General features: G+C 74.4%; 40 protein-coding genes. 30 read left to right on the forward strand and 10 right to left on the reverse strand.

Annotated features, from left to right (window positions below; translation table 11 throughout):
* Nucleotides 1–194 precede the first annotated feature (194 nt).
* From ACFRAV_RS20875 to ACFRAV_RS20890, 4 genes are all read left to right on the forward strand, one after another.
* Nucleotides 195–1169: an ABC transporter permease gene (locus ACFRAV_RS20875; RefSeq protein WP_382557717.1), complete on the forward strand. Its 975-nt coding sequence runs from the start codon at nt 195–197 to the stop codon at nt 1167–1169.
* A complete protein-coding gene (locus ACFRAV_RS20880; protein ID WP_382557719.1) occupies nt 1166–2092 on the forward strand; it encodes an ABC transporter permease in 927 nt (308 codons plus the stop codon). Before ACFRAV_RS20875 ends, ACFRAV_RS20880 begins: the two co-directional genes overlap by 4 nt.
* Nucleotides 2089–4089: an ABC transporter ATP-binding protein gene (locus ACFRAV_RS20885; protein WP_382557721.1), complete on the forward strand. Its 2001-nt coding sequence runs from the start codon at nt 2089–2091 to the stop codon at nt 4087–4089. The genes ACFRAV_RS20880 and ACFRAV_RS20885 overlap by 4 nt, the downstream gene beginning before the upstream one ends.
* A gap of 64 nt (nt 4090–4153) precedes the next feature.
* Nucleotides 4154–4771: a helix-turn-helix domain-containing protein gene (locus tag ACFRAV_RS20890; protein ID WP_382557722.1), complete on the forward strand. Its 618-nt coding sequence runs from the start codon at nt 4154–4156 to the stop codon at nt 4769–4771.
* Between the two features lie 96 nt (nt 4772–4867).
* On the opposite strand, the gene ACFRAV_RS20895 is transcribed toward ACFRAV_RS20890, so the two are convergent.
* Nucleotides 4868–6514 carry a hypothetical protein gene (locus ACFRAV_RS20895; protein WP_382557723.1) on the reverse strand — a complete coding sequence of 549 codons (1647 nt, stop codon included), beginning with the start codon at nt 6512–6514 and terminating at the stop codon, nt 4868–4870.
* Entirely contained in the window at nt 6511–7188 is a 678-nt protein-coding gene (locus ACFRAV_RS20900) for an ATP-binding cassette domain-containing protein (RefSeq protein WP_382557725.1), read from the reverse strand. Before ACFRAV_RS20900 ends, ACFRAV_RS20895 begins: the two co-directional genes overlap by 4 nt.
* A 323-nt stretch (nt 7189–7511) precedes the next feature.
* Here ACFRAV_RS20900 and ACFRAV_RS20905 point away from each other — a divergent pair, with 323 nt between their 5' ends.
* Nucleotides 7512–7715 (forward strand): cold-shock protein, encoded by a 204-nt coding sequence (locus ACFRAV_RS20905; RefSeq protein WP_108952184.1) that lies wholly within the window; start codon nt 7512–7514, stop codon nt 7713–7715.
* A 299-nt stretch (nt 7716–8014) separates the two neighbouring features.
* Nucleotides 8015–9538, forward strand: a complete 1524-nt coding sequence (locus tag ACFRAV_RS20910) for a DEAD/DEAH box helicase (protein WP_382557727.1) — start codon at nt 8015–8017, stop codon at nt 9536–9538.
* A 196-nt stretch (nt 9539–9734) separates the two neighbouring features.
* Here ACFRAV_RS20910 and ACFRAV_RS20915 read toward each other — a convergent pair whose 3' ends face one another.
* Entirely contained in the window at nt 9735–10241 is a 507-nt protein-coding gene (locus tag ACFRAV_RS20915) for a DUF4383 domain-containing protein (RefSeq protein ID WP_382557729.1), read from the reverse strand.
* A 177-nt stretch (nt 10242–10418) separates the two neighbouring features.
* Here ACFRAV_RS20915 and ACFRAV_RS20920 point away from each other — a divergent pair, with 177 nt between their 5' ends.
* The 5 genes from ACFRAV_RS20920 (at nt 10419) to ACFRAV_RS20940 (ending at nt 15657) form a co-directional block, all read left to right on the forward strand.
* Entirely contained in the window at nt 10419–11657 is a 1239-nt protein-coding gene (locus ACFRAV_RS20920) for a cytochrome P450 (protein ID WP_382557731.1), read from the forward strand.
* A gap of 5 nt (nt 11658–11662) precedes the next feature.
* Nucleotides 11663–11968 (forward strand): hypothetical protein, encoded by a 306-nt coding sequence (locus ACFRAV_RS20925; protein ID WP_382557733.1) that lies wholly within the window; start codon nt 11663–11665, stop codon nt 11966–11968.
* A 217-nt stretch (nt 11969–12185) separates the two neighbouring features.
* On the forward strand, nt 12186–13715 hold the full coding sequence (locus tag ACFRAV_RS20930; protein WP_382557735.1) for a PP2C family protein-serine/threonine phosphatase: 1530 nt from the start codon (nt 12186–12188) through the stop codon (nt 13713–13715).
* A gap of 16 nt (nt 13716–13731) precedes the next feature.
* Entirely contained in the window at nt 13732–14874 is a 1143-nt protein-coding gene (locus tag ACFRAV_RS20935; RefSeq protein ID WP_382557737.1) for a B12-binding domain-containing protein, read from the forward strand.
* 126 nt (nt 14875–15000) lie between these two features.
* Complete coding sequence (locus ACFRAV_RS20940) at nt 15001–15657, forward strand: pentapeptide repeat-containing protein (RefSeq protein ID WP_382557739.1); 657 nt, start codon at nt 15001–15003, stop codon at nt 15655–15657.
* A gap of 26 nt (nt 15658–15683) precedes the next feature.
* Here the strand turns inward: ACFRAV_RS20940 and ACFRAV_RS20945 are convergent, their stop codons facing one another.
* Both ACFRAV_RS20945 and ACFRAV_RS20950 read right to left on the reverse strand, forming a co-directional pair.
* A complete protein-coding gene (locus ACFRAV_RS20945) occupies nt 15684–18092 on the reverse strand; it encodes a SpoIIE family protein phosphatase (RefSeq protein WP_382557779.1) in 2409 nt (802 codons plus the stop codon).
* 194 nt (nt 18093–18286) lie between these two features.
* Nucleotides 18287–22795: a HAMP domain-containing protein gene (locus tag ACFRAV_RS20950; protein ID WP_382557781.1), complete on the reverse strand. Its 4509-nt coding sequence runs from the start codon at nt 22793–22795 to the stop codon at nt 18287–18289.
* A 562-nt stretch (nt 22796–23357) separates the two neighbouring features.
* Between ACFRAV_RS20950 and ACFRAV_RS20955 the strand changes: the two genes are divergently transcribed.
* The 6 genes from ACFRAV_RS20955 to ACFRAV_RS20980 are packed head-to-tail and all read left to right on the forward strand — an operon-like array spanning nt 23358 to nt 29733.
* On the forward strand, nt 23358–24203 hold the full coding sequence (locus tag ACFRAV_RS20955) for an STAS domain-containing protein (protein WP_382557741.1): 846 nt from the start codon (nt 23358–23360) through the stop codon (nt 24201–24203).
* The gene (locus ACFRAV_RS20960) at nt 24200–24577 is read left to right on the forward strand and encodes an STAS domain-containing protein (protein ID WP_108952171.1); all 378 of its coding nucleotides are present in this window, start codon (nt 24200–24202) and stop codon (nt 24575–24577) included. The genes ACFRAV_RS20955 and ACFRAV_RS20960 overlap by 4 nt, the downstream gene beginning before the upstream one ends.
* Nucleotides 24574–24999, forward strand: coding sequence for an anti-sigma regulatory factor (locus ACFRAV_RS20965; RefSeq protein ID WP_382557743.1), 426 nt, complete (start codon nt 24574–24576; stop codon nt 24997–24999). Before ACFRAV_RS20960 ends, ACFRAV_RS20965 begins: the two co-directional genes overlap by 4 nt.
* On the forward strand, nt 24987–26234 hold the full coding sequence (locus ACFRAV_RS20970) for an ATP-binding SpoIIE family protein phosphatase (RefSeq protein ID WP_382557745.1): 1248 nt from the start codon (nt 24987–24989) through the stop codon (nt 26232–26234). The genes ACFRAV_RS20965 and ACFRAV_RS20970 overlap by 13 nt, the downstream gene beginning before the upstream one ends.
* Nucleotides 26231–28075: an ATP-binding protein gene (locus ACFRAV_RS20975; protein ID WP_382557747.1), complete on the forward strand. Its 1845-nt coding sequence runs from the start codon at nt 26231–26233 to the stop codon at nt 28073–28075. The genes ACFRAV_RS20970 and ACFRAV_RS20975 overlap by 4 nt, the downstream gene beginning before the upstream one ends.
* A gap of 38 nt (nt 28076–28113) precedes the next feature.
* Nucleotides 28114–29733: a SpoIIE family protein phosphatase gene (locus tag ACFRAV_RS20980; protein WP_382557783.1), complete on the forward strand. Its 1620-nt coding sequence runs from the start codon at nt 28114–28116 to the stop codon at nt 29731–29733.
* A 69-nt stretch (nt 29734–29802) separates the two neighbouring features.
* Here ACFRAV_RS20980 and ACFRAV_RS20985 read toward each other — a convergent pair whose 3' ends face one another.
* From ACFRAV_RS20985 to ACFRAV_RS21000, 4 genes are all read right to left on the reverse strand, one after another.
* Nucleotides 29803–30150: a DUF6343 family protein gene (locus ACFRAV_RS20985; RefSeq protein ID WP_382557748.1), complete on the reverse strand. Its 348-nt coding sequence runs from the start codon at nt 30148–30150 to the stop codon at nt 29803–29805.
* Entirely contained in the window at nt 30147–30809 is a 663-nt protein-coding gene (locus ACFRAV_RS20990) for a phosphoribosyltransferase (protein ID WP_382557750.1), read from the reverse strand. The genes ACFRAV_RS20985 and ACFRAV_RS20990 overlap by 4 nt, the downstream gene beginning before the upstream one ends.
* Nucleotides 30810–30862: 53 nt before the next feature.
* Nucleotides 30863–31516 carry a dienelactone hydrolase family protein gene (locus ACFRAV_RS20995; RefSeq protein ID WP_382557752.1) on the reverse strand — a complete coding sequence of 218 codons (654 nt, stop codon included), beginning with the start codon at nt 31514–31516 and terminating at the stop codon, nt 30863–30865.
* 89 nt (nt 31517–31605) lie between these two features.
* On the reverse strand, nt 31606–32136 hold the full coding sequence (locus ACFRAV_RS21000; RefSeq protein ID WP_382557754.1) for a cytochrome c oxidase assembly protein: 531 nt from the start codon (nt 32134–32136) through the stop codon (nt 31606–31608).
* Between the two features lie 101 nt (nt 32137–32237).
* On the opposite strand from ACFRAV_RS21000, the gene gvpO reads away from it, so the two are divergent.
* The 11 genes from gvpO (at nt 32238) to ACFRAV_RS21055 (ending at nt 38641) form a co-directional block, all read left to right on the forward strand.
* Nucleotides 32238–32564 (forward strand): gas vesicle protein GvpO, encoded by a 327-nt coding sequence (gene gvpO / locus ACFRAV_RS21005; protein WP_382557756.1) that lies wholly within the window; start codon nt 32238–32240, stop codon nt 32562–32564.
* A gap of 30 nt (nt 32565–32594) precedes the next feature.
* Nucleotides 32595–33185, forward strand: coding sequence for a gas vesicle protein GvpJ (gene gvpJ / locus ACFRAV_RS21010; protein WP_382557758.1), 591 nt, complete (start codon nt 32595–32597; stop codon nt 33183–33185).
* A 2-nt stretch (nt 33186–33187) separates the two neighbouring features.
* Nucleotides 33188–34060, forward strand: a complete 873-nt coding sequence (locus tag ACFRAV_RS21015; protein WP_382557760.1) for a GvpL/GvpF family gas vesicle protein — start codon at nt 33188–33190, stop codon at nt 34058–34060.
* A 4-nt stretch (nt 34061–34064) separates the two neighbouring features.
* Complete coding sequence (locus ACFRAV_RS21020; protein WP_382557761.1) at nt 34065–34352, forward strand: gas vesicle protein GvpG; 288 nt, start codon at nt 34065–34067, stop codon at nt 34350–34352.
* Nucleotides 34349–35035, forward strand: a complete 687-nt coding sequence (locus ACFRAV_RS21025; protein ID WP_382557762.1) for a hypothetical protein — start codon at nt 34349–34351, stop codon at nt 35033–35035. Before ACFRAV_RS21020 ends, ACFRAV_RS21025 begins: the two co-directional genes overlap by 4 nt.
* Nucleotides 35036–35040: 5 nt before the next feature.
* A complete protein-coding gene (locus ACFRAV_RS21030; protein ID WP_382557764.1) occupies nt 35041–36186 on the forward strand; it encodes an SRPBCC family protein in 1146 nt (381 codons plus the stop codon).
* 5 nt (nt 36187–36191) lie between these two features.
* Nucleotides 36192–36590 carry a gas vesicle protein gene (locus tag ACFRAV_RS21035; protein WP_382557785.1) on the forward strand — a complete coding sequence of 133 codons (399 nt, stop codon included), beginning with the start codon at nt 36192–36194 and terminating at the stop codon, nt 36588–36590.
* On the forward strand, nt 36587–37426 hold the full coding sequence (locus tag ACFRAV_RS21040) for a GvpL/GvpF family gas vesicle protein (protein WP_382557766.1): 840 nt from the start codon (nt 36587–36589) through the stop codon (nt 37424–37426). The genes ACFRAV_RS21035 and ACFRAV_RS21040 overlap by 4 nt, the downstream gene beginning before the upstream one ends.
* Nucleotides 37423–37674, forward strand: coding sequence for a gas vesicle protein (locus tag ACFRAV_RS21045; protein WP_382557768.1), 252 nt, complete (start codon nt 37423–37425; stop codon nt 37672–37674). Before ACFRAV_RS21040 ends, ACFRAV_RS21045 begins: the two co-directional genes overlap by 4 nt.
* A gap of 7 nt (nt 37675–37681) precedes the next feature.
* Nucleotides 37682–37969, forward strand: a complete 288-nt coding sequence (locus ACFRAV_RS21050) for a gas vesicle protein K (RefSeq protein WP_382557770.1) — start codon at nt 37682–37684, stop codon at nt 37967–37969.
* Nucleotides 37970–38074: 105 nt separating this feature from the next.
* A complete protein-coding gene (locus tag ACFRAV_RS21055) occupies nt 38075–38641 on the forward strand; it encodes a M23 family metallopeptidase (RefSeq protein ID WP_382557772.1) in 567 nt (188 codons plus the stop codon).
* Here ACFRAV_RS21055 and ACFRAV_RS21060 read toward each other — a convergent pair.
* The gene (locus ACFRAV_RS21060) at nt 38589–39353 is read right to left on the reverse strand and encodes a BTAD domain-containing putative transcriptional regulator (RefSeq protein WP_382557773.1); all 765 of its coding nucleotides are present in this window, start codon (nt 39351–39353) and stop codon (nt 38589–38591) included. The two genes, ACFRAV_RS21055 and ACFRAV_RS21060, sit on opposite strands and share 53 nt — an antisense overlap.
* Nucleotides 39354–39602: 249 nt before the next feature.
* Between ACFRAV_RS21060 and ACFRAV_RS21065 the strand changes: the two genes are divergently transcribed.
* A complete protein-coding gene (locus ACFRAV_RS21065; RefSeq protein ID WP_382557775.1) occupies nt 39603–40832 on the forward strand; it encodes a hypothetical protein in 1230 nt (409 codons plus the stop codon).
* A 39-nt stretch (nt 40833–40871) separates the two neighbouring features.
* Nucleotides 40872–42080: a hypothetical protein gene (locus tag ACFRAV_RS21070; RefSeq protein ID WP_382557777.1), complete on the forward strand. Its 1209-nt coding sequence runs from the start codon at nt 40872–40874 to the stop codon at nt 42078–42080.
* Nucleotides 42081–42164: the final 84 nt, after the last annotated feature.

The following is a 42164-nucleotide window of genomic DNA, read 5'->3' on the forward strand; positions in this document are numbered from 1 at the left end:
GCACCCGCTCGCCCCGCACCCTCGCCGACCGCATCGAGGCGTCCCGCGAGGCGGCGGAGAAGGGGGGGGGCGCCCGGTTCGGCAACGCCCGCACCCCCACCGAACGGCTGGGCCGGGGGGGCCCCCCCCCCCGGCGCCGCCGCCGACGCCGACGCCGACGCCAGTAGCTGTGCCGGCCCTGAGGGAGGCGACCGATGACCGCCCGTTACGTCCTGCGCCGGCTCGGGGGCACACTGGCGCTGCTGTTCGTGCTGTCCGTCGCGGTGTTCGCGCTGCTCCAGGCCGCCCCGGGCGACCCGGCGCGCACCCTGCTCGGCCCCCGCAACGCCACCCCCGACGCGCTCGCCGCGGTCCGCGCCCGGCACCACCTCGACCAGCCGTTCGTCGTCCAGTACCTGCGCTGGGCGGGCGACGCGCTCCGCCTGGACCTCGGCACCTCGATCCGCACGGGCGCGTCGGTGGCCGCCACCATCGGGGGACGGCTCGCTCTCACCGGGCAGTTGGTGGGACTCGGCCTGGCGATCTCGCTGCTGCTCGGCGTCCCCGGCGGCGTCCTCGCCGCGCTGCGCCGGTACCGGACGACGGACCGCGTCGTGCAGACGACCTCGCTGATCGCCCTGTCCACCCCGGCCTTCGCCGGCGGCCTGGTCCTCGTCTACGTCTTCTCGCTCATGCTCGGCTGGTTCCCCGCCTACGGTCCCGGAGAGGGCGGCGACCGCCTGCCCCACCTGGTGCTGCCGGCGGTGGCCCTGGCGCTGAGCGTGACGGCGGTGCTGCTCAAGCTGACCCGGGCCGCGGTGATCCGCGAGCTCGACAAGGAGCACGTGGCGTTCGCGCGGGCCCGCGGGGTCGCCGAGCGGCGGATCCTCGTCCACTACGTGCTGCGCGGCGCGCTGGTGCCGGTGCTCACCGGCGTCGGGCTGGTCGTCGCCTACCTGCTGGCCGGGACGGTGATGGTGGAGCAGGTCTTCGCGCTGCCGGGACTCGGCTCCCTGCTGGTCGACTCGGTGACGTACCGCGACGTGCCGCTGGTGCAGGCGGAGGCCCTGCTGATCGCCGTGCTGGTCTGCCTGGCGGGGCTGCTGACCGAGCTCGCCCAGCCGCTGGTCGACCCCCGGCTGCGCCCCGCCCCCGCCACGCCGTCGCGCCCGACCAAGGAACGCCGATGACCTCGCTGCGAGACCGAGCCCGAGCCCAGGCCGGAGCCCAAGCCCGGGGCCAGGGCCGAGCCGGAACGGGAGCGCACGGTACGGCCCTGCCCGGCACGGGAGGCCCGCGGCGCACCCGCCTCGTCCGGCCGCTGACCGCCCTGAGCGTCGTGGTGGCCGTGCTGTTCCTGGCGGCCGCCGCGTTCGGCCAGGCGCTGCTGCCCCACTGGGACGCCCAGGACATCACCGCCGGCGCCCGGATGCCCGGCGACGGCCACCTGCTCGGCACCGACGACCTGGGCCGCGACATCGCGAGCATGGTGGTCGCCGGGGCCCGCTCCACCCTGACCGGCGCCGCGCTGGTCGCCCTCGGCTCGATGCTGATCGGCAACGTGCTGGGGCTCCTCGCCGGCTACCTCGGCGGGTGGACGGACGTGCTGGTGCGCCGCTGGGCCGACCTGCTGCTGGCGGTCCCCGCCCTGCTGGTCACCCTGGTGGTGGCGGGCATCGGCGGCGGGGGCTGGACGCTGGCCGTCTGCGCGCTGGTGGTGCTGACCTCGCCCTCCGACATCCGCCTGGTGCGCACCGCCGTGCTGGAGCAGCGGCACCTGCCGTACGTGGAGGCCGCCGAGACGCTGGGGCTGCCGCGGCGCACCGTGATGCTGCGGCACATCTGGCCCAACACCCTGCCGGTGGTCGTCGCCAACACGCTGCTCAACTTCGCGGGCGCCGTGGTCGCGCTGAGCTCGCTCTCCTTCCTGGGTCTCGGCGTGCCGCCCGGCGCACCGGACTGGGGGCGGATGCTCTCCGAGAACCGGAACCTGCTGTGGACCAACCCGAGCGCGGCGCTCGCGCCCGCCGCCCTCATCGTGCTGTCGGCCGTCGTGCTCAACCTGCTCGGCGACCGCGTCCTGGAGGCCTTCTCCGAGCGAGGCAGATCGTGACGACCACCCACGTCCCCCACGCCACCCGTGACGCGGGGTCCGCGCCGCTCCTCGAGGTCGACGGCCTGTCCGTGACGGCGGGCTCCGGCGGCGGGGCCGTCGTCGTCGACGGGGTGTCGCTGACCGTGGCGCCCGGCGAGTGCGTCGGCATCGTCGGCGAGTCCGGCAGCGGGAAGTCCCTCACCGTCCGGGCGGTCGCCGGGCTGCTGCCGCCGGGCCTGGAGGTCACCTCCGGGACGGTCCGGCTGGACGGCGAGGAGGTCCTGGGCCTGGCGCCCAAGGCCCGTGCGGCGCTGCGCGGGCGGCGGATCGCACTGCTCATGCAGGACCCGTTCGCGATGCTGCACCCGCAGCTCACCTGCGGCCGGCAGATCGCCGACGGGCTGCGCGGCCTCGACGGCCGCGGCCCTGCCGTGCGTGCGGCGCGGCGGGCCGAGGTGGAGCGGCGCCTGGTGGAGGTGGGGCTGGACCCGTCGGTCGCCGACCGCTTCCCGCACGAGCTCTCCGGCGGCATGCTGCAGCGGGTGGCCACGGCGGCGGCGCTGGCCGGCGATCCGGAGCTGCTGATCGCCGACGAGCCGACCACGGCGCTGGACACCGCCACCCAGGCCGCCGTCCTGGACCTGCTGGGCGGGCTGCGGCGGGACCGGGACATGGGCCTGATCCTGATCACCCACGACCTGCGGGTCGCGTTCTCCGCCTGCGACCGGGTGCACGTGCTGTACGCCGGGAAGGTCGTCGAGCACGGCCCCTCGCACCGGCTGGGCGGCGCCCCCCGGCACCCGTACACGGCGGCCCTGCTCGCCTCCGAGCCCTCCGCCCACGAGCGGCGGCCCCGCCTCGCCACCCTCCCCGGCTCCGTTCCCGCGCCCGGCGAACGTGGCCCCGGCTGCCCGTTCGCCGACCGCTGCGCCTTCGCCGTGGACGTCTGCCGCACCACACCGGTGTCCCTCACCCCCGTCCCTCCGGGCCCGGCCTCCCTCGGCGCGACCGCGTGCCTGCGCGCCGACGAGCTGGGGCCGCTCGGGCCGACCACGACGGCGGACGGCGCGGCGGCCGGCACAGCGGCGAACGGCGCGACGAAGAACGGCACGAAGGCGAACGGCACGAAGGCGAACGGCAGGGAGGCAAACGACGCGACAACGAACGGCACGGCAGCGAACGGCGCGGAACCCGACGAGGAGGATCCCGCACCCCACGCCGCCGCACCCGGCCCCGACGCCGCCCTGGTCGTACGGGACGTGGGACGCTGGTTCGGGTCCGCGGCCGGTGACGCCGGCGGGCGGTACGTGCTCGCAAACGTGTCGCTGACCGTGCCCGCCGGCGAGGTGACCGCCCTGGTGGGGCGCTCCGGCTCCGGCAAGACCACCCTCGCGCGGATCGCCATCGGCCTGGAGTCCTTCGACGACGGCGCCGTCCGCACCGGCCCGGTCGACCTCCCCCGCGGGCGGCGGCCTTCCACCGCGGACCGCCGCCGGATCGCCGCGCACGCGCAGATCGTCTTCCAGGACCCCTACGCCTCGCTGAGCCCGCTGCGCACCGTCGGCGCCACCCTCCGCGAGGCCCTGGACGCCGCCCGGCGCGGCGGCCGCGGCGGCACGGACACCGTCGAGTCGCTGCTGGGCAGGGTCGGCCTGCCCGAGCGGTACGCCGCCCGGCGCCCCGCGGCCCTCTCCGGCGGCGAGCGTCAGCGGGTGGCGGTGGCGAGGGCGCTGGCCGCCCGGCCCCGGCTGCTGATCTGCGACGAGTCGGTCTCCGCGCTCGACGTCTCGGTGCAGGCGCAACTGCTCAACCTGCTCGACGAGTTGCGCCGCAACCAGGGTTTCGCGGTGCTGTTCATCACCCATGACCTCGCCGTGGTGCGGCAGATCGCCGACCACGTCGCGGTGCTGCACGACGGCCGCCTCGTCGAAACCGGGCCCGCCGCACGGGTGTTGGACGCACCCGAGCATCCCGAAACCCGTCGGCTGCTCGCCGCCGTCCCCGCCCCACGGTAGAGTTCGGCACCCGGCGCGACACCCTGCCCCACCCCCTGACCTGCGACGACCGAGGAGGCCGACGGTGACCGGCACGACCACCCCGGCCGCGGTCCCGCACCAGGCCGAGGCCCGGACCGCCTCCGGTGCGCCGGCCGCGACCGGCACCCGCGCCTCGCTCGCGGGGAACGTCAACCGGCGCCGTCTGGCACGGGGGTTGAGCCTGCGGGAGCTGTCGGCGGCGACCGGGGTCAGCAAGGCACTGCTGTCGCAGATCGAGCGCGCCGAGGCCAACCCCACCGTCGACGTGCTGGTCCGGATCGCCGAGGCGCTGGAGACCACCTGCGACGAGCTGCTGCGCCGCCCGCTGCTGCACCCGGAGATCGTGCGCGCCGCCGATCTGCCCGAGCCGCCCGGCGAGACCTCCGTCAACCTGCTCTTCGCCGGTCACGAACCGGGCCGCGTGGAGCTGTACCGCACCAGCCTGCACCCCCATGCTCAGAGCCAGTTGAGCTCGCACGGGGCGGGGTCGGTGGAGTACGTGGTGGTTCTCTCCGGCGAGGTCACCCTGACCGTGGACGGACGGCCCTACCGCCTCGCCACCGGCGACAGCGCCCGCTTCTCGGGCCTGAGCAGCCACTTCTACAGCACCGACGCGGCTCCCGCGGTCACCCTCACCATGGTCGGCCACCCGCGCCACTGACCCGCGCCACCGACCCGACCCGCGGTGAGCCCCACCGGGCCCGGCGGCACCGCCTTTCGCGCCCCCGGGGGCGGCCCGGCGCCCGGCCTCGCCCCGTCAGGGCCGGACCAGCGCGGCCGCCCGGCGCCGGGCCCACAGCAGCAGAACCGCCGCGACCGCCCAGCAGGCCGTCGTCCTGCCGACGCCGACGTCACCGGGACCGCCGAGGAGCACGGTCACCGCGGCGACGCCCACCAGGGGGCCCACCATGTGCCACAGCAGTGCCAGCCCCGGACCGGTTCCGGCCAGGGCGGCCGACCCGTACAGCAGCGCGGTGCGGGTGGGCGGCCGGTAGGCGCTCACCAGCCCGGCGGCCACGAGCACCGGCACGGCTCCGGCGACGACCGGCAGTGCGCGGGGTCCGCCCGTCACCAGCGCGAGGACCGCGCCCGCGACCGTCAGTACGGCCGTCGGCACCACCGCGTGCGCCGCCACCGTCCTCTCGAACGGCCGCGGCGACCAGGCGGCCCGGCGGGGGTCGTCGCCGTCGAGCCGGGCCGGCTCCAGGAGCCGGGCGCACGCGCCGTAGGCCGCCGCTCCCGCGGCCGCCGCCGCCGGCGTCCCCGCGCCGGCCCCGGCGGCGGCCGCACCGGCCGCGGCGACGAGCAGCAGGGCCACCGCCGAGGCGGTCCGCCGCGGCACGGCCGCCAGGGCCACCGCGTCCCGCCAGACCACCAGCAGCCACGGGAACCGCGGGGCGTGGAGACGGCCGGCCCACCGGGCGGTCCTCCCCCGGGCCCTCACCTCCCGTGAGCGGGCCGTGGCCAGGCGCACCACACGCGGGTCCGCGGCGAGGACGCCGGCCAGCACCCCGCCCGTGGCACCGGCCCGGGCGCGCAGCGACCCGGCGGGGATCCCGCCCAGCCACCGCACGGCGAGCCACAGCGCCACCGCGGTGGCCGACACCAGGAGCAACACCGCCGTCGGCCAGAGCGGGGCCGTCCCTCCCGCCGCCGCCAGGACCGGCTGCGCGGCCCAGCCCCAGGGCCCGGACCACAGTTCGGCCGTCTCCAGCCACCGCACCCTGCTCCCCCGGGCGGCGGCCACCGTCTGCACGCCCGCCCCCAGCAGCGCCGTCACCGCCCACGGGGTGACCCGGTGCACGGCACGGGCCGCCCGGCGCGAACGCTGGACCGTCGCCGCCGCGGCGACGGCGAGCAGGGCCGTGCAGACGGCGGCGACCGCGCACGCCGCCGTCAGCGGCCCCAGCGCGCCGAGACCGGTCGCCGCGAGCGCGGCGGCCCCGGCGACCGCCGACAGCAGCGCGGCGGCCGTCCAGAGAGCGGCCGACAGCGCGAACCACGGCAGCAGGACCGCCCGCCGGCGCACCGGCAGGACCAGCAGCCAGTCGACGTCCGGCCCGGGCGGCGTGACCGGGCCGCGCCACAGCGCGTCGCGCAGCGCCGCCCACAGGGCCCAGGCGGCCGCCGCCGCGAGCCCCGCGGGCAACGCCGCCTCGGCCACGGCGGCGTGCGCGGCGAACGGCCGCCGCCGCACCTCGGCGAGCAGCCCCGCCACGAAGAGGCCGTACCACCCGGCGAGCAGCACCAGTGCCGTGTAGGCGCGGGAGACGAACCGCCGCGCGCCTTCTGCCCCGCGCCGGGCCCTGAGCCAGGCCAGCACCTCGGCCGTCCGGTCCTCGTGGGGCGTCCCCGCCCGCTCCCGGCTCCCGTCCCACGGCGTGGCCTGGGCCGGACCGGTCACCGCCGCGCCCCGGCGAGCACCTCGTCCGCGGGGCCGTCCGCGACCACCTCTCCGTCCTCCAGCAGCACGACCCGGTGCGCGGCCCCGGCGAGCTCGCGGTGATGGGTGGCGTAGAGGACGGCCGTGCCGTGCTCGCCCTGGGCGCGCACGATGCCGGCCAGGCGGCGTCGGGCGCCGGGGTCGAGCCGCTGTTCGGGTTCGTCGAGCACCAGCAGGTCACGCGGGCGCAGCAGCGCGGCGGCCAGCAGGAGGGACTGGAGCTGTCCGGAGGACAGGGCGGCCGGGACCGAGTCGCCGTGCCCGTGGAGCCGGAGGTCGCGCAGGACGGTGTCGATCTCCTCCGGCGCGACCCCGTGGGCGACGGCGACCAGTTCCAGGTGCTGGCGCACGGTGAGGTCGGGGTACCAGCTCGGGGTGTCGGCGACGACGGCCACCCGGGCCCGTACCCGCGGGTCGTCCTCGGTCATCGGCGCCCCGTCGAAGGCGACCGTTCCGGCGTCGGGGCGCTCCCGTCCGGCGGCGATCCGCAGCAGCGTCGACTTGCCGGACCCGTTCGGGCCCATCAGCGCGACGCGTTCCCCGCGGGCGACCTCCAGCCGGACGGCGCGCAGCGCGACCCGTTCCCCGTAGCTGCGGCTCACCCCTGTGGCCCTCAGCAGCACCACCGGTCCCACCCCCTGTCGCTCCTCCCCCGCCGGGCGCCCCACCCTAGGCGCACGACGATCACGGCACCGTGCGGAGGCGGCGCGCGCAGGAGACACGGATCACTCCGGGGCCCGCCGCCCGCCCATCACCCCTCCACCTGTGCTACGGTCGCAGAAGTTGCAGTTTTGGTTCCCAGAGGCTTCGAGTGCTCTTCCGACCCTTTCGTCGACGAGCACTCTTTTTGTTTTCGGCAGTCTCACCGCTTGCCGGACATCTCCGGACGGGAAATCATCGCAGCGACTCCGGTTCCACACGGTGTGGATCCGGGCACTGCCCCAGAAGGAGATTCAATATGGCATCTGGCACCGTGAAGTGGTTCAACTCGGAAAAGGGTTTTGGCTTCATCGAGCAGGACGGCGGCGGCCCCGACGTCTTCGCCCACTACTCGAACATCGCCACCTCCGGCTTCCGTGAGCTTCAGGAGGGCCAGAAGGTGAACTTCGACGTCACGCAGGGCCAGAAGGGCCCGCAGGCCGAGAACATCGTTCCTGCCTGACGCCGACACGTACGACGGACTGGGGCCCGCACGCTTTGGGGTGCGGGCCCCAGTCCCGTGCTTTTTGGCACCACCGGGCGGCCAGGCGTCACGCCGCCGCCCACCCCGCACGGACGCCTCTGTGGCGGAGATTCACCTCCCGTCCACCGTCCGGCTCATTCTTCCGGCGCAGTCGCCCGCCCTTTTCCGGCCGGCCCCCTGTGCGCCCGTTCACCGGCTCAGTATTGCGAATACCCGCAGGGCGTTCATCCGCCCGGGGGAATTCCTCGATACGTGTGCCGCATCGAGGAAGGTTCCGCATGAACCGCACCACACGTTCCAACGGCTCGCGTCCCGACCGTCGCACCGCGGCCGGTTTCGGCGGCTCCGGCGGCTCCGCCCGCGGTGCCGGCCGTTTCCGTTCGCAGGGCTCCGGCTCCGGTGGCGGCCGTCAGGGCGCCCCGTCCCGCAAGGGCGGCACCCGTCGCCCCTCCTCGCCGGCCCGTTCCGCCGAGTTCGCGCCGCCCGCCACCATCACCCCGGCGCTGCCGGCCGTGGAGGCGTTCGACGAGCTGGACCTGCCGGCGGCGCTGCTGTCCGCCCTGACGGCCCAGGGCGTCACCGCCCCGTTCCCGATCCAGGCGGCCACGCTGCCGAACTCGCTGGCCGGGCGTGACGTCCTGGGCCGGGGCCGTACCGGCTCCGGCAAGACGCTGGCCTTCGGTCTGGCCCTGCTGGCCCGCCTCGCGGGGCAGCGCGCCGAGTCCAAGCAGCCGCTGGGCCTGGTCCTGGTGCCCACCCGCGAGCTGGCCCAGCAGGTCACCGACGCGCTCACCCCGTACGCCCACGCCCTGCGGATGCGGCTCACCACGGTGGTCGGCGGCATGTCGATCGGCCGCCAGGCGAGCGCGCTGCGCGGCGGCGCGGAGGTCGTGGTGGCCACCCCGGGCCGACTGAAGGACCTCATCGACCGCGGCGACGTCCGGCTGGACCGGGTCTCCATCACGGTCCTCGACGAGGCCGACCAGATGACCGACATGGGCTTCATGCCGCAGGTCACCGCGCTGCTGGACCAGGTGCGCCCGGACGGGCAGCGGATGCTGTTCTCCGCCACCCTGGACCGCAACGTGGACCTGCTGGTGCGCCGCTACCTGCACGACCCGGTGGTCCACTCGGTGGACCCGTCGGCGGGCGCGGTCACCACGATGGAGCACCACGTGCTGCACGTCTTCGACGCCGACAAGCACGCCACGACCACGGAGATCGCCGCCCGCGACGGTCGCGTGATCATGTTCCTGGACACCAAGCACGCGGTGGACCGGCTCACCAAGCACCTGCTGTCGGTGGGCGTGCGGGCCTCGGCGCTGCACGGCGGCAAGTCGCAGCCGCAGCGGACGCGGACGCTGGCCCAGTTCAAGGACGGCCTGGTGAACGTGCTGGTCGCCACGAACGTGGCGGCGCGCGGCATCCACGTGGACAACCTGGACCTGGTCGTGAACGTGGACCCGCCGGCGGACCACAAGGACTACCTGCACCGCGGCGGCCGCACCGCCCGTGCGGGCGAGTCGGGCACGGTCGTGACGCTGGTGCTGCCCAACCAGCGCCGTGAGATGGACCGGCTGATGGCGGACGCCGGGATCACCCCCCGGATCGCCAAGGTCCGCTCGGGCGAGGCGGAGCTGACCCGGATCACCGGCGCCCAGGCGCCGTCCGGCGTCCCGGTCGTCATCCAGGCGCCGGCCGCCGCGGCCCCGGCCTCGCGGTCCGCGGCCTCCCGTCGCGGCCGTCGCAGCCGCCCCTCGCAGGCGCGTCGTCGCGCCACCGGCGGCGGCACCACCCGCTGACGCGGCCCCGCCTCACGTCACGCCGCCCGCCCGCGCACCTGTGCGCCGGCGGGCGGCTTCGTTCCGCGCCCCGTCGGGCTCGGCGGGGCGCGGCGTCTCCCGGGCGGTGACCACCCGGGCGCCGTCGACGGGCTCCGCCCGGTGCGGTGCGACACCGGGGCGGTCGGAGTGGCCGGGCGATCAGCGCTCCTCCGCCTCACGCCGCCGGTCGCGGCCCGCCGTCGCCCCCGGCGCCGCCCGCCCGGCGCGTCCCCGTCGGCCCGGCGCCTCGGCCGCGGGTGAGGGCCAGGGCGAGCACGATCATGCCGAGGCCGAGGATCAGGTGGAGCCAGTTGTCGGCGGTGTTCAGCGGCACGAAGTTGGCGTCGCTGTGCCGGTCGATCGCGAGGCCGTAGATCCACAGCGCCAGGTAGAGCAGACCGCCGCCGATCAGGTAGGCGCGCGCCGCCGGCACGGTCCTGGCCAGGGCCAGACCGAGGATGCCGAGGAGCAGGTGGAGGAGGTTGTGCAGGACGGAGACCTGGAAGACGCCCAGCAGCTTGGCCCCCGACTCGTGCGAGGCGAACTCCATGTCGCCGTAGTGGGTGGTGATCCCGGGGATGAACCCGAGGAGGCCCACCAGCACGAAGACCAGGCCCACCGCCTGGGCGGCCCGCTGCACCGGTGCGCGGGCTCCGGCCGGGTGCGCTTCGTTCGTGGTCATCGTCGTGCCACCTCCTGACGGCGGCGCCGGCCTTCGGTCACCGCCTTGTGCACGGCCGGTGCCCAGGCCGGACGGGGGTAGGCCGACTCTCACCCGCACGGCCGTACACCCGCGTGACCGGGCACCCATCGGGCGGACCAGGAGTTTTCCGGCCGGTCGGGAGGGCACTCGCCCGCCATGTCCCGCGATACGTCCCCCCTCGCCGACCGCACCGCCGCACTGCTGCTCAAGGGGTACGACTGGCTGCCCGGCCTGGTCCGCCGGCACGGCGCCCCGCTGCGCACCCGGCTGGCCGGCCGCACCGCCGTCGCGCTGCGCGGCCCGGAGGCCGTCCGGTTCGTCTACGACGAGCGCCACGTGGTGCGTGGCCCCGCGATGCCGGAGCCGGTGCTGAGCACGCTCTTCGGCAAGGGCGCCGTGCACACCCTGGACGGGGAGGCCCACCGGGTCCGCAAGGCGATGTTCCTGTCCCTGCTGGCCGACCCGGCGCAGGTGGCCGACCTCACCGAGCGGGTCGCCGACGCCTGGGAGGAGGCGGTGCCCGACTGGGCGGGCCGCGAGGAGGTCGTGCTGTTCGACGAGGCGGCCGTGGTGCTCACCCGCGGCGTGTGCCGCTGGGCGGGGGTGCCGCTGGACGAGGCGGACTCCCGTCCGCTCGCCCGGGACCTGGTGGCCATGGTGGACGGCTTCGCCACCGCGGGTCCCCGGCACTGGCGGGCCCGGCGGGCCCGCGCCCGGCGCGAGTTCTGGGCCGCGGGGATCGTCGAGGAGGTCCGCGACGACGCGCTGGCCCCGCCGGAGGGCTCCGCGCTCGACGTGATCGCCCGGCACCGCGACGCCGACGGCCTGCTGCTGGAGCCGCGGGTGGCCGGGGTCGAGCTGCTGAACGTCCTGCGCCCGACGGTCGCGGTGACCTGGTTCCTGTCCTTCGCCGGCCACCTGCTGCACCACCGGCCGGACGTGCGGGACCGGCTGTGGGCGGACGACGCCGCCTACCTGGCCGCCTTCGTCCACGAACTGCGGCGCTTCTACCCCTTCGCCCCGTTCGTCGGCGGGCGCGCCCCGGCCGACGTCTCCTTCCAGGGCGAGCCGATCCCCGAGGGCGCCATGGTGCTCATCGACCTGTTCGGCCAGAACCACGACGCGAAGCTGTGGGGCGACCCGTTCGTCTTCCGGCCGGAGCGCTTCCTGGAGCGGCCGGTGGAACGCGACGAGCTGGTCCCGCAGGGCGGCGGCGACCCGGCGACCGGACACCGGTGTCCCGGCGAGGCGGTCACCATCGCGCTGCTGGAGGCGCTGGCGCTGCGGCTGGCCCGACTGGACCACGAGGTGCCGGACCAGGACATGCGGATCTCCCTGCACCGGGTGCCGGCCCGGCCGCGCAGCGGCGTGCGGATCACCGTGCCGGGTAGGTGACGCCCGTGCCGGAACCGAAGCGGTACGCGGTCGCGGCGTCCGGCCGGTGGACCGACGAGGAGGACGGCCGCCGGCTGCCTGCGGGCGAGGTGCACGCCTGGGAGCAGGGGACCAACCAGACGGTCTGCGGGCTGTCCATCAGCCGCTCGGAGCTGACCCGCTTCTCCGGGGTCCTTTGGCAGGACGCCTTCCCCGAGTCCGGCGGTGACGCGGACCGCGTCCGGCGGGTGTGCCCCCGGTGCGCCTCGGTCGCCGGACGGCGCGGTCCTGACGCCCGTCCGCGATGGCAACGCACCAGGCCACGTCCGTGACAACGCACACATCTCCGCCCACACTTGCACCGGTCCGCCACCCCGGGGGATGGTGGAAGGACCAATGTCGTTCAGAAGGGCGGTCGGCGCGCAGCACCATCTGTGGCGCCCGTGATCCGTGGACTCTTCGCACTCACTCCACGAAAACCCCTCGGCCGCCGCGATCGACCGGGGCGTTTCGCGCGTCGCCCCCTTCCCCGTCCTGACCGCGGACCCGATGGGGGTGCTCACCACGCTCAACGCGGCCGCGGCGGAACTCTTCCCCCGGGCGGCGGCGGGCGTGCCGATGCGTGACGCGGCCCCCTCCTGGCTGGTCAAGGCGCACGAGCGCGCCTGCCGGACCACGGCCGCGTCGGACGACGCCGCCGCCTGCGGCCCGGTGGACGACCGCTGGTTCCGGGCCCTGGCGGTCCACGCCGACGACGGCGGGGTCGCCTGGTGGCTGGCCGACGAGACCGCCCGCCACCGCGCCGAGCGCCGGCTGGCGGAGGAGCGGCGGGTCACCACCGTGCTCAACGAGGTCTCCGGGGCGCTGCTCGCCACGCTGAACCCCGAGCGCTGCATGGAGCTGACCGCGCGGCTGGCGGCCGAGCACCTGGCCGACGCGGCGGTGGTGGTCTCCCCCCTGCTGGGTCGCGGGCTGCCCGTCGCCACCTGCGGTCCGGACGGCGTCACCACGCACGAGGTGCTGCGCGCGGACCCCGAGGCGGTGCCGGACCTGGACGAGGCGCTGCGGGGCCGTCTGCCCTCCCCCGCCACGATCGCGCTGGACCCGTCGGTGCTGCCGGACTGGGCGGTGCCCGGCGCGCTGGCCGGGCCGGTGACCCGCGCCTCGCTGACGCCGCTGCCCGGGCAGGGGGTGCCCGCCGGGGCCCTGCTGCTGCTCGACACGGGGGCCTCCGACGGCGCGGACGACGCGCGCCCGGGGCCCGACTTCGCGCGGCTCTTCGCCACCCGGGCCGGGGCGGCGCTGTCCGCGGCCCGGCTGCACGCGGAGCAGGCGACGATCACCGCCACCCTGATGCGCAACCTCCTGCCGCCCGACCTGTCCACCGTGCACGGCGTGGAGTACGCGGGCATCTACCGGCCGTCGCGGGCCAGCGAGCGGGTGGGCGGCGACTTCTACGACGTCCATCCCGGCCCCGGGCCGCGGGACGAGACGCTGGTGGTGCTGGGCGACGTGTGCGGCAAGGGCCTGGAGGCCGCCGTGCTGACCGGCAAGATACGCAACACCCTGCAGGCGCTGCTGCCGCTCTCCGGCGACCACCAGCGGCTGCTGGGACTGCTCAACGACGCGCTGCTGGCGCCGGCCAACCCGCGCTTCGCCACCCTGGCGCTCGCCTCGGTGGTGCGGGACGGCCCGCTGGTGCGGCTCCGGGTCACCAGCGCCGGGCACATGCCGCCGGTGGTGGTCCGCCGCTCCGGCGAGGTGGAGGAGGTCCCCACCCGGGGCACCCTGGTGGGCGCGTTCCACAGCATCAGCTCCACCACCGCCGAGGTCGTGCTGCGGCCGGGCGAGACGTGCGTGCTGTTCACCGACGGGATAACGGAGGCCCGCGGCGGGCCGCTGGGCGACGACATGTTCGGGCAGGAGCGGCTGCTGGCCGCGCTCCGGCGGTGCGCCGGCATGCCGGTCGACGCCCTGGTGGATCATGTACACATGCTGGCCGCCGACTGGCTCGGCGGCGGTGATCACGACGACATCGCGGTGGTGGCCGTCGGGGCCCCGTACCGCTCAGCCCTCTGAGGGAAGGCCCGACGGCATGACGGCACAGAACGGTACGGACGGCGGCGGGGGCGACTTCGCGGGCGGCGGCGCGGGCGGAGGCGGCCCTTGGGAGAGGGTCCCCGCGAAGGTCCACGAGGACCTGTGGGAGGCCCTGCGCCAGGGCGACGAGTACACGGCGTCCGGCGTCGTGCTGGACGCCGTGGACGCGGGCGTGAGCGTGGAGGACGTGCTGCTGGGGCTGATAGCCCCGGTGCAGGAGCGGATCGGCGCGGAGTGGGCCGCCAACCGGATCACGGTGGCGCAGGAGCACACCGCCACCGCCGTCAACGAGCGGGTGATGGCGGCCCTCGCCCATCACCCGGCGTACCGGCCGCCGCCCCCGCACCGCGGGCGGATCACGGTGGCCTGTGTGGACGGCGAGTGGCACTCCCTGCCGGCCCGGCTGGTCGCGGAGGTGCTGCGGCGGCGCGGCTGGGAGGTCGGCTTCCTCGGGGCGCACGTGCCCACGCCGCACCTGGTCGCCGACCTGCACGCCTCGGCGCCGCGGGCGGTCGCCCTGTCCTGTTCGATGCCGCGTCACCTGCCCACCGCGCACCGGGTGGTGGCGGCCTGTCAGGCCGCCGGGTTCCCCGTGCTCGCGGGCGGTCGGGCCTTCGGGCCGGACGGGCGTCACGCGCGGACGCTGGGCGCCGACGGATGGGCGCCGAACGCGCAGGGCGCCGCGGAGGTGCTGGAGTCGGGGCTGGCCGGGAGCCTGCCGCGGCCGGCGCACCGGCCGGTCGACGACCTGCCGCACCTGGCGGACCAGGAGTACACGACGGTGACCCGGGCCAGGCAGCGGCTGGTGCGGGAGACGCTGGCGGCGCTGGAGGACCGGTTCCCGCCGATGCGGGCGTACAGCGACGTGCAGCGGGACCGGACGGCGGAGGACGTGGCGCACGTCGTCGACCACCTCGCGGCGGCGGTGTACGTCGACGACGACGTGCTGTTCTCCGGGTTCATCTCCTGGACGGCGGACGTCCTGACGGCGCGCGGCGTCCCGGCGCTGAGCCTGGACCCCACCCTGGACCTCCTCGCCGCGGGCCTGCCCGACGCCACCCCGCGCGCCCGCCGCATCCTCGCCGCCGGCCGCGCCGAACTCACCGCCGGCCCCTGGCCCCACCCCACCACCACCTGACCGGCCGCGTCCCCCGCCAGGGGGCCCCGCCCAGGACGCCGCTCTCGCCGCCGGGTCCCGCGGTGCCGAGGGCCCCTCCCGCCGGCGGTAGAGTCGGCTCCCTCCCCCGAACCCCGCGAGGTGCCCGTGCCCGCCGTCCCCCGTGAGCTCGCCGATCTGCCCTACGCGCGCCATCTGGAGCCGTTGCGCGGGGAGTTGGAGACGGAGGGAACCTACGACACCGTGCACGCCGACGACCGGGAGTTCCAGGAGCCCCGGGCGGGCGGCGCGCGGTTCGTCGAGTGCGCCTTCACGTCGGTGGCGTTCGAGGGCGGGCGGATGCGGCGGGCGCGGTTCAACGACGTGTGGTGCCATACCGTGCGCTGGGTGGGCACCGACCTGGCCGAGTCCTCGTGGATGGACGCCACGGTGCTCTCCGGGATGCTGGCCGGGGTGCAGGTGTTCGGCGCGACGCTGCGCCGGGTGACGTTCTCGCACTGCAAGCTGGACTCGGTCAACTGGCGTTCCGCGGCGCTGCGCGAGGTCCGCTTCGAGGACTGCCTGCTGCGCGACGTGGACTTCGGCGAGGCCACGCTGAAGGACGTGTCCTTCCCCGGCACCGTGCTCGACGGCGTCCGGCTGCGCGGGGCCCGGCTGAGCGGGGTGGACCTGCGGGGCGCGGCGTCGCTGGGCATCGCCGACGGGGTGGAGGCGCTGCGCGGCGCGACCATCGACCAGGGCCAGCTCCTCGACCTCGCCCCGTCCTTCGCCCAGGCTTTGGGCGTCACGGTCGCCGCCCGCTGACCCGCCCCGGGGAGGGGCCGGGGCGGTCAGACGACGCGGATGCCGATGATGCAGGTGTCGTCGTCGGTGTCGGACTTGCTGTGGGTGAGCAGTCCGTCCAGCCGCTGTTCCAGGGTGAGGTTGGGCTTGCGGACGTTGGACAGCAGCCGGGTCAGGGAGTCGTGCACCGACTCGTCGCGCCGCTCGACCAGACCGTCGGTGTACATCAGCAGTGTGTCGCCGACGTCGAGCTGCATCTCCGCCTCCTCGTAGGTGGCCTCGGAGAGGGCGCCCAGGAGGATGCCGCCGGCCGGCTGCAGCGGGGCGGCCTGCTCGCCGCGGATCAGCACCGGCGGGAGGTGACCGGCGCGGGCCCAGCGCAGCGTGTGGGTCTCCGGGTCGTAGAGGCCGCAGACGGCGGTCGCCGTGACGTGCTCGGTGAGGTAGTGCGCGACGATGTTCAGCCAGGCCAGCAGCTGTCCCGGTCCGGCGCCGGTGACCGCGAGGCCGCGCATCGCGTTGCGCAGCACGACCATGCTGGTGGCGGCCTCGATGCCGTGTCCGGCGACGTCGCCGACGCACAGCATGACCTGCTTGGAGGGCAGCACCACCACGTCGTACCAGTCGCCGCCGACCATCGACTCCGACTCGGCCGGCCGGTAGCGGACCGCGACCTGCAGGCCGGGGCTGTCCATGCCGGAGTGGCTGGGCGGCATGATCGCGTGCTGGAGCTGCAGGGTGAGCCGGTTGCGTTCGGCGGCCTGCTGCTCGGTGTGGGCGAGCTGGTCGCGGGTGGCGGCCAGCGCGACCTCGGTCCAGTGCTGCGCCGAGATGTCCTGGTAGGCGCCGCGCACCGAGCGCAGCCGGTTGTCCTCGTCGAGGACGGGCTCGGCGACCACCCGGATGTGCCGGGTGATGCCGTCCGGCCGCTGCAGGCGGAAGGCAGCCGAGGCGGGCCTGCGGTGGTGCAGCACGGCGCGGACGAAGCGGCCGATGGAGACGGCGTCGTCGGGGTGCGCGTGCGCCGCCATCTCCTCCAGCGGCACCGGGCGGTGGGTCTGCGGCAGGCCGTAGAGGTCGAAGAGCTGGTCGTTCCAGACGATCTCGCCGCTGAGGACGTTCTCCTCGAAGCCGCCGATCCGGCCCAGCCGCTGGGCGTGCTGCAGCAGGTTGGCCAGCCGCGCGGTGTCGTCCTCGATCCGCCAGATCAGCAGCACGCTGTTGCCGTGCCGGCTGACGCTGACGTCGACGGTGGTGTCGAGCGGCACCTGGTCGACCAGGGTGGTCAGGGTGACCCGGCGGGAGCGGAACGCCTCGCCGGTCGCGTAGACCCGCTCGATCTTCTCGAAGAGGCCGCTCTCCCCCATCGCGAGCGGGTACGACTCGAGCAGCAGGGTGCCGCCGACCGCGTTGCGCGGCCGGCCCGCCGGGTCGGTGAACCGGCTGTTGACGTGGTGGATGCGGAAGTCGGCGAGCCGTCCGTCCGGCCACAGGTGCGGGGTGAGGACCAGTGCCGGGTCGTAGAGGCCCTCGGCGAGGTCGACCAGCTCGGTGAGGTCCTGCGGCAGCTGCCAGGTGTCGGGCGCAGGGGTGGCCACGGCGCCCGGGCCGCCCTCCAGGGTGTGGGCGCACAGCTCGGCGAGCGCCTCGACCTGCCGCATGATCTGCGGGGGCTGCGGCTCGAGCGGCTCGGGCCAGCAGATCTCCAGGATGCCGTGGACCCGGCCGCCGGTGCCGGCGGGGACGGCGATCCGCCCGCCGCGCGGGTTGTGGGACCAGCCGATGGACGGCAGGGCGGAGGAGGGCTGCTTCTCGGCGCACACGGTGCCCCGGTCGGTCAGCGCCTGCCGGGCCAGCGTGCAGACGCCCGGCGGGACGTAGCGCCACCGGCCGGCCTCGTCCGCGGGGAAACCGGCGTGGCCGACCAGGGAGAGCGAGGCGTCCGCGCCGGCCGCCCAGACGGCCACCGCGGTGGCGCCCAGCGGGGTCAGCGCGTGCTCCAGCAGCGACTCGGCGACGGCCTGGGTGTCCCCGGCGGCCGCGGCGCCGCTCTCCGCGGTGCGCAACCGGACCGCGACCGCGGCGGCGTCCTCGATCTCCGGGACGTCGGTGTCGTCCCCGGCCTCCTCGGCCTCCTCGCCCTCCTGGCCGGTGGCGCGGCGGACGAAGTCGGCGGCCACCTCGGTGACGTGGTCGCGGGCCGCCTGGTTGACGATGTCCGCCGCCAGCTCCAGCTGGGTGAGTCCCGACTCCTCGGCCAGGGTCGCCAGCTGGCGGCCCGCCGCGGTCGGCCCGCAGCCGAGCCGCTCGATCAGCACGCCCTTGGCAAGCTCGATCAGCGCCCGGCCGTCGGCCGCGGCCTGCGCGGCGCGGATCTCGTCCCGCAGCCGCGCCACCGTGGCGGCGAGCCGGCCCATCCCCGCGCCCTCGGCGTCCGGACCGGCGGTGTGCTCCATGTCGTGTCCCGTCCTGGCAGCGGGTACGCGCGATCCCTCTCCGGCGACGAGTTCGTCCGCCCGCGCGGGGTGCGCGGGGTTCTCGGGAGTGCTCACGGTACTGCTGACTCCTCGGTCGGCGGTGGACGGCGGGCGGGTGCGGGTCTCCTGGTCGTGGGCGGACGGTGCGGGGCGCGCGGCGCCCCCCACCCCTGTCATGCGGACAGCCAGCGCTCGATGCAGGCGATCAGGTCGTTGGCGTCCACGGGCTTGGTGACGTAGTCGCTGGCCCCGGAGGCCAGGGACTTCTCCCGGTCACCGGGCATGGCCTTGGCGGTCACGGCGATGATCGGCAGGTCCGTGTAGCGCGGATCCTGGCGGATCGCGCTGGTGGCCGTGTACCCGTCCATCTCCGGCATCATCACATCCATCAGGATGAGATCGATCTCCGGGTGGGTGTGCAGCGACTCGATGCCCTTGCGGCCGTTCTCCGCGTGCAGCACCTCGATGCCCTGGAGCTCCAGGATGCCGCTGAGCGCGTACAGGTTGCGGGCGTCGTCGTCCACGACCAGCACGGTCCGCCCGGCCAGGCTGCCGGCCACGGTCCGCTCGGCGGGCCGCCGGTTCTCCTCCTGGCGCACCAGGGGGAGCACGTCGCCCGGCTCCTCGGCCGACAGGTGCAGGGTGATCCGCTCGCGCAGCTCGTCCAGGCTGGAGATGAGCTCCAGCGGACGCATCCTGGCGAGGAACTGCAGCTGCTGCTCCTGGGAGACGTCCAGGCGGCGGCTGTTGTGGGCGAGCACCGGCACCGTGGAGAGCGCGGTGTCGCCGTCCATCGCCTGGAGGAAGCGGATGGCCTCGTCCTGCGGCATGTCGATCTCCAGCACGACGCAGTGGAACGGGCCGGCGGCCAGGCTCTCGGCGGCCTCCTGGGCGCCGACCGCGGTGATCACCTCTATGTCGCCGGCCGGCTTGCCGAGGCCGGAGTTGCCCGCGAGGTCGCTGACGGCGCTCTCGGCGACCAGGGAGAGCAGCCCGCGGCTGCGCTCCTCGACCACCAGCAGACGTCGCCGGGGCCGGGCGTCGGACACCGGTCGGGCGTCCTGGGTGATCACGTGCGTGTGGTCGTCGGCGGCGGTGACGGCGGCCGGCGTGGACACACCGCCGAGGGCGTTCTCCCAGTCCCCCCGGGAGACCGGAAGGTACAGCGTGAAGGTGCTGCCCTTGCCGACCGAGGAACGGGCGGTGACGGCTCCGCCGAGCAGGTGGGCGATCTCCCGGCTGATGGACAGGCCCAGGCCGGTGCCGCCGTACTTGCGGCTGGTGGTGCCGTCGGCCTGCTGGAACGCCCCGAAGATCGCCTCGAGGTGCTGCTCGGCGATGCCGATGCCGGTGTCCTTCACCTGGAAGGCGATCACGGGTCCGCCGCGGTGCACGAACGGCGGCACGTCCTCGGTCTCGGCCGTCTCGATGCGCAGCTCGACGCTGCCGTGCTCGGTGAACTTGACCGCGTTGGAGAGCAGGTTGCGCAGCACCTGCCGCAGCCGTGAGTCGTCGGTGAGCAGGTGCTCGGGGATGCCGGGCGCGGTGGAGACCGTGAAGTCGAGGTTCTTCTGGGTCGTCATCGGCCGGAAGGTGGCCTCGACGTACTCGACCAGCTGACGCAGCGGCACCTGCTCGGGGTTGATGTCCATCTTGCCCGCCTCGACCTTGGACAGGTCGAGGATGTCGTTGATCAGCTGGAGCAGGTCGGAGCCGGCCGAGTGGATGATGCCCGCGTACTCGACCTGCTTGGGCGTCAGGTTGCGCGTCGGGTTCTGCGCGAGCAACTGGGCCAGGATCAGCAGGCTGTTGAGCGGGGTGCGCAGCTCGTGGCTCATGTTGGCCAGGAACTCCGACTTGTACTTCGACGCCAGGGCCAGCTGCTGGGCGCGGGCCTCGAGTTCCTGGCGGGCCTGCTCGATCTCCAGGTTCTTGGTCTCGATGTCCCGGTTCTGCGCGGCCAGCAGCGCGGCCTTCTCCTCCAGCTCGGCGTTGGAGCGCTGGAGTTCGTCCTGCTGGACCTGGAGCTCCGCGGAGCGGGCCTGGAGTTCGCCGGTGAGCCGCTGCGACTCGTCGAGCAGTTCGTCGGTGCGGGCGTTGGCGACGATGGTGTTGACGTTGACGCCGAGCGTCTCCATCAGCTGTTCGAGGAAGTTCTGGTGGACGATCGTGAACGAGGTGAAGGAGGCCAGCTCTATGACGCCGAGCACCTGGTCCTCCACCACGATCGGGAGCACCACCAGGCTGCCCGGGGTGGCCTCGCCGAGGCCGGAGGAGATGCTGACGTAGTCGCCGGGGACCTGCTCGACGACGATGGTGCGGCGGCTGCGCGCGGCCTGGCCGACCAGCGACTCGCCGAGCCGGAAGCGGCCGTGGCCCTCGAACTCGGTGGGCCGGCCGTAGGAGCCGACCAGGCTGAGCTCGGTGTTCCCGTCGTTCTCCTCGGCGAGGTAGAAGGCGCCGTACTGGGCGGAGACCAGCGGGGTGAGCTCGTCCATGACGAGTTCGGCGACGACCGCGAGGTCGCGGTGGCCCTGCATCAGGGAGGAGAATTTGGCCAGGTTGGACTTCAGCCAGTCCTGTTCCTGGTTGGCGCGGGTCGTCTCGCGCAGGGACTCCACCATGGAGTTGATGTTGTCCTTGAGCTCGGCGACCTCTCCCGAGGCGTCGACCGTGATCGAGCGGGTCAGGTCGCCCTCGGCCACGGCGCTGGCGACCTCGGCGATGGCGCGCACCTGGCGGGTGAGGTTCCCGGCCAGTTCGTTCACGTTCTCGGTGAGGCGCTTCCAGGTGCCGGAGACGCCCTCGACCTCGGCCTGGCCGCCCAGGCGGCCCTCGCTGCCGACCTCGCGGGCGACGCGGGTGACCTCGGCGGCGAAGGAGGAGAGCTGGTCGACCATCGTGTTGATGGTGGTCTTGAGCTCGAGGATCTCGCCGCGGGCGTCGACGTCGATCTTCTTGGACAGGTCGCCCTTGGCCACGGCCGTGGTGACCAGGGCGATGTTGCGCACCTGGTTGGTCAGGTTGTTCGCCATGGAGTTGACGTTGTCGGTCAGGTCCTTCCAGGTGCCCGCCACGTTGGGCACCCGGGCCTGGCCGCCGAGCTGTCCCTCGGTGCCCACCTCGCGGGCCACGCGGGTGACCTCGTCGGCGAAGGCGGAGAGGGTGTCGACCATGGTGTTGATGACGCCGGCCAGTGCGGCGACCTCGCCCTTGGCCTCGACGGTGATCTTCTGTGAGAGGTCGCCCTTGGCGACCGCGGTGGCGACCTGGGCGATGGAGCGCACCTGACCGGTCAGGTTGGAGGCCATCACGTTGACGTTGTCGGTGAGGTCCTTCCAGGTGCCGGAGACGCCGCGCACGGTGGCCTGGCCGCCCAGGTTGCCCTCGGTGCCCACCTCGCGGGCCACGCGGGTGACCTCGTCGGCGAAGCCGGAGAGCTGGTCGACCATCGTGTTGATGGTCTCCTTCAGCTCGAGGATCTCGCCCCGGGCGTCCACCCGGATCTTCTGCGTCAGGTCGCCCTGGGCGACCGCGGTGGTGACCTCGGCGATGGACCGCACCTGCGCGGTGAGGTTGTCGGCCATGACGTTGACCGACTCGGTGAGGTCCTTCCAGGTGCCGGAGACGCCCTTGACGTCCGCCTGACCGCCGAGGCGGCCCTCGGTGCCCACCTCGCGGGCCACGCGGGTCACCTCGTAGGAGAACGCCGAGAGCTGGTCGACCATCGTGTTGATGGTGTTCTTCAGCTCCAGGATCTCGCCGCGCGCGGTGACGGTGATCTTCTGCGACAGGTCGCCCTTGGCGACCGCGGTGGCGACCTGGGCGATGGAGCGGACCTGGGCCGTCAGGTTGCCGGCCATGAAGTTCACCGAGTCGGTCAGGTCGCGCCAGGTGCCGGAGACGCCCTTGACGTCCGCCTGGCCGCCGAGGATGCCCTCGGTGCCCACCTCACGCGCCATACGCGTGACCTCGTCGGCGAAGGAGGAGAGCTGGTCGACCATCGTGTTGATGGTGTTCTTCAGCTCCAGGATCTCGCCGCGCGCGTCGACGGTGATCTTCTGCGACAGGTCACCCTTGGCGACCGCGGTGGTCACCTGGGCGATGTTGCGGACCTGGTCGGTCAGGTTGCCGGCCATGAAGTTCACGGAGTCGGTCAGGTCGCGCCACACGCCGCCGACGCCGGGCACCTCGGCCTGGCCGCCGAGACGGCCCTCGCTGCCGACCTCGCGGGCGACGCGGGTCACCTCGTCGGCGAAGGAGGAGAGCTGGTCGACCATCGTGTTGACGGTGTTCTTCAGCTCCAGGATCTCGCCCCGGGCGTCGACGTCGACCTTCTGCGACAGGTCGCCCTTGGCGACCGCCGTCGCCACCTGGGCGATGTCGCGGACCTGGGTGGTGAGGTTGCCGGCCATGGCGTTCACCGAGTCGGTGAGGTCCGCCCAGGTGCCGGAGACGCCGGGGACCTCGGCCTGCCCGCCCAGGGTGCCCTCGGTGCCGACCTCGCGGGCGACGCGGGTCACCTCGGAGGTGAACAGGGAGAGCTGGTCGACCATGCCGTTGAAGACGGTGGCGATCTCGCCGAGAAGGCCGTCCTCCTCGTCGGAGAGCCGTGTGCCGAAGTCTCCGTCGCGTACCGCGGTGAGACCCGCCAGCAGCTGACGCAGCTCCGCCTCGCCGATCTTGCCGGCTCCGGTCTTTGCGCCCCCTCGCGAGGAACGCGACCGCGGTGCGCCACGCGTACCTTCGACCGCCGCCGCCTCAGCCACGCCCGACCTCTTTCCGTGTTGGTGCCATGACGGAGGGCCGCACGGCGAACTCCACGTATACCCGGAGTTCTCCGCATCATGCTCGCGGGATTCCGCCCCCGTCGAACGACGAGTTGGGAGGCTACTTCACCTTGTGAAGGAAGTGAAAACGCCTCCGCCCCCTCGGGTCGACGGGGCTCGATTTCCGGCCGTCCCGGCTGCTTTGCCCCGGTCCACCGTACGGCCTGGGCCCAGGCCGGGCCCGGGCCCGGGCCGCCGGACGCCCGGCGACTGTGTCGGGCATCACCGAACCCTCGCGAAAACTTCGCAGGTGTGCGTCAGGCATGCTGGGGTATCGGAAGCCAGATGATTTCCGTCGTCCTAGTCCCCGCGCGCCCCGCGCGGCCCATCGGCCACGCTGTCCGTCAGGGCGGACGACGGCCGGTGGGCTCGTGAACCCGCTGGTCATCAGGGCACGTATCGAAGGAGCACAGCGGTGGCAGGGCAAGAAGAGTCGAACAGACTGGTCGAACTGCTGACGGCGAAGGACGACCTGCTCGCCGCGGCTTGGGTGGAGTCCGTCTCGCGCACGCTGCGCGGCCGGATCTCGCTCGCGGAACTCGAGCGCGAGCTCAACGAGCTGTACACGGCGCTGGTGGCCGGTCTGCGCGACGGCGCGTTCGACTGGCAGGGCGACGCGTACGCGGAGGTGCGGGCCCTGCTCGCCGAGCTGTCGCGCAGCCGCGCCCGGCAGGGGTTCACGCCCACCGAGACGGCGACCAGCGTGCTCGCGCTCAAGGACGTGCTGGCCCCGACCGTGGACACCTCGGCCGAGGACATCCACGCGTACCTCCAGCTCGGCAGGCTGGCGGACGCCCTCGCGCTCTTCACGCTCGAGGTGTACGCCAAGACCCGCGAGGAGATCATCAGCGCGCAGTCCGAGCAGCTGATGGAGCTCTCCACCCCGGTGGTGAAGCTGTGGGAGGGCGTCGTCGCGGTTCCGCTGGTCGGCACCCTCGACTCGGCCCGCACCCAGGTGGTCATGGAGAAGCTGCTCCAGGCCCTGGTCGACGCCGACGCGGACCAGGCGATCATCGACATCACCGGCGTGCCCGCCGTGGACACCGAGGTCGCCCAGCACCTGCTGAAGACCGTGGTGGCGGCCCGGCTGATGGGCGCCGAGTGCATCATCTCGGGCATCCGCCCGCAGATCGCCCAGACGATCGTGGCCCTGGGCATCCAGTTCGGCGACATCGTCACCAAGGCGTCGCTGGCCGACGCCCTCAAGCACGCCCTCGCCCGCCGCGGCGGCGACCTGACGAACGGCGGCGGCCAGGCGTGACCGAGCGCGTACCCGTTCTGAAGATCGGCGACGTCCTCCTGGTGTCCATCCAGGTGGACCTGGAGGACCAGATCGTCCTGGACCTCCAGGAGGACCTCGCCGGCCGCATCGTGGAGTCCGGGGCCCGGGGCGTGGTGATCGACATCACGGCGGTCGAGATCGTCGACTCGTTCGTCGGCCGCATGCTCGCCACCACCGCCGCCATCTCCCGCATGCTCGACGCGGAGACCGTCGTCGTCGGGATGAGACCCGCCGTCGCGATCACCCTGGTCGAGCTGGGCCTGTCGCTCGGCGGCGTGCGGACCGCCCTCTCGCTGGAAAAGGGCCTCGCCATGCTGGCCCGGCCGGGTGACCACCGTCCGGCACAGCGATGAAGGCGCCCCTGCCCGAGCTCGACGCGGACGAAGAGACCATGCCGATCGACTCGAACGACGACGTCGTGCGGGCCCGCCAGCTGGTGCGTACCCTCGCCCAGCGCTGCAAGCTGTCGCTGGTCGACCAGACCAAGCTGGTCACCGCGGCGAGCGAGCTGGCGCGCAACACGCTCGTCTACGGCGGCGGCGGGGTCCTGCGCATCGGCCTGGTCCGGCGTGACGGCCGGACCGGTGTGAGCGCGATCTTCGACGACTCCGGTCCGGGCATCCCCGACATAGACCAGGCACTGACCGACGGCTGGACCTCCGGCGGAGGTCTGGGTCTCGGCCTCAGCGGCGCACGCCGTCTGGTCGACGAGTTCACGCTGGACACCGAGGTCGGCGGAGGAACCCGGGTCGCGGTGACCAAATGGGCCCGCTGAGCTGGGACATCCTGGACGCTGAGGACATCACCTGGCTCCGCGACCAGGAGTCCTTCCCGGCCGCGGCCAGGATCGCCGCGGTGACCCTGGCCCGGCGCATCGGTTTCGACGAACAGCGGTGCGCCGAGGTCGCCCTCGCAGTCAGCGAGGCGGCGACCAACCTGCGCCGGCACGCCGTCGACGGCGCCCTCCTGCTGCGTGTCGTGCGCACCCCGCACGAGGCCGGTGTGGAGTTCGTCACCACCGACGCCGGTCCGGGCATGGCCGACGTCGCCAAGTCCCTCACCGACGGCACCTCCACCGCGGGCACCCTCGGCATCGGCCTGGGCGCGATATCCCGCCTCGCGGACACCTTCCGGCTGCATTCGCTGCCGGGGCGCGGGACGGTGCTGACGGCCAGGTTCTGGCCGAAGACGGCGGACCGCCGCACGGCGGAGTCCGGCGGTCCGCTGGTCGAGGGCCTGACACGCGCCATCAACGGCGAGGACGTGTGCGGCGACGCCTGGGCCGTGCGCCTGGTCGGCGCGCGGGACGAGTGCCGCGCGGCGGCTTCCCTGCCGGCCTCCTCCGGGACGACCCCCGACGCGGCGGCGACCGGCAGGGACGCGGCGAAGCCCGTGGCCCGGCGGCTCGGCTGGGCCGAGCTCACCGGTCTGCGGCCCCCGCCCGTGGACGTCACCCCGCTGCGGGCCCCGCGCGCGGCGCGCTCCGCCGACGGGAACGGCGAACGGGCGGTCCTGGTCATGTGCTGTGACGGCCTGGGCCACGGGCCGCTCGCCAAACGCGCCGCGCAGGCCGCGGTGACCGCGTTCCGCGACTCCGCCTCGGAGCAGCCCGACGGCGTGCTCAAGGACGTCCACAAGGCGCTGCGGGGCAGCCGCGGCGGGGCGATCGCCGTGGTGCGGATCGAGCCCGCGACCCGCAGCGTGTTCTTCTGCGGTGTGGGCAACATCAGCACCTTCGTCGTCGACCCGGCGACCGGGGCGCGGCGTTCCCTGCTGTCCGCGCCGGGGATCGTGGGGCACCAGATGCCGACCCTGCGCACCGTCCGGCTGGACCTGCCGCCCGAGGGCGTCGTGGTGATGCACTCCGACGGCCTCACCGAGCGCTGGCAGGCCTCGGACATGCCCGGCTTCCTCGACCACACGCCCCTGGTGGCGGCCGCCCAGCTGCTGCGCGAGGCGGGCGTACGGCGCGACGACGCCGGCGTCGTGGTGGCGAAGGGGCCGTGGTGAGCACGGACGCGTCCTGCGGGGCCACGCCGCTGGTCTCGCTGTCCCTCACCACCGAGCAGGACGTGTTCGTGCTGCGCCGCAGCGGCAAGACCGCGGCCGAGTCGCTCGGCGTGGAGCCGCAGGACCAGATCCGGCTGGCGACCGCGCTGAGCGAGCTGGGCCGTGACCTGATCGGGTCCTGCGACCTGACGGTCTCCTTCGACCTGGTCGGCCGGGCCCGCCCCCACCTGCGGTGCACGCTGCTGTGGAAGGACGGCCCCGGCCCCGGCCGGGAGGCGCTGCGGGCGGCCTCCCGGCTGGTGCCGCTGGAACACACCGCCGTGGACCGGAGCCTGGTGATCGAACAGCCGCTGGCCGGGGACACTCCGTCGCCCGATCTGGTGGCGCGCACCCGTGCGGCCCTTCAGACCCACAAGGGGGCTACCGCCGTGGAGGACGCGCGGGCGCAGACCGTGGACCTGATAGCGGCGCTGGAGGAGTCGCGGGCCCAGCGCGAGGAGCTGCGCCGGCTCAACGCCGAGCTGGAGGAGACCAACCGCGGGGTGATGGCCCTGTACTCGGAGCTCTCCGAGGAGCTGGAGGAGACCAACCGGGGCGTCGTCGCGCTCTACGCCGAGCTGGAGGAGAAGTCGCGCCAGCTGCGGGAGGCGAGCGAGGCGAAGACCCGGTTCTGGGCCAACGTCAGCCATGAGCTGCGTACCCCGGTCAACGCCGTGGTAGGTCTGGCGCGGATGCTGCTGGAGTTCGACGCGGAGCGCCTCGACGAGGAGCAGCACCGGCAGGTCTCCCTGATCGCCGCCTCGGGCGCCACACTGCTGGCGCTCGTCGACGAGCTGCTGGACGTCGCCAAGGCGGAGTCGGGCCGGCTGGAGCCGAACTGGGGGCCGGTCGACCTGCGGGCGCTGCTCGGCCAGCTGCGGGGCGTGCTGGGCGGGTACGCGCGGCACGGCGACGCCGAGCTGGTCGTCGCCGAGCCGGAGCTGACCGTGGTCAGCGACGAGGTGATGCTCACCCGCGTGCTGCGCAACCTGCTCTCCAACGCGCTGAAGTTCACCGAGTCCGGCACGGTGCGGCTCGATGTCGCCACCGAGGACGGGGAGGGGGACGGCGAGCGGGACGGCTTCGTGGTGTTCACCGTCACCGACACCGGGGTGGGCATCCCCGAGGCGGAGCAGCAGCAGATCTTCGAGGAGTTCTACCAGGTGCGCGGGCCGCACCAGCGGGGCCGCTCCGGCACCGGTCTGGGGCTGCCGTACGCGCGCCGGCTGGCCGAGCTGCTGGGCGGCACTCTCGTCCTGACCAGCGCCCCGGGGCAGGGCACCCAGGTCACCGTGCGACTGCCCGTGCGGCCGTCCCCGTCCAGGGCGGGCGGCGGGGCCGAGGGTGGTCCGCTGCTGACCGTCCTGGTGACGGCGGACGACGACGACGTCTTCCGCGCCGCCGTCCGGCCGCTCCTGGAGCAGCTGGCGGAGCGGGTCGTGGAGGTGGACCGGGGAGGCCGGGCCGGTGCGGTGGTGCGCGAGGAGCGGCCGGACGCCGTCCTGCTGGACCTGCACATGCCGGACATGGACGGCTACACGGTGCTGGCGGAACTCGCCGCCGACCCGGAGCTGCACGGCATCCCGGTCGTCGTGGTCACCTCGGCGCGGCGTGAGACCCTGGACCACGAGCGGCTCCGGCACGCCCGGACGGTGCTGGACAAGTCGTCGCTGACGCTGACGCGGCTCACGGCGGCCTTCGCCGAGCACGTCCCGCGCCGGGATCGTGCGGAGCGGGGGACGAGCACCGCACAGGGGGCGAGCACGGCACAGGGGGCGATCAGGAAGGACCCACGGTCGTGAGCCCCTGGCTTCAGAACGACAGCGCCGTCGCCAAGGTGATGGTGCTCGACGACAACGACACCAAGCGGTACATCATCAGCAGCTGGCTGCGCCGGGCGGGCCACACGGTGGTGGAGGCCGCGGACGGCGCGGAGGGCCTGGCCGTGCTGGCCTCGGCGGCGGACGGGGAGCTGCCGGAGCTGGCCGTGGTGGACGTGCGGCTGCCCGACATGAGCGGCTTCGAGGTCTGCGAGCAGATCAAGGCGGACCCGCGGACCGCCTCGCTGCCCGTCATCCACATCTCGGCGACCGCCATCGAGGTGAGCGACCGCGCCCAGGGCCTGCACCGGGGCGCCGACGCCTACCTCACCGAGCCGATCGCCCCGGACGAACTGCTGGCCACGGTCACCGCCGCGCTGCGCTACGCCCGGGCCCGCCGCCGCGCCGAGCGGCTGGCGGCCCGGGTGGCGGCCCTCAACAGCAGCACCCTGGCGGTGTACGCGGCCCGGGACGGGCGCGCCTTCACCGAGGCGGCCGCGGCGGGCGCGGCCACGCTGATGCAGTCGCCCGCGGTGGCCGTGGCGCTGAGCCCGGACAACCGCGTGCTGCACCTGGCCTCCGCGGGCCGCACGCCGGAGCCCGGGCCCGCCGCGTCCGACGACGCCCCGCCGGTGGAGCTGTCGACGCCGGAGCCGCGCCTGCTGGACCTGCTGGCCGGCCGGATGCTGGGGGACGGCACCGGCACCGCGACGGCGGTACTCCCGGCCACCGAGTGGCGCGAGCTGGTGTGCCGGGAGGACGGCGCCGAAGCGGACGTCTTCACCGGTGACGTCGCCCTGATCCTGGCCCGCACCAAGAAGGGGCGGCCTCCCCTGGCGCTCGCCGTGGACGCCGGGGCACTCGCCGGGGTCGACGACCGGGAACTGCTGTCGCAGCTGGCCCAGGCGTGCGCGCTGGCGCTGGAGGCGCTGCGCTCACGCAGCGAGGAGCACGCGCTGGTGCTCACCCTCCAGCGCACCTTCCTCCCGGACCGGCTCCCCGAGGTGCCGGGCGTCGATCTGGCGGTGCGCTACGAGCCGGCGGCCGACGACTCGGAGATCGGCGGCGACTTCTACGAGGTCATCGAGACACCCGCCGGTCTGCTGCTGGCCATCGGCGACGTGGCCGGGCACTCGCTGCAAGCAGCGATGATCATGGGCGAGGTGCGGCACGCCCTGCGCGCCTACGCCATCGAGGGTCACGACCCGCGCACCTTGCTGGACCGGCTGGACGCCCTGCTGACCCGGCTGCGTCCGTCGATCACCGTCACCGTCTGCCTGGTGCTGGTGGAGCCGGGCGCCCGCCGGGTCCACGTCGCGAACGCGGGCCACATCCCTCCGCTGCTGCGGCAACCGGACGGCTCCACGCGCTACCTCACCGAGCACGGCCCGCTGCTGGGCCTCAACCTGCGGCACCCGCCGGGCGTGAGCCACGACGTGCCGGAGGGTTCGACGCTGCTGCTGCTCACCGACGGCCTGGTCGAGGTGCCGGGCGTGGACCTCACCGAGAGCCTCGACGAACTGGGGGCGACCCTCGCCGAGGCGCCCCGCGAGATCGAGGAGCTGTGCGACGTCCTCCTGGACCGGTTCGGCAAGGGCAAGACGGACGACATCGCCCTCCTCGCGGCCCGGCTGCGCTGACCCCACCCGCTGCGCCGGCCTTCCCGGCCGCCGGCCTCCCCGGATCCGGCGGCCTCCGGCCGGCCGGCCTCAGGCACCACCGCGGGCACCCCGGCGCCTGCGCAGGACGACCAGCAGGTCGGCCGCGGCCAGCAGGGCGACCAGCGCGCACACCGCGGTGAAGGCGATCAGCGTGCCGCGGTCGGGGTTCTCCCCCGGTCCGGCGTCGGCGGCCCACAGGGCGAAGAAGACGGTCAGCGCGACGAAGACCGGCAGGAAGACGGCCGACAGCAGCAGACGCAGTCCCAGCGCGCTGCGCGCGGTGACCGGTTCCGTCCCGCTGCGGCGGCGGCGCCTGCCGGTCGCCCCGCTCCTGCCGTCCGGTCGTCGGGGGTCCTCGGGCCCGGGGCGCCGGCCTTCACGGTCACCGCCGCTCACAGGGTGGCCTCCCGTCGCCTCGACGCCTCGAGGATGCGGACCACCTCGTCGTCGTCCACCTGCTCGAAGTCCTCGTACCAGAGGCCGACAGCCTGGAAGTCCCGCGGCTGCCGCAGACAGATCACGTCGTCGGCCTCCGCTCGCAGCGCGGAGGCGGCCTGCGGCGCGCCGACGGGGACGGCGAGGATCAGCCGTGAGGGGTCCTGGCGGCGCAGATGGCGCAGCGCGGCGCGGGCGGTGACGCCGGTCGCCAGGCCGTCGTCGACGAGGATGACCGCCCGGTGCAGGACGTCCGGCAGGGGCCGCTCGCCCCGGTAGCGCAGGGAGCGCCGCCGCACCTCCTCCCGCTCCCGGGCCACGTCGGGCGCGAGGCGTTCCTCGCTCAGGCCCAGCATGTCCAGTGACGTCCGGTCGAACAGGGGCGGGTCGTCGCCGACGACGGCGCCGACGCCCAGCTCGGGGCGGCCGGGCACGCCGATCTTGCGCACCACCAGCACGTCCAGCGGCGCCCCGAGGGCCCGGGTGACCTCGGCGGCCACCGGTACGCCGCCACGCGGCAGCGCGAGGACGACGGGCTCGAAGAGTTCGCCGTCGGAGGCCCACTGCATGAGCCGGAATCCGAGTTCCTGGCCGGCTTCCCGGCGGTCGTGGAATCGCATGGATCTCTTCTCTCCTCGCTCCCCCTGGTCACGTGATCCGCCTGCGGCGCGTCTCAGCCGCGCACCGCCAGGTGTTCCTGGAACCAGTCGGCGGCGGCGCGGGTGACCTCCTCGAGCGCGCCGGGTTCCGGGAAGAGATGGGTCGCACCGCCCACGACGTGGACGCGGTGGGCTCCGGGGAGGTGCATCGCGGCCTGCCGGTTGAGGTCGAGGACGGTCTCGTCCGTCCCGCCGACGATCAGCAGCACCGGCACGCCGACCCGCGGCAGCGCGTCGCCGGCCAGGTCGGGGCGGCCGCCCCGGGAGACGACCGCGCGGACGCTGTCCGGCCGTTCGGCGGCCGCGGTGAGGGCGGCGGCCGCCCCGGTGCTCGCGCCGAACAGGCCGACCGGCAGGCCGGAGGTGTCCGGGTGGCCTCCCACCCAGTCCACGGCGTCGGCGAGCCGTCCGGCGAGCAGGGCGATGTCGAAGCGGAGCGCCGCCGTGGCGGTGTCCTCGCGTTCCTCGGCGCGCGTCAGCAGATCCATCAGCAGGGTGGCGAACCCCGCCCGGCGCAGGCCTTCGGCGACCGCGCGGTTGCGGGGGCTGAGGCGTGAGCTGCCGCTGCCGTGCGCGAACAGCACCACGCCGCGCGCCCCCGGTGGCACGGCGAGGTCGCCGTCCAGGGTCACCCCCTGCGAAGGGAGCTCGGCGCTGTGGGACGTCATGGCTGCTCATCTCCCTGTGCTGCCGGCCTCGTCCTGTCCCGGGCCGCGCACACGCGCGGGGCGCGGCCCGCCGGAGCAGCGGATCCCGCTCAGGCCGACGGGCGCGCCGCGGTCCGGCGTCCCGGCCCGGGTACCCCACCCGCGGCCCCGCGTACCGGGCCGGCGCCACCGCGGCGCACCGGCCGCCAGGTCGCCACCAGCGCCCCGGCCAGCAGGAGCTCGGCGAGGTCGCCGCCCCAGTACATGAGCTCCGCGCCCTGCCGGAGCTCGGCAACCGCGTCGACGTACACGTGGAAGCCGCCGTACGGGGCCTGCGAGATCAGCGCGTGCGCGGCGATCGCGGCCCCCAGGTACACCAGCCGGGCCGGCACCCCGGGGCGGGCGGGGGCCGGGTCCGGTCCGGCGACGGCGTGGGCGAAGAGGCAGCCGGATGCGAGCAGGTGCAGGTGCAGCAGCCAGTGCCCGGCCGGGTGCGCCATCAGGGCGCCGTACAAGGGGGTGAAGTACAGCGGCACCAGCGAGCCGGTGCTCAACGGCAGCGCCACCGCCGGGTGGGTGAGGAGCCGGGCGGGCGCGCTGTGCAGCACGGTGGTCACCCGGTGTTCCGGTGTTCCGGGCACGGTTTCCCTCCGGTTCTCCTCCGAACCGCCCGGTGGTGCTGCGCACCCGGTCGGCCCAACTGCGCACGCGCCGGCGGGCGTACTGCCGCAAGGGTTGTCCCATGGCAGACAACGGTGAGCGGCGACGCGCCTCGGCCACGGCCACCCGGCGCGCTCCCCGGGAGCGCAAGGTCCGCTCCGCGGCCGACGCGGCGCGGTGCGCCGCCGACGAGCTCGCGGCACTCGTCCACCACCCGCAGGAGGGCGTGTCGGCGGTCCGCAGGAGCGAGGAGGGCGGCTGGAGCGTCGTCCTCGACGTCCTGGAACTGGCCCGCATCCCCGACACCACCAGCCTGCTCGCGACCTACGAGGTGGAACTGGACGCCGAGGGCCGGATGGTCCAGTACTGCCGCACCGCTCGCTACCGGCGCGGGGGCGCCGACCAGTAGGCGGCCGCACCCCTTCCGGAAGGAACGCCCATGACCGTCGTGACTCCGTCCCCGTACGCCGACGAACTGGCCTGCGTGCCGCGCGCGGGCACTCTGTACGACGTCCTCGACCTGATCCTCGACCGCGGCATGGTCATCGACGTGTTCGTCCGGGTGTCCCTGGTCGGCATCGAGATCATAAAGATCGACGCCCGCATCGTCGTGGCGAGCGTCGACACCTATCTGCGGTTCGCCGAGGCCTGCAACCGCCTGGACCTGGAGCGGACCTCCCGCAGCAAGACCGTGCCGGAGCTCTTCGGCGGCGGGGCGATGGGCAAGACGGTCGTCAAGGCGGGCGCCCGCAAGGCGGGCCGCTCCCTGGGCGACAAGGTGCGCGGCGTGCTCGGCACGGACACCCGGGACGACGAGGACGTCGAGTACGCGGACTACGCCGCGGGCGCCGCGGACGAGGACCTCGGCGAGGAGGCGTACGAGGAGAGGCCCCGGCCGCAGCGCCGCCGCCGGACCGACGACGACCGCCGCCGCCCGGCCGGGGCCGCCCGGGACCGTGGGCGCGAGCGTGACCGCGACCGCGAGCGGGACCGCGACCGGCCCCGCGCGCGCCGCCGTTCGGAGGACTGACCGTGACCACCGCTCCTTCGGCCGTCCTGTCCGGCGGCGCCCCCTCGGCGGCGCCGGTCACCACCGGCTCCCTGTACGTCTACGGGATCGCGCCGGCCGGGGTCCGGGCGCCCCGCGCCGCGGGCGTGGACGGCGTGGCCGTCCGGCTGCTGACCGCAGGCCCCCTGTGCGCGGCGGTCTCCTCGGCTCCGGCCGAGATCCGGGCCCGCCGCCGCCACCTCGCGGCGCACCAGGCGGTGCTCGGCGAGCTGTCCGGGCAGGGACCCGTCCTGCCCATGCGGTTCGCCGTGCTCGCCCAGGACGAGGACACGCTGGGGTCCTATCTCCGGGAGCAGCGGCCGCAGTTCGAGACGCAGCTGGAGCGGATCCGGGGCTGCGTCGAGATGAACGTGAAGGGGCACACGGTGCCCGGCTGCTTCGAGGACCTGGTCCGCCGGGACGAGAAGCTGCGCGAGCTGGCCCGGCGCACCCGCCGCCGCCCCGACTACGACGCCAACGTCCGCCTGGGCGAGGCGCTGGCCCGCGCGGTCACCCGGGAGGCACGGCACGCCGCCCGCGAGGTGCTGGACCGGCTGACCCCGCTGGCCCGCCGCTCGGCGCGGGGCGAGGTGGACGACACGGTCGTGCTGAGCGCCTCGTTCCTGGTGCCGGCCGAGGCCGAGCAGTGTTTCCGGAGGGCCGTGGACGAGCAGGCCCGGCGTCAGGGGACGCGGCTCGCGCTCAGCCTGACCGGGCCGCTGCCCTGCTACAGCTTCGTCGACGCTCCCACCACGGCGGGCCCGGCGGCGGGCGGCGCGCGCCCCGCCGGGGCAGGACCCGCCCGGTCCACCGCCCGGTCCGCCGCCAGGTCCGCCGGCGCCGGGACCAGGAGGTAGGGGCGTGGGGCTGTTCACCGAGATCCTGCTGCTGCCCTTCGCCCCGGTCCGGGGAACCGTGTGGATCGCCGACCAACTGGCCCGCGAGGCCGACCGTCAGGCCCGCGACCCGCGTCTGGTGCAAGCGCGGCTGGCGGCACTGCACCGCGCCCTGGACGAGGGCGAGATCGACGAGGCGGCCTTCGAGAAGGAGGAGGACCGCCTTCTGAGGCTGCTGGAGAACCCTGTCCGCCGCGTGGGCGGCCGGCCCGCCGCCGGCGCCCGCACCCGTACTCCCGAGGGACTTCGATGAACCAGAACTGCAAGGCGGCGATGGCCGCGGCCGTCGCCGGTGGATACCTCCTCGGCCGGACGAAGAAGGCCAAGCTGGCCCTGGCCGTCGGCACCTACCTGGCGGGGCGGCGCTTCAGCATGTCCCCCACCCAGCTCGCCACCCAGGGCCTCACCAAGCTGCGGGAGACCCCGCAGTTCCAGGACCTCACCGACCAGATGCGCCACGAGGTGCTGAACGCCGGCCGCGCCGCGGTGACCGCGGCCGCCCGCCGCAAGCTCCTCGACCTCAGCGACTCGCTGCGTGACCGCGGCGAACGCCTCTCCGGCGTCGCCGACGACCGTGAGGACGACGACGACGCCGACGACCGCCGCGACGCGGACGACGCCTACGACGCCTACGACGACGAGGACGAGGCGTACGACGAGGGGCCGTCCGGCGAGGACCGTGACGAGGACGTGGATGACGAGGACGAGGACCGCGAGGAGGACGACGCGCCCGCCGCCGGCCGGGGCAGGCCCCGGCGGACCTCCGCCGGCTCGGCGGGCCTGCGCAACTCCGCGGCCGACCGGGGCAGTGCGCGCAGGGCGACGGTGCGCCGCGCGGCTTCGACCGGCCCGGCGGTGGCCAATGCGGCGGTGAAGAAGAAGACGGCGGCCAGATCCGGCTCGGCGTCCGGCTCCGGCTCTCGGCGAGGGAAGTGAACGGCATGGCGAACGGACGACAGGAACGCGACGGCGGCCGGGACGAAGGCCTGCCGATCGACGAACTGAAGGACGCCTTCGGTCAGTTGCTCGGAGCGCTGGGCAGCAGCCTGGTGTCGAAGGCGGGCGACCGGCTCAGCGGCGTGACCGAACGGCTCCTCGACTCGGCGGACGGTCTCGGTCTGGGCGACAAGGCCGAGAAGGCCGGCGGCCTGGGCCGCATCGCCGGACGGGTGGTCAAGGGGGAGAACTCGGCGAAGGTCATGCTCTCCGAGAAGGTCAAGGGCGTGAAGGACAACGTCAAGGACAAGCTCACCGGCGGCGGGGGCGGAGGCGGCGGCGGGAAGGGCGGCGGGGGCGGCGGCAAGGCCACCAACATCGTCGAGATCCTCGACGTGGCCGTCCCGCTGCGCACGGCCTACGACCAGTGGACGCAGTTCGAGGAGTTCAGCGGCTTCACCAAGGGCGTCCGCGGGGTGAGCCAGAAGGACGAGATCAGCTCCGACTGGAACCTGAAGGTGGGCCCCTCCAGCCGTAGCTGGAAGGCCACCGTCCAGGAACAGATCCCGGACGACCGGATCGTGTGGACCTCCGAGGGCGCCAAGGGCTCCACCCGCGGCGCGGTCACCTTCCACGAACTCGCCCCGCGCCTGACCCGCATCGTGCTGGTGGTGGAGTACTTCCCGGCGGGCTTCTTCGAGAAGACCGGCAACCTGTGGCGCGCCCAGGGCCGCCGCCTGCGCCTGGACCTCAAGCACTTCGCCCGCCACGTCACGCTCCACGGCGACGAGGAGCTGGAGGGCTGGCGCGGCGAGATCCGCGAGGGCGAGGTGGTCCGCAGCCACGAGGAGGCGATGGAGGACGAGGAGAACGAGCGCGAGGAGGCGGAGGAGGGCCGCGAGGAGGAGGCGGACGACTCCCTCGACGACGAGCCCTACGGCGACGAGGCGGAGGAGCCGGACGAGGACGAGGACGCGGAGGACGACGACGAGTACGCCGACGAGGAGGACCTCGACGACGAGGACGACGAGGACGACGAGGCCGCGTACGAGGACGAGGACGTCGACGAGGAGCCCGAACCGGAGGAGGAGGAACCGCCCCGGCAGCGCCGTGGCCGTGGCCGTGGCCGCAGCAAGCAGGGAGCGTCGTGACGGAGGTGACCGACTGGGTCGATCCCGCGGACGCGACGGTCTACCTCCCGGGGCCCAACAACAGCACCCTCGCCGACCTGCTGGAGCGCATCCTCGACAAGGGTGTGGTCATCGCGGGCGACATCAAGATCGACCTGCTGGACATCGAGCTCCTGACCATCCGTCTGCGTCTGTTCATCGCCTCCGTCGACACGGCGAAGCGCGCGGGCATCGACTGGTGGGAGACCGACCCCGCGATGTCCTCGCGGGCCGCCCGGGACGCCCTCGCCGAGGAGAACGAGACGCTGCGCGAACGCCTGGCGGCCCTGGAACGCCGTCTCGACGGCGAGCCCTCACGCGACACCGGCACACCCGCGCACCCACCCACGCACCCGCACACGCACCCGGAGACGCCCACCCGATGAGCAGCAGCGACACCGGCACCGTCACGTACCTGTTCGCCCTGTGTGCCTCCCGCCCGCCCGGGGAGGCGCTCTCCGCCGTCCCCGGGCACCCCGGGGGCGGCCCGCTGCGCACCCTGGAGGCGGGGGAGGTGGTCCTCGTGGTGCAGGACGTGCCCGCCGACGACTTCCAGGAGCAGGCGCTGGCCGAGCGGCTCCAGCACCCCGAGGAGCTGGAGCGGTGCGCCCTCGCCCACCACCGCGGAGTCGCGGCGGCCGCGCCCTACGGGCCCGTCGTGCCGCTGCCGCTGGCCACGGTCTACCTCAGCGACGGCAACGCAATGGCGGCGGTGGCCTCCCGCCGGGAGACGGTCCTGGCACTCTTCGCGCGGCTGGCCGGCCGCACCGAGTGGGCGGTCAAGGTGCACGCCTCGGTCCGGGAGACGACGGCCGCCCCCGCCCCCGCCCCCGGCTCCCCCGGGCCGTCCGCCGCGGGCGCGGAGGGCGGCCGGAGCTACCTGAGCCGGGCGAGCACCCGTCACCGCGTGCGGCGGGACCGGCACGAGACGGCCCGGGCGGTCGCCCTGACCGTCGACCGGGCGCTGCGGGCGCACGCCGTGGACGCGGCCTCCCACCGCCCGCAGAGCGAGCAGCTGACCGGCGTCACGGCCCCGCAGCTGCTCAACGCGGCCTACCTGGTCGACGACGCCCGGCGCGGGGAGTTCACGGCCGCGCTGGAGCGGCTGCGCGTCGACGAGCGGCTGCGCGAGGTGGACATCAGCTGGTCGGGGCCGTGGGTCCCCTACTCCTTCGCCCGCATGGAGCAGCCGGCCGCCACGGCGGGGGCGGGGGCGCCGTGATCCTTCCCGACGCGCGGGAGGACGGCCTCCCGCCCACCGTCCCCTGGGACGGGGACGAGCCCTACGCGCCGATCGGCCTGCCCCTGGTCGACCTCCTGGACCGGGTGCTCGGCACCGGCGTGGTGATCAGCGGCGATCTGGTCATCGCCATCGCCGACGTCCCGCTGGTGCGGCTGTCCCTGCGCGCCCTGCTCTCGTCCGTCTCCGCCCGGGTCCCCTCCCCCTGGGCCGACAGCGGCCCCCTGTGAGGCTCCCGTGAACCCCGCTCCCCTCCCCCGCGACGGCACCCTCGACCTCGACCCCGAGCGGGTCGCCGACGGCTTGGCCGAGCTCGTCCTCACCGTCGTCGAACTGCTGCGGCAGCTGATGGAGAAGCAGGCGATCCGCCGCTTCGAGGAGGGCACCCTCACGGCCGAGCAGGAGGACCGTCTGGGCACCGCCCTGATGCTGCTGGAGCAGCGCATGGACGACCTCTGCGCCCAGCACGGCCTCAGCCGCGACGACCTCAACCTCGACCTGGGACCACTGGGCTCCCTGCTCTGACCTTGCTGCCCTGAGCTCGCCCCGACCGCCCGGCCGTCTCTTGTATGCCCTTTGTATGCGCGCCCCCTTCAATCGCCGGATCACCCCCACGACTTGGGAGGATCCATGGCGGGACGAAGACTCACCGCGCGCTCCGTGCCGGCGGCGCTGGCGGGGCTGACGATGTTCACCGCGCTGCTGCAGGCCGCCCCGGCGTCCGCGGCGGCGGACGCCGGCCGCCCGGCGTTCCGTATGCCGTTCGTCTGCGACCAGAGCTGGCGCGGCAGCAACTGGGAGGGCCACAGCCCCTCCCACTCGATCGACTGGAACCACTACGACGCGGCGGGCAACCCCGACGATCTGGGCCGCCGGGTCCTGGCCAGCGCGGGCGGGACCGTGCTCTCGTCGTACTACGCCACCGACACCGGCTACGGCAACACGGTGGTGATCGGCCACGGCGACGGCTGGCGGACCCGCTACGCGCACCTGCAGAGCCGCGACGTGCAGGTCGGCGACACGGTGACCCGGGGGCAGCGGATCGGCACGGTGGGGGCCACCTCGGCGCTGTACTCCCTCTCCCCGCACCTGCACTACGAGCAGATCCACGACGGGGTGGTGGTCGTCGCCGTCGTCCAGGGCGTCACCTGGAGCGACTACCTGGTGCGCTACCAGACCAGCACGAACGGCTGCTGAACAGAGCCTCCCCCGCTGCCCGGAGGGCGGTCCCGGGCACCACGCCGAGCTCGGCGGCGAGCATCCGCCGGGCCTCGGCGTACGCGGCGCCGGCCTCCGCGGTCCGGCCGGCGCCGTCCAGGGCGCGCACCAGGAGCTGCCACAGGTCCTCCCGCAGCGGGTCGGCGGCGATCCGGGCGCGCAGCTCGGCGACGAGCGTGCCGTGGTCCCCGACGCGCAGCCGCTGGCGCAGGCATTCGTCGAGGGCGACGGCGCGCAGTTGGGCCAGGCGGGTCAGGACCGGGTCCCACAGCACGCTGCCCGGCAGGTCCTGCAGCACGTCGCCGCGCCACAGCCCCAGCGCCGACTCGTAGCCGCGCAGGGCGGCGGCGTGCCGGCCCACGTCCCGGGTGGTGCGGGCCCGGTGGAGGCGGCGTTCGAAGAGCAGCAGGTCGTGCTCGAGGGCGGGAACCTCCAGGACGTAACCGCCGTGGCGGGTGCGCAGCCCTCCGTGGTCCACACCGGCCGTGGCCAGCGCCGCGCGCAACGCGCGTACATAGGTGCGAAGGTTGGCGACGGCCGACCGGGGCGGCCGGGAGGGCCACAGGACTTCGGTCAATGTGTCCAGCGAGACGAACTCTCCGGGCCGCAGCAGGAGCGTGGCCAGCACCGCCCGCGGCTTGGGCCCGCCGAGCGGGACGCAGCCGCGTGTCATCGGGCCCCTGATCTGCAACGGGCCCAATATGCCGAACGTCGGCTCCCTCATCACTTCGCCCCCATGCCCCGCCCCCGGATCGTCCGTGACCGGGGCAGCGTAACGACGCGGGCGCGAACGGAACAGGACGTGTCGCGTCCGCACCGGGCGGCCTGGCTCAAGAGCCCATTGACGGTGCGCGGCGCCCTCAGCAGACTCACGATCCCCACAAGTGAACGAACCGGTTCCCCCCGTGCCGGTTCGACGACCCGAGCGGAGACCGACCTCATGGGACGCCGATCAGAACTCCCCTTATTCGCCGCGCTGCTGGGCAGACACGGGCCCGAGCGCCGTCGCGTCGGCGCCCTCGCCGCCGCCGCGCTGGCCCTCACCACCACCGCCGCCGCGCTGGCCTCGCCCGAGGAGGGGACTCCCACCGAGCTCACCGCGGCCGTCTCGGCGGCAGCGGCCTGCGGGGACGGCGCGTACCAGGCCGAGGCCGTGCTCAGCGGCTCCACCTGGACGGCGCGGCGCGGCTCCACGACGGTGTACACCGGCTCCGACCTGCGCTCCGCGGTGCAGGCGGCGGTGGGCAGCCTCACCGCGGGCCGGACCTCCAAGGAGCGCGTGGTGGTCCGCGGTTCGGGCTCCATGTCGGCGGGCTCGCGCATCTCGCTGCCCAGCTACACCGCCCTGGACGTCTGCGGCACCATCAACGTCACCGGCACCGGCTCGGGCGACCAGGCGCCGGTGTACTCGCGCGGCACCAGGGACGTCGAGGTCCAGCACCTCAACGTCACCGGGACCCCGCTCTACGGCATCTTCCTGCGCAACGTGCAGAACGTGGTCCTCGGTCAGATCGACATGCGGCTCTCCTCCGGCCTGGGCGTGCGCATCGACAACCGGGGCGACACCAGTCAGTGGACCCGTAACGTCCGCATCGACAGCGTGTACGTCTCGGGCGCCTCCAGCCACGCCGTGGAGACCTACGGCGTGGACGGCCTGACCATCGGCACCGTCACCGCCCGCAACGTCGGCGAGTCGGGCCTGCTGCTCAACCAGACGATCAACGCCACGGTGACCAAGGTGGACGCGGAGAACGCGGGGACCGGCACCGGGTACGCCGCCTTCCGGATGGCCAACCGCAACGGCCGGGTGGGCAGTTCGTACCCCACCAACATCCGGGTGGGCGAGGTGGTCGCCCGCGGCGGCGGACGCGGCGTGTTCTGCGTCTCGGAGAGCGGCGGCGCGGTCATCGACCGGGTGACCATCTCCAACACGGGCAACAACGCGGTGCTGATCGAGAACTGTTACAACGTGACCCTCGCCGCGCAGAGCGGCACGGTCAGCGGCGGCGGCGAGATCCGCCTCGCCGCGCGCACGGAGTTCCCCAACAACTCCGACATCTGGATCCAGAACCTCACGGTCACCAACTCGGCCATCCGCGAGAGCCCTTGCGGGACGAACACGACGTTCCGCAACAACACGCTGGTCAACAGCAGCCAGTCGATCTGCTGACCGGGACGGGCCCGTTCCCGGGCAGCTAGCATCCGCGCGGTGAGGAGCATCGAGGAACTGGTCCCCCGCGCCCTGCAGGCCGACGCGGACGGGCTGCGCGCCGTGGAGGCGACGCGGCTCGCCCGCTGGGTCGTCGACACCTCGCAGCCGTGGTGGCGGCGCACGCCCTGCGCCGCGGCCCTGGCGGGGCGGGTGCCCGAGGAGTGGTTCGCCGAATTGTCGGCACGTGCCCAGGACCCGCAGGACACCACCGAGGTCCGCATCGCCGTGCTCGACGTCCTGTCCGACCGTGCGGAGCTGCTGCCCTGGCTGCGGCACGAGGACCGGCGCGGGGAGTCCGGCCACGGCATGCGTGAAGCCGTCCTGAGGGCACGCGGACAGCTCGGCGACCGCTCGGCGGCCCCCGAACTGGCGACGGTCGCGTTCTCCGACAGCTTGCGATCGGAACGGTCGGGCGGCTCCGGCCTGGACGCGCTGGTCGAGCGGTACGGGGTGGAGGCGATCCGCGCCGACCTGGGCGTCGCACGGCCGGAGGACCGGGCCGCCCACCTGCGCCTGCGGGCCGGGGCCGGGGAGGACGTGGCGGATGTGCTGGCCGACCCCGACCCCCGGGTGGCCTTCGCCGCCCAGGAGTACATGACCGATCCGGGACGCGTGCGCGCCTACCTCGCCGAGGCTCCGACGGTCGACGCGAAACTGTGGGCGGCCTTCGCGCTGTACCGCCTCACCGAGGACCTGGACGAGACCCGGGCCCTGTACGCGACCCTGGGAAGCCCTCGGGTCGAGGTCCCCGGCCTCGACGAGGACGTCCGCCGCGCGATCGTCCACGCGTACGCGCCGTGGGGCTGCACGCGGGGCACCGACCCCCGCTGGAGGCTGGAGGCGGTGTGCACGGAGCCGCCCGCCCCGGTCGACCAGGAGGCCCAGCTGCGCCGGGCCGTGGCCGCGCTGACCGCCGCGGGTCTCGCGCCGCAGGCCCCGGTCCCCGTGGGCGAGTACAACCAGCAGGGGGACGGCACCTACCACGTGATCCTGTGCGGGGAGACGGAGGTGTTCGTCAGCACCCTCGGCCCGTTCGTCACCGTGACGGCCGGGGACGAGTCCCCCGCCCGTGAGGCCCTGCGGTCCGCCGGTCTCCGCTGGATCGACCCGTGGGACACGACGCAGGTGACCGGTCTGCACGTCTACTACTTCGGCGGACGGGCCCCTCGGTCCGTCGACACCCTCCTCTTCCACTGGCAGGACTGATCACCGTCCTCGCCGCCCTTCCCGGGCTGCGGCGTCCGGCGGCGACGGACGCCTGAGCGGCAACGAGGAGGCACAGCCGTCGTG

This window comes from Streptomyces sp. NPDC056600 (assembly GCF_042792855.1).
Classification (GTDB): domain Bacteria; phylum Actinomycetota; class Actinomycetes; order Streptomycetales; family Streptomycetaceae; genus Streptomyces.

Excerpts from the sequence above, each read along its gene's own strand:
- ACFRAV_RS20920 (WP_382557731.1), top strand. The coding sequence starts at position 10,419 with ATGTCCCGCGATACGTCCCCCCTCGCCGACCGCACCGCCGCACTGCTG.
- ACFRAV_RS20915 (WP_382557729.1), bottom strand. The coding sequence starts at position 10,241 with ATGACCACGAACGAAGCGCACCCGGCCGGAGCCCGCGCACCGGTGCAG.
- ACFRAV_RS20875 (WP_382557717.1), top strand. The coding sequence starts at position 195 with ATGACCGCCCGTTACGTCCTGCGCCGGCTCGGGGGCACACTGGCGCTG.
- ACFRAV_RS21025 (WP_382557762.1), top strand. The coding sequence starts at position 34,349 with ATGAACCAGAACTGCAAGGCGGCGATGGCCGCGGCCGTCGCCGGTGGA.
- gvpJ (WP_382557758.1), top strand. The coding sequence starts at position 32,595 with ATGACCGTCGTGACTCCGTCCCCGTACGCCGACGAACTGGCCTGCGTG.
- ACFRAV_RS20935 (WP_382557737.1), top strand. The coding sequence starts at position 13,732 with ATGACGGCACAGAACGGTACGGACGGCGGCGGGGGCGACTTCGCGGGC.
- ACFRAV_RS21040 (WP_382557766.1), top strand. The coding sequence starts at position 36,587 with ATGAGCAGCAGCGACACCGGCACCGTCACGTACCTGTTCGCCCTGTGT.
- gvpO (WP_382557756.1), top strand. The coding sequence starts at position 32,238 with ATGGCAGACAACGGTGAGCGGCGACGCGCCTCGGCCACGGCCACCCGG.
- ACFRAV_RS20980 (WP_382557783.1), top strand. The coding sequence starts at position 28,114 with ATGGTGCTCGACGACAACGACACCAAGCGGTACATCATCAGCAGCTGG.
- ACFRAV_RS20880 (WP_382557719.1), top strand. The coding sequence starts at position 1,166 with ATGACCTCGCTGCGAGACCGAGCCCGAGCCCAGGCCGGAGCCCAAGCC.
- ACFRAV_RS20910 (WP_382557727.1), top strand. The coding sequence starts at position 8,015 with ATGAACCGCACCACACGTTCCAACGGCTCGCGTCCCGACCGTCGCACC.
- ACFRAV_RS20995 (WP_382557752.1), bottom strand. The coding sequence starts at position 31,516 with ATGACGTCCCACAGCGCCGAGCTCCCTTCGCAGGGGGTGACCCTGGAC.
- ACFRAV_RS20905 (WP_108952184.1), top strand. The coding sequence starts at position 7,512 with ATGGCATCTGGCACCGTGAAGTGGTTCAACTCGGAAAAGGGTTTTGGC.
- ACFRAV_RS20965 (WP_382557743.1), top strand. The coding sequence starts at position 24,574 with ATGAAGGCGCCCCTGCCCGAGCTCGACGCGGACGAAGAGACCATGCCG.
- ACFRAV_RS21065 (WP_382557775.1), top strand. The coding sequence starts at position 39,603 with ATGGGACGCCGATCAGAACTCCCCTTATTCGCCGCGCTGCTGGGCAGA.
- ACFRAV_RS20945 (WP_382557779.1), bottom strand. The coding sequence starts at position 18,092 with ATGGAGCACACCGCCGGTCCGGACGCCGAGGGCGCGGGGATGGGCCGG.
- ACFRAV_RS21055 (WP_382557772.1), top strand. The coding sequence starts at position 38,075 with ATGGCGGGACGAAGACTCACCGCGCGCTCCGTGCCGGCGGCGCTGGCG.
- ACFRAV_RS20990 (WP_382557750.1), bottom strand. The coding sequence starts at position 30,809 with ATGCGATTCCACGACCGCCGGGAAGCCGGCCAGGAACTCGGATTCCGG.
- ACFRAV_RS21030 (WP_382557764.1), top strand. The coding sequence starts at position 35,041 with ATGGCGAACGGACGACAGGAACGCGACGGCGGCCGGGACGAAGGCCTG.
- ACFRAV_RS20970 (WP_382557745.1), top strand. The coding sequence starts at position 24,987 with ATGGGCCCGCTGAGCTGGGACATCCTGGACGCTGAGGACATCACCTGG.
- ACFRAV_RS20930 (WP_382557735.1), top strand. The coding sequence starts at position 12,186 with ATGGGGGTGCTCACCACGCTCAACGCGGCCGCGGCGGAACTCTTCCCC.